We start from the raw sequence: 57,671 nt of genomic DNA, 5'->3' as shown, positions 1-57,671 counted from the left end.
TGCTTCAACAATGACTCCTGTTGTGGCATTAGCAAAAGTACGTGGTACTACGGCTAAGGCAGTAAATAAGGCAATTTGTGTTGCTGCAAAGGCGGGATTAGTCGTTTTAGCAATAAAAGCTGTGAAAGCAGCGGTGCCTAAACCAACGCCTAAATACTCAAATCCCATAGCGATGGCTAAAGCATAGGTGTTATGTCCAATTTCAGCGAGGGCAGCAAAGCCTAAAATACTTAAAATTTGTACAAAACCGAATAACCATAGCGCTCGATTAATGCTGAGCTTAACCATCACTAAGCCGCCAACGACTATACCAATGGTCATTGCAATTAATGAGGAGGTCTTGGCAACAACACCTATTTCAGTTTTGCTAAAGCCCATATCAATGAAAAATGGCGTTTGCAATGCTGTCGCCATATTGTCTCCTAACTTATAAAGTACAAGAAACAATAGCGTATAACCTGCAGATTTAAGCCCTTTACTCTGAACGAAGTCTTTAAATGGTAAGACAATAGCTTCTCGCAGGCTTTTAGGTGCAGCATGCTCAGAGTCTAACTCTTTAATGAACAGTGTTAGTAATACGCCTAATAACATGAAAGCTGCGACTATCACGAAGACCGACTGCCAACTCATATGATCGGCTAGAATAAAAGCGAGTGATCCCGGTACCAGTCCAGAAAGTCGGTATGCCTGAACATGAACTGAGTTACCTAAGCCAAGCTCGTTATCGGGTAATAACTCTCGTCGATAGGCATCAAGCACGATATCTTGGCTGGCACTGAAAAAAGCCACTGCTGCAGCTAAATAAGCGACAGACCATATATCCATTATAGGATTCACAAAGCCAAAACCAGCAATAGAGCCTAACAGTAAAAGTTGTGTTACTAACATCCAACTTCGTCGTCGGCCAAGTATGCCCAGAGAGTAGCGGTCCATGAGTGGTGACCAAAGGAATTTCCACACATAAGGAATGCCAATTAATGAGAAAAGTCCAATTTCAGTAAGACTTACCCCTTCATCACGTAACCAGCCTGGAACCAATTGATATAAAACAAACAGTGGTAGACCTGAGCTAAAGCCAGTAAAAATACAAATAAGCATGCGCTTATTTAAAATAGCCTCTTTAAAGGAACTGTTGTCTACTTGGCTAGTTGTGGGCATTTGCGGCATTAACGAGTAACTTAAATTAGGTTTTTATTTCTTCTAAGTTTATCAGAGGCTTGTTGTTTGCAGAAGCGGTATGCGATATTTGAGTGATATTTAGTGACGAATCGCTAATCGGCTCAGTTACGGGATAGGACGCCAGCCAATACAATCAATAGGATAGCTACCGATACCGTTAAAAAAATCTAAGCAGGTATTCATTTCACTTTTGAAAAACAGATCTTGGTTTAAGGCTTGAGCACCATGTAAGCTAACTTCATGCATCAAATGCCAAAATACACGTTCTTTAGCGCTGTGTGGTGTTTCATCAATCACTTTTAATAAAGTCCACTCAGACATGGTATCTAAAATAAAATGGTCGAGCTCAGTATAGTGTAGTTTTTTCTCAATGACTGCGCTCACGTAGGCATGCATTTGTAGTATTTTATGATCGATGAATTGTTCAATTATCATGATGTCCCCTTAAAATACATGTACCGTTTGGTACAGAAGATGACGGTGGTTAGCTATAGGTTTAATTTTCACCGAAAAGTATTAATGCCTTTATTATTGCTTCACGGCTTGAATTGAAGTGCGAGAAAATTTATTGGCTAACTTATGTATCGGTGATAGTTGGCTTTTTGTCAAAGAAAATTCATTTTTATTTAGTGTTTTTTTGTAATTTACTGTTGGTGAAGATTATTATTAAACTTACTCATCAGCAGGTAATAATGTGGCTTTAATTAAAGTGACGTGTTTTATCGGGACATCATTCCAAGCCATAGTTTCGTTATAATCTGTTGGTACTTTTGCGATGGCTTCTAGTACTTCTTCACCCTCAATAATAGCGCCAAAAACCGCGTAACCCCATTTTCTTCCAGGGTCTAACGTTGTATTATCCGCAAGATTAAAGAAGAATTGGCGGTTGGCAGTATGGGGTCTATTTTCTTTCGCCATCGCGATAGTGCCCATTTCATTTTTCAGGCCATTTCCTGATTCGTTAACAATATTTTTGCCTAATTCTTTGGCGGTAAATTTAGCGTCATAAGCACCACCCTGTACAATAAAATCGTCTATTATGCGATGAAATATAGTGTTGTTATATTCACCTTTTACCACATACTCCAGAAAATTATTCACCGTAATGGGTGCTTTCACTCTATCGAGTTCAACTACAATAACGCCCATAGATGTTTCTAATTTTACTTTAGGATAAATATTAGTTGGATCAACCGCATAGCTAAAACTACTTAAGATTAGCAAGGTGCTTGTTATAATAAATTGAACGATATTTTTCACAATTATCTGCCTACCTTTGATTGAAGGATGTTTGTCGCATTGCCTAATATTATAAGAAGGTTTTAATATCTTTACTGGTTAGGATTTGTTTTATCAAGGTACTTAAATGTTGATTAAATTCACGTTCTAATACCGCGATATCTGCGTTAAGAGCACCTTCACTGTGCGCTCTATTTTTAAAGCTGCTAGTTAGCGTCTGTTTGGTATTATCAATTGAAACTTTGATGATAATTTCACTTTGAGTGCTGTAACTGACACTTTCTTGATCAACACTGATAATAGCTTTTTCTATGGAAACGGTTATTTGATTATTTGCTGAGCTAGCCAAAGATAAACCTTGTTGTTGCCACTGCTTCACTAATAGTCCTTGAATAATATCTTCAAGGCGTTGCTCGGACGAAAGAATGATTGCCGCTTCATCTTTTTCTAGTATCTGGATGATATGCGGGCTAGTTCGCATATCAACAACGTTCAGCTGTGCTTCTTTGCCAGATAATTGATTTGAGGGTGATAGATAAACTTGAGGTGAAACAATTAAATGTGTAGGTGCAGTACTACAGCCGACAATGCTCGTAAGCAATAAGGTTAGGGCTATTGATTTAAGTGTATTGAAGTTCATTGTTTTCTCTATTTTATCGTTTAATTGCTGATTGAGTGACAAACTTATCATTACTGGCGATTAGGGTTTCATTACCAAATAGACGCTGTAACTTAATATGATAAGCTAATTTTTGGTTACCAATAATACGTAACTCACCACCTTTTTTTAATACTCGGTGACTGTCTTTAAACATCTGCCAAGCGATATGATCAGTTGTCGCGGTATTTTGATGAAATGGCGGATTACATAAAATCAAATCAACACTACCACCTTCTATATCGGTCAAAGAGTCGTTAAGGGTAAATTCACATTGTTCAATAACGTCAGGCAGGTTTGTCATTATATTCTGCTTCGCTGAAGAAATTGCCATGGTAGATTCATCAATAAACTGAACGTGTGCTTCTGGTTGATTTGCTAAAACGGTGAGGCCGATAACACCATTGCCACAACCTAAGTCTATTACTGTGCTGTTAGCAGCAACTGTAGGCAAATTCTCAATAAAGTATCGTGCGCCAATATCCAGCTTTTCACGGGCATAAACATTGGCATGATTGCTAATGGTTAACTCGCGAGATGGTAAATCATTGGTAGACTTGTGTGGGATAGACCACACAGTTGGAAAAGGGGACTGATGAACTTGCTTATTATCAAACTGACAAAAAACTAAGCGTGCTTTTTTAACTGCTAAAGAGGTTTTTGTTGTGCCTAAATGTTTTTCAAACACTTTTAGAGTTGAGCTGTGGATCTCTTTGGCGCGGTCTGCGGCAATAAAAATACAGTTTTCATTTACTGATTTTTTTATTTGAATGAGTTGTTCGATGAGCAGTGATTTGCTTTTAGGAATTTTATATAAAATGACATCAATATTATTTGGCAAACTATCAAGAGAGTTTAGTTGGGTAAAATGACTATCATCTAAGCTATTTTGCTCGATGTTATAGCTGGCCCCTTCACTACTAATGTAAGAGTCATTAATAGAAATAACTTCAGGATTCTCACTCGTCGATTGGCAAAAATTAACAGCCAGTGCACCAAAAGCATCATTAAAAATAGCCACCTTTGTTTGCGCGTTAATTAAATTTTGATCATGCACATGGTTTATTAGGTACTCATCGGCTGAATCCCATGCTTGTAAACTGCGGTTTACTTGTGAAACAGGGAAGCGACTAAGGAATAAGTTCTTATCATTAACAATAAAAGGGCTGATCATAAAAATTGGCTAAAGGTCAGTGAAAAATTTGCCCGCTATTGTGTCATAATCTACAACATATTGTTGGTCTATCCACTTAAATCAGCTAAAATATTTACTACTTTTAATTCTTCATATTTTACACTCAGCGAGAGAATAATGACTGTTGCCTCTGTTATTGAACAAAAACTGCTTGATGCTTTTCAACCTTCACACTTAGATGTGATTAATGAAAGTAATAACCATAATGTACCGCCGGGCAGTGAGTCACACTTTAAAGTGGTTATTGTAGCCAAAGCCTTTGAAAACGAGCGTTTAATTAAGCGTCATCGTTTAATCAATAACGTACTTTCACAAGAGTTAGCTGAAAAAATTCATGCCTTAGCATTACACACCTACACGGAAAAAGAGTGGCAAGAGCAGTATGCTGGCAAGGCGCCAAGCTCTCCAAACTGCTTAGGTGGCGGAAAGTAGAATATATTGTATTCTGGTCGTACCTCTTTATGCTTGAGGCAAGGTACAATGTCATCAAATACTTGAAAGTTTCTTTCAAACCTTAGCTAAATACATACTCTAGCTGAGTCACTAATATAAATAAAAAGGTTAACTTATGGTTATCAAACCAAAAATTCGTGGTTTTATCTGTACTAATGCTCACCCAGTAGGTTGTGAAGCGCATGTTAATGAACAAATTGCTTATGTAAAAGCGCAAACATCAGCGACTTCTGGTCCTAAAAATGTTTTGGTTATCGGTGCTTCTACTGGTTATGGTTTAGCGTCACGTATCACCTCTACTTTTGGTCATGATGCGAAAACATTAGGTATTTTCTTTGAAAAACCACCAACAGAAAAGAAAACAGGCTCTGCTGGTTGGTACAATACAGCTGCTTTCGTAAAAGCAGCTGATGAAGCAGGTATTTACGCAAAGAATATTAATGGCGATGCTTTTTCTCATGAAATAAAAGCAAAAGCGATTGAAGCAATTAAAGCCGATATGGGTACAATTGATTTAGTTGTTTATTCATTAGCATCACCTCGCAGAACTGATCCAGATACCGGTGAAGTATATTCTTCTACGTTAAAACCAATTGGCCAAAGTGTTACCACTAAAAACCTTAATACCTCAAAGCGTGTTATTGATGAAGTCTCTGTTGAAGCAGCAAATGATGCTGAAATTCAAGGTACTATTGATGTAATGGGCGGCGCTGATTGGGAATTGTGGATGAACGCACTGGGTGAAGCTGGTGTTTTAGCTGAAGGCGTTAAAACCGTAGCTTACACATATATTGGTAAAGAATTAACTTGGCCAATTTATGGTAAAGCGACTATTGGTAAAGCGAAAGAAGATTTAGATAGAGCGGCTACTGCTATTAACGCAGCAACTGCTGATTTGAATGGTCAAGCACGTGTAACCTCTTTAAATGCTGTGGTAACACAAGCCAGCTCAGCTATTCCTATTATGCCTTTATACATCTCAGCTATGTTTAAAGTGATGAAAGCCGACGGTACGTATGAAGGCTGTATTGAGCAAATTGCGAACTTATTCAAAGAGAACATTTATAGTGACTCGCCTCGTTTAGATGAAGAAGGTCGTTTCCGTCAGAATTATAAAGAGCTAGAAGATAGCGTTCAAAAACGTGTTACTGATATTTGGAATAGTGTTGATACTGATACTATTGATGAATTAACTGATTACGGTGCTTATCATCAAGAATTCTTAAAACTGTTTGGCTTTGGTATTGACGGTGTTGATTACGATGCTGATGTTAGTCCTGAAGTTGCTATTAACAACTTAACTTAGGTTTCATTGCCTTCACTGAGGCAATGAAATGTAAATAGTAAAAAGCCGCACTCTTTATTGTTAATAATAGAAAGTGCGGCTTTTTTGTGTCTTGGTGTTAGGCAACAGAATATATTCTTCAGAAAAATGATGATTACTTTGTGCGTAGTGCTGACGTTAGCTACTGATTGTTCTTTAGGTCAACTGATCGTTAAAAGAAGAGATTTAAACAACAACCAAAAATCTATTAGGTTGGCCAATTTTGTTTAACCACTACATTTATCTGTTGGCTTAACAATGCTTCTATTGAAGTTAATTGCCCGACAGTAATATTGATAAATTTTAAACCTAATAGAAAATCATTTTGAGATATACGACGAATTACAATTACGCGTACGGTCATTAACCCTAATTTTTTATCCTCGTTGAGTATAATTTGAAATTGAGTAGGGTGGTGATTGGTGTGACTTAAAATGAAATCAACACATGCTTTGTCTGCGCTGAGTTGGACTCCTGATAAAGAGATATTAATTGCAGTACTTGTTAACTGTTGCTCACTGTCTTTTAAGACGATAGATACCGAAAAATTTACATCTTTTCTAGGATAAAACCTTCTTTCAATCGACATAGTGAGCCTCTATTGTTGCTTTCATTACAACTCTACTTTAGCAAATCTCGTTATAATGTACGTACTTTAATTTGTACTTAGGTTTAAAAATGATCAAGTAACTGATGACCTTGTTCGCTAAGGATAGATTTTGGATGAAATTCTACGCTGGAAAGGTAAAAAGGTAGGACACCCATTGATCGGGATCATTTCAATTAATGGGTGTCCCGAATTGTCGCCTCAATTTTTATGTCTGCTTACGTATCGATAGCGCACCTAATTTTGAGTAACTTCGGCTAATAGATTTGGTCTTCTCTGTGCAAAAGTGAGCGTTAGGTGATTCTACTTTCCCAATACCGACCGTCTATTATAGAGCATGACCCTAGCAATTTACTCTATCGGATTCACTAATTGCTTTAGGTGCTAACGTTAATCGCCCGTTGTATTGATGCAAGACTAACACTGACCTCTTTTTCAATCTCTCGTGATGTTAAGCCCTCACCGTGTAACTTCATTATCTGTAAATGAATAACCTCGGTAATAACATTAGGAAGGCCAAAAGCAGCAGCATAACCATTTTTACGTTCTTTCTTTTTAGGAATAGAAGGTCTATTTATTGGTAGTATTGGTTTTCTTTTTCTATGAACTACTGGAGTCGTTGCAATAATTGGTTCGGGTATTGGTGCTGTGTTCTTATGTTCAATCAATAGCGGTATCGCTTTACTCAGTGCTTTTTCTACAGCGCGAGTAATGATATCTTCAAGTTCATCCGGTGTTAAATTAATGGTGTTATTTTTTTTCGACAATTTCCCTGCGACATTCTGTGACTTTTTAGCTATTATTTTCTGCGACACTTTAGATAGCGAACCGAAAACACGTATTAACTCAGTAGTATCGATTTGTGGCTTACCTAACGTATCACGTACCGTTGTTAACTTGCCGTTAGCTATGTATCGCTGAATTGTTCTTCGTGACTTCTTTACTAGTAATGCGCTATCAGTGATATTGTGAATAGCCATACAACACCTTTTTTATTGTTATTATACTGCGACATATTAGAGGCTTTGATGAGAGGATAGTCAATACTGAAAAAAAGAAAATTAACACTGATTTTTGGATTAGGTGCTACGAATCAATCACACTCCTCTTGCTTTAAAATATTATTTATACTTCTAGAACTCATGTCCGAAAGTAAAAATTAAATAAACAAGGAGGAGAACGTCCGTTTACGTATCAAACTGCCTCTTAGCTGAGGTGACTTTGGTTCACAAAAAACGACCGTTTTGTGGCAGCTACTACCTTTAATATGTCATTCAATAAAATTTACTGTTTCAAAATCTAATTAAATTTACAGTTAGGTCGTTTCCGTGGGCACAGAAGACATAAAGCCTCCCCGAATATGAAGGTCAATTTTCTGATCATATAGCGGACATAAATTTCATACTTCTATGGTGCAAAGATGCACAAAGTGAGATAGGTTTTTACCCCTAATTTAGACTTCTTTGTGGCTTTGCAGACAATTGCGTAAAATATTTATCAATACTTTTTTTAATACGTTATTATCTATCTTTTAATAAAATATAACATTAAAAGTAGCTAACTTTGCACGGTCAACATAATGAGCCGTTAGCTGCGTTATACTACGTTAAAGACGTCAAAAAATACTTAATTATCTAGAGCTATAAACCCATATCATGACAAGAAAAATATTAAAACTGAACGTGAAAAGAAAAATAGTTTCCAAACCAATAGATGAAGTGGTCAAGGATGTATCTCATGATGACCCACAAAAGCGTTTTTTAAATGGCGTAGCCATCAATCCTGAACAATGTATTCACCTAGAATTAGGTTCTCAGCAACACTCCGCGCGAGCTATGGATTTGTTCACGCCAATAGGAATGGGGCAGAGGGGGTTGATTGTTGCACCGCCTGGCTCCGGAAAAACGACCATTTTAAAACATATTTGCCAGGCTGTGGGCGCAGCTTATCCCGATATAAAGCTTTATGCGTTACTCATTGACGAGCGCCCAGAAGAGGTGACGGATTTTAAGCGCAGCGTGCCGGCACAAGTATATGCCTCATCCACGGATGAAAACTATGACCATCACGTACGTGTAGCCAATGACCTTCTTAATATTGCTCGCAAGGAAGCTGGTGAAGGTCACGATGTCATGATTGTCATTGATTCTCTCACAAGGCTCACACGAGTATATAATGCAAATCAAAAGAGCAGCGGTCGTACCATGTCGGGCGGAATTGACGCTAGAGCGATGGAAATACCACGAAAACTGTTTGGCACAGCTAGAAATATTGAGAATGGTGGCTCGATTACCATTCTAGCGACCATACTTGTTGATACCGGAAGCCGAATGGATCAAGTGATATTTGAGGAGTTCAAGGGCACGGGTAATATGGAAATCGTTTTATCACGTGAGGCTGCAAATATGAGGGTTTTTCCCGCATTGGATATTGCGAAAAGTAGCACGCGCCGTGAGGAGCTTCTTCTTAACTCGAAGGATATCGAAAAGGTAAGATTTTTGAGAAGAGCGCTTACCAGCCTTAAACCTGTGGAGGGTGCTAGGAAACTTGTTGAGCTACTTGAGAAATATCCAACGAATGCGGAGCTGTTAAACCGTTAATTACCTAAAATTATTTGAGCGCTTGGGAAATGAATTTTGAGCAAAAAGGTAGAGCTGACAAGTACATCAATTAGACGTGTTTCCGCTACGCTCCAATGCGTAAATTACATAAGCGTTATCCCTATAAAATCTAATCCACCTTTACAGCTCAAACTCCTAATGTCTACACAGTGGTAATTGTGAACGTTTAACTCTAACTCGTTAATTGGCACATAACATCATAGAATATCTTTACTGATATATCTAAAAATATAGCCAAATTAACTATGCCACTATAACCTGAGTTACTTGTTATTGCGCGAAAGGTGGCTAATATTAAAAATAAATAAGGTAAGCATCGTTAATCAGCAATAAAATTTGCAGCTTAAGGTGGCTTAATTAAATTCAAAACCTGATTTTGTAATAGTGATAGCAAATCAGAATTATATTTTTCACCAAAAATAAAGAGAATGTTATGAGTAAAGGTATAGTTAAGTGGTTTAATTCAGATAAAGGTTTCGGATTCATTACTCCAGAAGACGGAAGTAAAGATTTGTTTGTTCATCATTCAGAAATTCAATCAGGCGGTGAATATGCAACATTGGCTGATGGTCAAGCCGTTGAGTACGAAGTGGGGCAAGGACAGAAAGGCCCATGTGCAAATAAAGTTGTTGCTGTTTAAATCGTAGCACATAGACGCATAAGTAAGCGGATGCGTTACACGCACTTGCTTATGCGTTATCGATAGAAAAACTAATCCAAATTAGCTTCACCACCTAAATCACTGATGCCTTCTTCACGCCCTGAGTCTTTCAGTCAACTATTTTTAACAATAATAGTGGCGACTCTCTATCTCTGAGTGACTTCAGATATTTCGTTTCACTATAGTTCGTTCTCGACTTCCAGCAACGAAATAAAATCCGGATCCACTTAAACGCTAATGACCTTACCGCCGACTGATGAGAATTCCCCTTCCTTCTTTGTTGGGTGTAATACAAACCTGCCCAATAAGATGAATGAACGGTTTTAGCTGACCATTCTATAAATGATTGTCGAAGGAATGTTGAGCATTGCCAGCGCCAATGTACCCATGATTTTTGTCCGCTTCTGACGGTTACAGGAGCGACGCCAGCGTACATTTGTACTTCTGATGCAGTCGTAAACCGATCTCTATTTTCACCAAAGGCGACGAGTAACCGTGGTGCCATGCAAGGGCCTGCACTCGGTAAAGATTCAAAGAACTCTGCATCTGGTTGTTCATGAAATAACTTGTCTATCTCGATGTCGAACATGCCAATAGCTCTAACTGTTGTTATTATTTGATCTGAAATTGATATTGCTAGAAGCTGATGTGAATCAATTATAGCGGTATCTTCGGTGATGTATTGAGCATGATTAATGATCTCAATCCGCTTTTCAATTAGTGGCACTGAGCGCCCACCAGCAGCTAAAAAGAACTTTCTTATGGTATCCGCTCTTGCTCTTTTCAACTTTTGCAAACTAGGCCAGCGATGAATAAAATTGCAAAACATTTCCGAATCTCGATGGCTAAACATCTCTAATAATTGAGGAAAGTATTGTTTAAGGACGTATATCAATCGATTCCCAAAACGTCTTCTATCCTCAACTAATCGGCGTCGTTGCTCCACCAGGTACATGAGCTTCCGTATTGGTGTACTTTGTAAAGCAAGGGGTTTGATTTTTTTAGGGTAATTAATCATTAAATCCAAAGCTAACTCAGCATCTGTTGGATCATCTTTAGCTTTGCTCGGTGTAAATGCTTCACGATATTTAGCTAGCAGCAAGGGATTGATAGGGAAGATTGTGATGAAGTTGTATTTTTGCAAAGCATACACAATCGGTCCTTTTGTCAGCTCAATAGATATGGCCAGTTGCCCTCCAAATCGTTGATGTAAAGACTGTACCCAGTCATCTATTTTTTCTGGTGAGTGAGTTAAAACTCCAAATTCACGGGTCGATTGATTGACACCTTGAATACAAAAGTCGTGTTTTTTATCTGCCCAATCAATACCTATATGAGCAGTAAATTCAGTAGTGAACGTAGTCATATTACCTCCTAAACATTAAGGCGTTCAGTCAGTATGCTCAGCTCTTCGAAAGCAATATAGCCAGTAATGAATGGTACAAGCCCTGAGTATTCGTTATTGAGCTTAAGCGTACCTAAAACATCGAAAGCAAAGGAGTAAACATTTAATGTTATGTGGCAATTATTCGTATGAAATAGGCACTTACCTGAACAGATTAAGTATGGTCTTTATCAGGAGTTAAAGACTATAAAGTGGCATAAGTGAACCTTAGAAAATCATTCAAAAAAACATCATGAAATTATTATGGGCTTAAGTCTGCTGCGTACGCTTTGCTGACGTTAGCTACTGATTGTTCTTTAGGTCAACTTATAGCCTGAAGCTGTCATAACCTGTTTAAAGAATATGTCTCATTTGAATAGTTATCTAATTTCCTATAAATTTAGCGAAGGGTAGTTCACTATTTTGACACGACACCCTCCTATTAGTGTGAGTAGACTGAACTGCTGATGCTTAATAAACGGGGTCAGATGATAATTTCAAAGGCCTAAGTGGCCGCTAGTTTATTGACGCCGCATCTAAATTCTAGATTGTTGATTTTTCTCGACTCTTTTAAAGTTATAATCCTAACTATTTGTAGTTGTTCGTATCTAATTTTCTTATTCGGGGTATATAGTTGTGTTGAATGGATTATGGTTAAGTTTTTTTTGGCTAGCAGCTATAGCCGCAGGTTATCAGTGGCTCTTACTAGATAACGCTGAAGTATTTAGTCAAATTATTACCTCTTTGTTTTCTATGGCAAAACTATCTGCTGAAATTGCAATTGGATTGATTGGTACACTTTGTTTGTGGCTCGGAATTTTTAAAATCGCTGAGAAAGCCCAACTTATATCTTTTTTTGCTCGTGGCGTTGAGCCACTTTTTAGGTATTTGATGCCTGGAGTGCCTCGTGGTGATAAAGCTTTTGGCTCCATTTCCATGAATATGGCCGCTAACATGCTAGGGCTAGATAACGCTGCTACTCCGCTTGGCCTAAAGGCTATGCAAGACCTCCAAGAGCACAATACCAATAAAGATGTTGCAACTAATGCTCAAATCTTATTCTTAGTTTTGAATACGTCTTCCGTTACGTTATTGCCCGTTACTATTTTTATGTATCGTGCTCAGCAAGGTGCTCTAAACCCTACGGAGGTTTTTATCCCTATATTACTGGCTACCTGCGCATCAACAGTTGTTGGGGTGTCAGTTGTCGCTTGGATTCAGCGTCTCTCACTTTTGAATCGTGTAGTGTTATCTTATTTGGGGGGATTTGTTTTACTCGTATCCTTGCTCATTACCAGTTTAATAAGTATGCCAGCAGAGCAAATGACAAAGGTTAGCTCGGTGGCTGCTAACATCATTTTATTTGGTGTTATTCTTGCCTTTCTTACTATAGGTTGGCGTAAAGGAGTGCAAGTTTATGAGACGTTTATAGAGGGGGCCAAAGAAGGTTTTACTACAGCCATTACATTAATACCTTATTTAGTGGCAATGTTAGTGGCTATAGGGGTTTTACGTGCTAGCGGGGCCTTGGATCTATTTGTTGACGGTATTGCTTACTTGTTGGTCCTCGCTGGGCTGGATACGCAATTTGTTGATGCATTGCCTACGGCACTGATGAAACCATTTAGCGGTTCTGGTGCGCGGGCTATGATGCTAGAGACCATGAATACACATGGCGTGGATTCTTTCGCCGGTCGATTAGCTGCCGTTATGCAAGGCAGTACCGAAACAACGTTTTATGTGCTCGCTGTGTATTTCGGCGTTGTGGGTATTAAGCAGGGAAGGCATGCCGTCTTTTGTGGTTTGATCGCGGATCTTGCTGGAATCTGTGCGGCTATAATCGTGTGTTATTGGTTCTTTGGATAATAAAAAAGCTGGGATACTCTGAACCTCCCCAGTTTAACGGACACTTTAAATATTCAAGAAATTACTAATAGCTGTATTATCATGTTGTCTAATTAGTTTCATATGTTTTATTTTTTAGCCATAGCCACATTAAAAAGAGCTTAAGACGTAAATAGCTTTTAGTCCGCTTTGTCGGAACAGTTGCCGTTAGATACGTAAGGACTAACGTCAGCTTTCATATCTTAAGTGAACGTAAATCTGAATGAATCCTAGAGATAATTTAGGTCGGGTTTGTGGCATTAGTGAATATTACACGTACCAATAAATCATTAAAAAATGGCAAGTGACACCACCTAAAACAAAAAGGTGCCAAATAGCGTGCGTGTAAGGTACTGTTTTTTTGACATAGAAAAAAACCCCAAGAGAATAAATTAACCCGCCTAATGCCAGCAAACCAATGGCTTGTTCAGGTAATTTCTCATATAACTCCCCTAAAATACCCAACGAAATAAAACCCATGCCTAGATAGGTGGCTAGGGATATTTTTTTGTATTTGTTACCAAATTTTATTTTGAACAGAACACCGGATAGGGCAAATAGCCAAATGAAAACCAGCAGAGTATAACCAAGCGGACCTGCTAATGTGATAGCAAATAGTGGTGTATAAGTACCTGCAATGAGTAAATATATGGCGCAGTGATCTAGTAGTTTAAATAACGTCTTAGCGCGCTTATTCGTTAAACTATGGTAAATAGTTGAGGCGAGAAAAAGGAGAATGCCACTGGTAGCGAAAATACTAAAACTAATTATTCGGCTAAGTTCGCCATGGCTGTTATTTAATAGTAAAAATAGTGCGAAACAACTTAACAATAGGCCAAAGGCGTGGCTGATAACATTAAGTTTTTCTTCGCTTTGACTATAAGAGGTTGGTGGCGAATTGTCAGAAGGAAAGTCTTTCTGATCAGTCATAATGAGCTGCTTTAATAAGTTTAGTGTGCGAATATACGCTGAGTGTCAATACAACACCAAACAAAGTAAAGATAGAGTTTATCTAAGGCTAAATCTGCTGTTAGCCTTGGTATCAGAGTAGAGCGAACTTTAGTTAAAGTGCTAACTCAATAACCATATCTTTTAGCTCATCTTTAGAGATTGAGTTGCTGTGATTTTTATCAAAACGATTAAAAATGGTTTCGCACATACGAATACCTTTGTCTTGTAATAAAACGTCAATTAGCTCAACAAATTCAGAACGACTTATCACGCCGTCTTTATCTTCATCAAACACTTCAAATAACTCATCTACCCACTGATTTAAGTCCATATAAAATCCCCACTACTAATTTAAAAAAGATATGACTAAACCATATCGCTTATTCAGGTGTTTGTGAATGGCTATTTCAATTTTTTTAGCCTTGTGATGGATAAAGTAGCTATTTGTCTACTTATTGATTGCTTTTGGATCATATACCAAAGCCACTTGAAGATGCGTTTTTCGGGACGCTTGATCATTAGTTCCTCAACCATCCCCGAAGGGCTGGTTTAGAAATGCTTTATGCTGCGTTATTGATTTCGACAATAGAATAACTATTCTCCTCCATCAATGTATTGCCTAAAGTCATTTTAATTCCCACTGAAATATTGCACTTTGAATGGTAACGGGTATATATCAACTTTATTTTTATTTTTCTGTAATAAATTGGCAAAGCTGCAGACTAACTGTCCAATGCTTTATTAAGGAAAGATAAAATGAAAGTAACGTGGAAAAATCTGTTGGCGCTAAGTTTATTGTCATTAACGGCAACGAGTTGGGCTAATGATAGTAAATTAACTTTAGAAAACTGCCATTTAGGTGAAATTCGCTCACAAGTACAGTGTGGCAAACTTGAAGTGCCAGAAAATTATCAGCAGCCTGATGGTGATAAAATAGCCGTTAATTTTGCCGTATTGCCTGCTATTGATGATAGTGAATACAAGGCGCCGTTAATGTTTTTAGCAGGTGGTCCAGGTCAAGCCGCAGTTGAATTAGCGACAGGATTAAATAGAGTCTTTCGTGAAGTACGTAAAACACGTGATATTATTCTTGTTGATCAACGAGGTACTGGTAAAAGCAGTCCCTTGTCATGTGAATTTGAAGCAGTAGATAATGTCTATAGCGCTTTACCTGATGCATTAACCCCTCAAGAAGTAAAAGATTGTGTTGCGCAATTTAAAGGTGATGTAACTCAATATAATTCTGAAAATGCTATTCGAGATTTTGATGCAATACGTGCAGCACTGGGTCATGAAAAGTTAAATATTTATGGCGGCTCTTATGGCACACGTGCAGGGTTGGTCTTTATGCGTATGTTTCCAGAGTCTCTGGAAAGTGTTGTGTTAGATAGTGTTGGTCCAATAGAAGTACCTATAGGCATGTTCGGGCAAAGTGGCGCACGTTCTTTTAATCTATTGATTGATAATTGTAAAAATAGTGAGTCATGCCATAAAGCTTTCCCAAATTTAGCTGATGAATTTCAAGCAGTAAAAGTACGTTTAGCGAAAGAGCCTGCTAGCATTGATATCTTACATCCTCGTTTAGGCACACCAACAAAACTTGTTATTGATGAGACTAAATTTACCGGTAACTTACGCTTTCAGCTGTATGGCATGGAAGGTCGTTCTATGGTGCCACTTGTTATCCATCAAGCTTTCTTAGGTAATTATCAACCGCTAGTTGGTTTGATGGCTCGCACGGAGGGTGAACAACTTGTTTATACCGGCTTACTCTTTAACATTGTATGTAATGAAGATATGCCAAGGTTATCGGTAGCAGATAAAGCGGCGGACGCGAACAATAACTTTGATGGCAAAGACAGCCAGCTTGCATGGGACATGGTTTGTCCATTCTTCCCTAAATACCGCCCGAGTGAAGGTTTTTACCAGAGTGTCACAGCAGATATTCCGACGTTAATTTTGTCAGGTAATTTAGATCCAGTCACACCGCCTAGTAATGGTGAGTATTCAGCGAAGACTCTACCTAATAGCCATCATATTATTGTTGAAAATGCTTCGCATACCGTGGCAATGAGTACCTGTGCTAGCGATATAATTCAGGAGTTTTTAACCAGTAAAACGCCTAAGAAACTTGATGAATCTTGTTTAAAAGACATTCCCCAAGAAACCTTTATGACCAGTGTTAACGGTATTCAATAGAGCGCATACATTTATATGTAATGGCACGAATAAGGGAATAACTATGTTTGAAGGAAAAAGAAATGATAGAAGTAAATAATTTACATAAGAGTTTTATTGATAAGAAAGATAAGAAGAATACGGTCAAAGCGCTAGATGGACTTTCTTTCACCGCCAAAGACGGTGAAATTACTGGTATTTTAGGCCCTAACGGAGCCGGAAAAACAACGTGTTTACGCACGTTATATGGATTACTTTCAGCTGACGAAGGTTTTGCCACCATTGACGGTATTAGTGTGACTGAAAACCCACTTGCTGCACGAGCTAAGTTAGGTATTTTCCCTGACAAATTTGGCTTGTATGAACGTCTTACCGCTTACGAGCAAATTGATTATTTTGCCAGCCTTCATGGCATGTCAGGAAAAACTAAAAAACAAGCGATAGAACAAGTGATCCAAGATTTAGAGTTAGGTGATTTAGCACATCGTAAAACTGTTGGCTTTTCTCAAGGCCAGCGTATGAAAGTTACACTAGCCCAAGCATTAGTACATCAACCGCAAAACTTTGTGCTTGATGAGCCAACGCGAGGTTTAGATGTAATGAGTACCCGTATTTTACGTAATCATTTAGCTAAGTTTAAAGCCAAAGGACACTGTATTTTATTCTCGTCACATGTAATGCAAGAGGTTGCGGCCTTATGTGACCGAGTCATTATTGTGGCTAATGGAAAGCTTGCCGCACAAGGAACTCCTCAAGAGTTATGTGAGTTAGCGGGTGAACAGAATTTAGAAGAAGCTTTTGTTAAATTAATTGGTTCAGATGAAGGAGTAGCTGCATGATTACTTCAAATTTAAATGTAGATTTAATCCAATTAAAAGCATTAGTGATAAAAGAGTACCGAGAGGCTTTTCGTGATAAACGCGCGCTTATGGTTGCGTTAATGATGGCTATCTTAGCGCCTGTCGGAATAATGGTCATGTCAAAAATCATGATTGAAAAAATGGTGGATGAGCCGCCTATCTATGTCAAGTTCATCGGCGCTGAGCATGCGCCTAAGTTAATCAAGCACTTTGCAGATAAAAACTTGTTAGATTTGGCGGATGTACCTAAGGATGAAAAATCTACTTGGGAACAACGTAATATAGCGATTGAAATCCCAGAAGATTATGCAGCAGATATGGCAGAAGGTAAGCCGATAAAATTGCATTTACAGGCTGATTTTACTGACAAGGCTGTTCAACCGCCAGTAAGGCGAATTAATAATGCCGTAAGAGAGTTCTCTTTATCCATAGGTTATAAACGCTTGTTACTTCGAGGTGTAGACATACGTTTGTTAAACCCTGTTAAATTAGTTGAGCAAGACACGGCAAAACCTGATGCTACTTTTATGCTGATTTCAATGATGCTTGGTATTTATTTGATGTTAGCTGCATTTATGTCTGGTTTATCGGTCGCGATTGATTCGAGTGCCGGTGAGCGTGAGCGTAATGTACTGGAAATGTTGCTTTGCCAACCTGTAAGCACCATGAAAATAGTATTGGCTAAATTGATAAGTGCTTCAACAGTGGCAGTTATTGGTGTGTTATTGATATTGATACTTACCTCTGTTTCAGTGGGTTTTGTCGATTTAACTAAAATTGGTGCCACCTTTAGCTTAGATCTATCGACCGCAGCGGTATTATTATTACTACTATTACCTATTTGTTTCTTTGCGTCAGCCTGTCAGTTATTTGTGGCATTTCAAACAAAGAGCTTTAAAGAGGCGCAATCAACGGTAGGTATGCTTATCGGTATTCCCGCTTTTATCCCTTTTGTTGTTTCGATGATGGATGATCGTCCCCAGTGGCTGAATTGGCTGCCAATCGCGGGTCAATCCATGATAATTGAAAATATATTTAAGGGTGTTGACGTTGATTGGTTAGCAGTATTCGCTACGAGTGCAGTGACTATTGCTATCACGATTGCTTTAGTTTTAGCACTAGCTAAGAAGCTAAAATCAGAAAAAGTAGTGATGGCATTAAGTTAAGCCTATACCCAAACTACATGAAGATGCAGGTTTCAGCTGGAGTTAGAAATGCCTTTAGGCAAGGCATTGATTGAAGAGAAGGATTATTCCCTTGTCGAAATCAATAACATGGCTTAAAGCGTTTATAAACCAGCCCTATGGGGACACCTGAGTGAACCATGCTCTTCGTTGCCTCCTTTTTTAAGGGAATAACCCTTAATAAAATGAAGCGCCTTGATCATGAATCACTCAGGCATCCTGAAATGTGCATCTTCAAGTCGCTTGGGTATATCGCGACATTGATGATAAAATAACAATCTTATAGTAAATATTATGTTAAATTTAAGTAAATTAATCATAACGAAAGCAGACGTTTCCTATGCCACCGCGCAGAGAGCAGACTGCCAGGAAAACGCATTGGATTGTTATTCAGTAGAGCCGCAGGTTGGGGATCATCAAGTCGTATTTACCCAGTGGATGACGGAGCATGAAAAATTGCTACGTCATATCATTACGGGTTTTGAAGCAAAAATTGCTATTCAAGATGAGCTATTTCAAGAGATCGCGTTAAATATTTGGCGAGCTTTACCTCAGTTTCGTCAAGATGCAGCGGTAAAAACCTTTGTTGCACGTATTGCTCACAATGTATTAGCGACACACGTTGCTAAAGCAGTCAAAACCATTAAAGCGGATCAAGACTTAAGTAACATCAGTATGGAGGTTGAAAAGGATGAACGTCAACCTACACCTTATCAATCACTTAACCAGAGTCAACGACAACAAAAGCTAGCCGAAGCTATTCGTCAGCTAAAACTTGAGCAACAACAGGTGATAACACTTGCATTAGAAGGCATGAGTTATCAAGAGATTGCAGACGTTTTATCCATTACAACAAACCTTGTTGGTGTACGATTACAGAGAGCTAAACAAGTCTTATCTCAAATGTTGGAGGCCGTATGAGTAACGATAAATTGCCTGAAAATGAAGAGGTTCATCAAGGTGTTCATCAAGAAACCGAGAAACAATTAAGTTCGGCTGTTATTTCAGAGTTTAGTGCAGAGACGAGCAATCTACTTGATGAACAATGGCTCACACTTAGCCAAGATTGGCAAAGTCAGCCTTATGAAAAAACAAATATTCAAGCGTTATTAAAACAAACTAAAAAACGTACTCTGCTAGCAAAATCTTTGTTGGCTATTGATATCATCGCCACTGTAGGGCTTCTCATTGCGTTATTAATTGGCCTGTATCAAGGGGATTGGGGAACGGCAACTATTGCTTACCTTGCCTTCGGAGTAATAACCTCAGTAGTCTTTGTTTATTATGAAATTAAGATACGTTTACGTATTTGGCAACACAGCTGTGATAGTCCAGATAAAGCGGTAGCTAACGCTATTGCAGGGCTGGAGTCTTCGATTAAATATATTAAATTAATCAAGCTATCATGCTGGTTATTGCTACCAACAGTTAACTGGTACATCTATGCCATGGTTGAAGAGTCAGAAAAATCACCTTGGCCGCCTTTCCTTGTTATCAACCTTGTTATAGCCATCTTGTGGTTGGTCAGCCATTGGTTTCAGAAAAAGCGCACTAAAGAGTTGAGCCAACTTAGCTTAATCTAATAAGGCCTGTGCAAATATACCGCTAAGTTTTGCACAATAAAGTTATAAGTGGCTTCCGATAAACAATATCACCACTAATTATGGAGCCAGCCATTCTGGTATTGTAATAATATTCATTGTTCCATGAATAATTTGTACTTTACACGTCATACCTGTTTATTATTCGGGTATTTGTTTTGTTTTCTGTTTTATATTCGTTGTAACTTGCTTTTTTATTAGTTATAGTCTGTTTGCTTGCTTTGGTGAAAACTTTTATTGTGCTGTTAAGTTCGATAGCTTAACAACTTACGCTATAAAACAGTGCGAAATGCACTAAGGCTAGCCCGTTTTGCCGTGTACATACAGGTAAAAATCAGGCAAAATACTGCCACTAATTTTGTGTGTCCAAGTTAATCGAATTTGATAATTAAGTTTACTAAATAGGTAACTAGGGCACAGTTTGCAGCCTTGGGCTGAAATACTTAAGGAATAAACCATGTTTACTCGTGATATGAATATTGCTACTTTTGATCCAGAACTTTTTGAAGCAATGAGCAATGAAGTTGTTCGCCAAGAAGAGCACATTGAATTAATTGCATCTGAAAACTACTGTAGCCCGCGCGTTCTTGAAGCACAAGGCTCACAACTTACTAACAAATACGCTGAAGGTTACCCTGGCAAGCGTTACTACGGTGGTTGTGAATATGTTGATATCGCTGAGCAATTAGCGATTGATCGTGCTAAAGAATTATTTGGTGCTACTTATGCCAACGTTCAGCCTCATGCTGGTTCACAAGCTAACGCAGCTGTTTTTCAAGCTTTAGTTACACCAGGTGGTAAAGTATTAGGCATGAGCTTAGCTCATGGCGGTCACTTAACTCATGGTTCACATGTAAGCTTCTCTGGTAAGTCTTATGAAGCGTTCCAATATGGTCTTCACCCTGAAACAGGCGATATTGACTATGAAGAATTAGAACGTTTAGCTGTAGAGCACAAACCAGAAATGATTATCGGTGGTTTCTCAGCATTCTCAGGTGTTGTTGACTGGGCACGTATGCGTACAATTGCTGATAAAGTTGGCGCTTACTTCTTCGTAGATATGGCTCACGTTGCGGGTTTAATTGCTGCAGGTCTTTACCCTAACCCAGTTCCACATGCGCATGTTGTTACTACAACTACGCATAAAACATTAGCTGGCCCACGTGGCGGTTTAATTATCTCTGGTTGTGATGACGAAGCTATTTACAAAAAGTTAAACAGCGCTGTTTTCCCAGGTGGTCAAGGTGGCCCATTAATGCACATTATTGCAGCGAAAGCCGTTGCATTTAAAGAAGCATTATCGCCAGAGTTTAAAGTTTACCAACAAAATGTTTTAGCTAACGCTTTAGCAATGGTAGATGTATTACAAGACCGTGGTTATAAAGTAGTATCTAACGGTACGCAAAACCACTTATTGTTACTTGATTTAATCGATAAAGATATTACTGGTAAAGATGCTGATGCCGCTTTAGGTAAAGCACACATCACAGTAAACAAAAACTCAGTGCCAAACGATCCTCGTTCTCCGTTTGTTACATCAGGTCTACGTTTAGGTACTCCAGCGATTACTCGTCGTGGTTTTGGTATCGAAGAAACTAAGGCATTAACTGGCTGGATTTGTGACATTCTTGATGATATTGAAAATGAAGACGTTAGCAAACGTGTTCAAGACCAAGTTAAAGAGTTATGTGCTCGTTTCCCTGTTTACCAAAAGTAGCTTTTATCTTGTCGCTGTAAAGCTCAATTTAAGCGTCAAAAGTACTCATTGACTAACGTCAACTCCGTGCTTTTTTCTTTAAATTGAGCCACACAGCTTAAAGCTAAATATCTACTTACACTGAAATTTGTTTAATAGTTAGTGTAAGTAAGTGAATAGTGAACTAGCGTCATACACTAAGCCTTTTATCGCTCAAGGCTTAACGGAAACTCAGTTTACTTAGCTAAATCAGTTGTTTTATATTAAAATGGTCGCCTTGAGCGGCCATTTTTTTTGTCCGTAATTTAATCTCCATTACCGTAGGTAAACCATGTATTGTCCATTTTGTTCAGCTAATGACACTAAAGTCATCGATTCACGTTTAGTTTCTGATGGCCATCAAGTAAGACGACGTCGTGAATGTTTAGCTTGTCACGAACGTTATACAACATTTGAAAGTGCTGAATTGGTGATGCCAAGAATCATAAAACGTGATGGCAGCAGAGAACCGTTTAACGAAGATAAAATGCTTAGTGGTTTAACCCGAGCATTAGAAAAACGCCCTGTAAGCATGGAACAAATAGAGTTGGCGGTTAATAAGCTGAAGTCTCAAATGCGCGCTACTGGTGAACGAGAAATTAGCAGTGAAATGCTAGGAGACTTAATTATGGCGCAGCTTAAAGAATTAGATAAAGTTGCTTACTTACGTTTCGCTTCTGTTTATTTGTCCTTTGAAGATATCAGCGAGTTTGCTGATGAGATCACGCGATTAGGAAAAGAAAAAAACGGTAAAGCAAAAAAGGCTAAACCAGCGAAAACGGCTAAATAACATGAAAACTAGTTCGCCTAACAACAAGAACACTCTTACTGAGCAAAACTTTACTGAACAAGACCACCACTTTATGTCTAGGGCTATAGATTTAGCTAAAAAAGGACATTTCACTACTTCTCCCAACCCTAGAGTTGGTTGTGTGTTAGTGAGCTATAAAGAAGGTGTTGGTAAGGTCATTGGTGAAGGTTATCATCAAAAAGCTGGGCAGGGTCATGCAGAAGTTAATGCGTTAGCTGAGGCAAAAGTGAACAATCCCGCTTTAATCAAGGGGGCTACAGCCTATGTTACCCTTGAGCCTTGCAGCCATTTTGGCCGTACGCCGCCATGTGCCAAAGCATTAGTTGATGCTGGTGTTAGTCATGTTATTGCCGCTATGGTTGATCCCAATCCACAAGTTTCTGGTAATGGCTTATCCCTATTAGAAGAAGCGGGCATCACGGTGCAATCGGGTTTATTAGAACAAAGCGCAAGGCTACTCAACGTCGGATTCATTCACAGGATGGTCAATAAACTTCCTTATGTACGCTGTAAATTAGCAGCAAGCCTTGATGGGAAAACAGCCATGGCAAGTGGCGAAAGTAAGTGGATTACGTCAGCAGATGCTCGACAAGATGTTCAACGTCTACGCGCCCAGAGTTGCGCGATTATCACAGGTGCAGATTCAGTACTTTTTGATAATGCTAAGATGACAGTACGTTGGTCTGAGCTAGGTGAGTTAAAAAGTAACTACCCAAAAGAAGCCCTTCGTCAGCCTTTACGTATTGTAATTGATAGTCAAAATAGACTGACGCCAAACCTGGCATTATTCGAACATCAGTCACCAATTTTAATTATTAATGGCATAGATCCGGACTACGTTGAAAATAAAATTGAATCACATCTTGAAAACTTACCAAAATGGCCGCATTTCGTAGAACAGGTGCAATTACCTGTGACTGAAAACTCGCAGGGTAAATTGAAAATAAATTTAAAGGCTTTGTTAGAATACCTAGCAAAGCGAGGGCTCAATGATATTTTAATTGAGTCAGGCGCACGGTTAAGTGGTGCCTTTATTGAACAAAATTTAGTGAATGAACTTATTCTGTATCAAGCGCCCAAATTAATGGGTGGCGATGGTAAAAACTTAATGGAAATGCCCTCAGTATCAAAGCTGAACCAAGCCAAGGCATTAACTATTAGTGATATTCGTATGGTTGGTGTGGATATTCGCATCACTAGCCAACTTACTAATACTGAATAAATGAACACCGAATAAATAATCACACAAAAAATTAAATAGAGAAGTCTATGTTTACAGGAATTATCGAAGCCGTTGGTACTATATCGGCCATAAATGTTAATGCCCAAGGAGCTCGTTTAGTTATTGCTACCAATAGCTTGGACATGAGTGATGTTAAACTGGGCGACTCCATCGCAACTAACGGTATATGCCTTACGGTTGTTGATTTTAATAATGGCAAAGGTAATGGCAGCTATAGCGCAGATGTTTCTAATGAAACTCTACAGCGAACTGGTTTTGCAGGCTATAAAGTTGGCAGTAAAGTCAATCTAGAAAAAGCGATGTTGGCAAGCACACGTTTTGGTGGCCATATGGTTTCTGGCCATGTAGATGGTGTCAGTGAAATATTAGCTATCAATAATAACGGTAATAGTATTGAATACTGGTTAAGTATGCCAAGTGATTTAGCACACTATATTGCCGAAAAAGGCTCTGTAACTATTGATGGTACAAGTTTAACGGTTAATGCGCTTGCTGAAGATGGCTCAAAAGGTCATTCACAAGGTAGTTTTCGATTAACAATAGTGCCACACACGGTAAAAGAAACCATCTTTGCTGAGTATCAAGTAGGTAGCAAGGTCAACATCGAAGTGGACTTAATTGCGCGGTACTTAGAACGATTATTGACTAAAAGTGGTGGGAATGAGCATGCTCCAGCGTCGAATGTTACCGAATCCATGTTATTAAAAGCAGGCTTTATTAAGTAGCTTGCTTTCGAACAAAAATTAATAAAAATTAGCTAAAAGATTAAGCGGTGAGTACATCTACGTCATGAACTCATAAAAACATATCAAATAAGAACAGTTAAAATAGGCTAACAACATAGCTAGCCATTTAAAGAGGCCGAAATGAATTTAAATACCCCACAAGAAATCATCGCAGACATCGCCTTAGGTAAGATGGTTATTTTAATGGATGATGAAGACAGAGAAAATGAAGGTGACTTCATTATGGCCGCTGAAAAAGTGACTCCTGCTGCTATCAACTTTATGGCAACCCATGGCCGCGGATTGATCTGTATGCCAATGAGCCGTGAAAAGTGTGAGACATTAAAACTGCCATTAATGGTAGATAAAAATGAGGCACAGTTTAGTACTAACTTTACTGTATCAATTGAAGCTGCTACCGGTGTAACTACAGGTATATCTGCTGCTGATCGTGCAACCACTGTTCTTGCTGCTGCAAATAAAGAAGCGACACATCTTAGTATCGTTCAACCAGGTCATATCTTCCCACTAATAGCTAAAGATGGCGGTGTATTAAATCGCGCAGGTCATACTGAAGCGAGTGTTGATTTAGCACGCATGGCAGGTTTTGAATCAGCTGCGGTTATTGTCGAGATTTTAAATGAAGATGGCACGATGGCGCGCCGCTCTGACTTAGAAGTCATTGCACAAAAACACGATATAAAAATGGGCACTATTGCCGATTTAATTGAATTTAGAAATGCTACAGAAACAACCATCGAGCGAGTTTCTCAGTGTAAGCTTCCTACCGCTTTTGGTGAGTTTGATTTAACCGTGTTTAAAGATACCATTGACGGTCAAGCGCACTTTGCTTTAACTAAAGGCGAAATTAAAGCGGATGAACCGACTTTAGTACGTGTACATTTAGAAAATACTTTTAGAGATTTATTATTCAGTCAACGTGAAAGTATTTCGACTTGGCCAATAGCCAATGCGTTAGAAAAAATTGCTAAAGAAGGTGGTGTACTTGTTTTACTCGGTAAGCATGAGTCACCAAATGAGTTAATTAACTTGGTAGAAAAATATGCCAAGATTGATGCGGGTGAAACCGTAAAAGAAACTAATCGTCACATTGGCTCTCGTAATGTTGGAGTTGGCTCACAAATCCTAGCAAACTTAGGTGTGAGTAAAATGCGTTTATTAAGTTCACAAACAAAATATCACTCATTGTCAGGTTTTGGCCTAGAAGTGGTTGAGTATATTGCTGACTAGCATTAACAGTTTAAGTACACAATAAAATGGCGGTATATGTTGTAAACATATACCGCCATTTTTAGTTATGTTCTAGAGAGTCTCTTGCCGCTGAAGTTTACTTCGATATTTTTCATTGGCATTATAGCTTTATATCCTTACTTGTTTATTAAAGGCCCATCATGAAGTTCAACCGTGCATTATTGATTTTTTCTCTTTTTATTAGCTCAACTAGTTTATATTCCAATGCAAAATTACCATTAAATATCGAAGAGCAGCGCGTAATAAAAGCTGAAGAAGCAATGCCAGAAGTAAGTACACATTTTGATTGGTTTGCTTTTAAAAAGAGCTGGCCACAAAAGGATACTTTCATTTTAGCTCAGCAATCGTTATCACTGCTTGGTAATCAATTATGGCAATACAGTAAAGAACAAGCGAAAAATGGTCAGGTTGTTGATGACAGGCCCTTATACTGGACAAGGTTAGCTATTATCTCATTTGTAAAAGCGACGCCAACTCAGTATTCGCAAACTGAATTGGCAGCCTTAGTTGAAACCTTTGAAAATACATCCCGTGGTCGCAATGATTTAACTTACAAGCAAGCTACCGATAAGCGTATTTTGCTAACTGGTTTTGACCCATTCTTGCTTGATAGAAACATTAAACAATCTAATCCTTCAGGTTTAGCTGCGTTACTACTTGATGGTGTGGTTATCGAATACATGCAGAACGGGAAAAAGATAACAGCAGAAATAAATGCTGCCATGATACCGGTACGTTATGCTGATTTTGATCAAGGTGAAGTTGAAAGCTTGTTAGCCCCTTTTTATGCATTAAATAGTGTTGATTTGATTGCGACTCTTTCAATGGGCCGAAGTGACTTTGACTTAGAACATTTCCCAGGGTTAAGGCGCAGTGCTACAGCACCAGATAATGTCAATGTTTATACTGGCGCGAATAAGAACAATCCTTTAATACCTAGCTTACTTGCAGCGCCGCTTAAAGGTGATGAGTTTGTTCTTTTTAGCTTGCCTTATCAAGCGATGATGAAAGCGAAAGGTCGTTACAAAATTAATGATAATCGTGGAGTAACTATACTCGAATCAGGTACCGCAAAAAATATTACCGCCAATAGCTTAACTGAGCTTGTTGATAAGGTTGCTGTGCAAGGTGGTGGGGGAGGTTATTTATCTAATGAGATCTCTTATCGAAGTATTGCTTTGCGGAATAAGTTAGGTTCAACAATCCCTACTGGGCATATTCATACGCCACGTATCAGTGGTTTTGATACGGCTACGAACCAAGCAATTATGTCTCAAATTGAAGCCATGTTAGTACAAGCGTTAGCCGAAATATAAGGTAATACTGGTAGTGTCTTTACATAGGAATAGTAGAAAGTATCATAAATGGTTGATGTTATTTGTGGGTATGCAACTGTTAGTTTGGTCTATTACGGGGGCTTATATGGTGCTAATGGATATTGATTATATTCATGGTGATTCATTAGTTGCCAATAACAAACAAACAATCGCCGTTGATGACGTTCAGTATTCTTTTAGTGAGTTAATTAACGATCATAATAACGCATCAAATGTTGAGTTGGGTTTATTGCTAAATCAAAGCGTTTATCGTTTTAATGATGGCGAACAGAGGGTTATTCTTTCGGCCTTTGATGGTCGACAATTATCGCCCATCAAAGAAACGTTAGCTATTTTGATAGCCAAAGACAACTACACAAATACTCAAGCAGTGGTAACTAATACCCAGCTGATTACCGTTAATCCACCAAGAGAATTAAGTCGTCGCCATTTACCCGTATGGCGAGTTGATTTCGATGATTTTGCTAGTCCTAGTTTTTATATAAGTGCCAACTCTGGTCAACTAGTAACCAAGCGCCATAGTTACTGGCGTATTTTTGATTGGATGTTTGCTTTTCATGTTATGGATTATATTGACGAAGAGGCTGACAATAAGTTACTTCTTGTGTTCACTGTACTCGCTTTTATTGCCAGTATCTTTGGCTTAGTACTGACTTACTTTCGCCTTATACCCCAGCAGAACAAAAGAAACAGTCAAGTTGATAATGATTTGAATAAGGAGATTACAGATGAAAAAGCGTAATACTCTAAAACAGTCACCTATTAAGCTTTCTACCATTAAGAAACTCCATAAATGGCTTTCTCTATTGGTTTTCATTCAGTTATTTATTTGGCTAAGTACGGGACTGTTTTTTAATTTAATGGACCACGATAAAGCACGTGGTAATCAAAATAAGAGAACCATTGCCCTCCAAAAGATTGAACACAAACGTTTAGTAAACCTTGATCTGATCATGAATAAAAATAGTAAAGCTGTAACTGAGGTTGCCTTGATACAGCGATTAGGCAAACCTTACTATTTATTAACTCATGAAGAAGGCTTATACAATCATTTTAAAAGCGATTACAGCCTAGTAGATGCTTACGTTGGAGATGAGCTTATTATCGATGATGATGTTGCAGGTAAGCTGGCTCAAGCAAGCTATAAGGGCAAAGGGGATATAAATAGTGTAGTTAAACTTGAACCACCTATTACTGATATGCTCAAAGAACAAAATAGCGTTTGGCAGGTAAACTTTTCTGATGACTTAGAAACGAGTGTTTATTTAGATGCTAGTTCAGGGCGTTTAGTCGGGCACAGTAATGAGGATAAACGTTTTGTTGATTTCTTCTTTATGCTGCACTTTATGGATTACCCTTTTCTAGGAGAGGGGTCGGTAGGTGGTTTCAATAATGGTCAAATAACCTTCTTTGCCTTATTAACATTAGTCTTTTGTTTAACTGGTTTTATTTGGGTAATTGAATTATTAAGGAAAGGTCGCTACAAGTTTAGTTAGATAGGGGGGAGTTGATAGGAAGTTGCAGTTGTTGGGATGATTTTGATATGAGTATGTTCTTATTTTCTTAAATTGCAGACACAAAAAAACGAAGGAAGAGTTAAACTCATGCTTCGTTTTTTTAGATTAGCTTATAAGTTAAACTTATACAGCTAGTACGTTTTCTGCTTCAGGGCCTTTTTGACCTTGTTTAACAGTAAAAGTAACTGCTTGACCGTCAGCTAGAGTACGGAAACCGTCTCCAGAGATAGCGCTGAAGTGAACAAACACGTCAGGACCATTTTCTTGCTCTATAAAACCGAAACCTTTAGTTTCGTTGAAAAATTTAACTTTACCAGTAACTGTATCAGACATACTAACATTTTCCTGTAATCATAAAATAATATTGTGGCTCTATCCCAAAATGGGTAGAAACCGTTTTCACCCGAGTAAGTGCCCTCTACCAAAAAGTACAGGAAGAGGAAGGAAACAAACCATATTCGACACAATCATTGCTTCAAACAATAGTTTGCATTGTCTAAATCTGCCTGTGTAGAATAATCAATACACTATGTGCATCAGATAGAAAACTACAACAAAAGTCAGTATAAACCTTCATCTGCAACGCAAGAACTCAACGCGAAAGTAGTCTAACATAGTTGTTTTTAATTTGCTTTATAAAAAGTCAGAATAGTTCAAATTTTCTTTGTCTAAATGAGAGTAGCTATCAAAGCCAATGTTAACAGTCACTCAAGGTGGGTTTTGGGGGGGAGACGCGGCGGATTATGATAAAAAATGACGACTATTTAAGGTAGCCGTCATTTTTATTTTTTAGCTTAGTTCTTTAGATCAAAGTGCGGCTATTTGTATTTTTTGTTCAAGTATTTTAGCAAGAGTAGATTCAGCGTCAGCTAACTTTGCTTGTTCTTTTTCAATAACAGCAGCAGGGGCTTTACTAACAAAGTTTTCGTTACCTAACTTACCGCGAACTCTGCCTGCTTCTTTTTCAAGCTTTTCAATGGTCTTATCTAAACGAGCAAGCTCTGCTTCTTTATCGATTAAGCCAGCCATTGGGATTAGCACTGATAAGTCACCTACTACAGCTGAAGCTGAAGCTGGACCTTGTTCATCATCCGCTAATACCGTAATGCTTTCTAATTTTGCTAGCGAACTTAAGAACTGCTCGTTTTCATCCAAACGACGTTGATCATTATCATTTACGTTTTTAAGCAATACAGGCAACTCTTTACTTGGCGAGATGTCCATTTCACCACGAATGTTACGAATAGCAATAATGAATTGTTTAACCCACTCTAAATCGTCAATGGCTTGTTGATCACATTTACTTTCATCAAACTGAGGAAATGCTTGCACCATAATCGAGTCACCATTTTTACTAAAATCACTTAATGGTTGAACTCGTTGCCAAATCGTTTCAGTGATGAATGGCATGATAGGGTGCATCAAGCGTAATAAAGCTTCTAAAACATTCACTAAAGTATGGCGAGTACCACGTTGCTGTGCTTCATTTCCTTTGAACAGGACAGGCTTAGTGAGTTCTAAATACCAATCACAGAACTGATTCCAAGTAAATTCATACAAAGCTTGTGAGGCAAGGTCGAAACGATAAGTATCAAAGGCTTCATGAACCGTTTTTACAGTTTGCTCAAATTGACCTATGATCCAGCGATCGGCAAGTGATAGCTCCATGTCGCCAGCCTTTCCTTCAGGTGATGACTGTCCGCAATCAAATTCTTCAGTATTCATCATTACATAACGGCTAGCATTCCATAACTTATTGGTAAAGTTACGGTAACCCTCAAGACGTTTCATGTCCCAACTAATATCGCGGCCTGTTGTAGCAACAGATGTTAGCGTGAAACGTAAAGCATCAGTACCATGCGCTTCAATACCTTCTGGGTATTCTTTTCTGGTAAGCTTTTCAATTTTCTTGGCAAGCTTTGGCTGCATCATGTTGCCAGTACGTTTTTGCAATAAATCCTCTAAAGAAATACCATCAATCATATCTAAAGGATCAACAACATTACCTTTGGATTTACTCATCTTATCGCCATTTTCATCGCGAATAAGACCAGTCATGTAAATTTTCTTAAATGGTATTTGCGCTTTACCGTTTTCATCTTTGTTAAAGTGCATGGTCATCATGATCATACGGGCAACCCAGAAGAAAATAATATCAAAACCAGTGACTAATACATCAGTAGGGTGGAAGGTTTTTAAATCTTCAGTGTCTTTTGGCCAACCCAAGGTTGAGAACGTCCATAAAGCAGATGAGAACCAAGTATCAAGTACATCATCGTCTTGTCTTAACTTCATATCAGCAGCAATGTCATTGTTTGCGCGTACTTCTTCTTCTGTGCGGCCAACATATACTTTTTCGTTTTCGTCATACCAAGCTGGGATTCTATGTCCCCACCAAAGTTGACGTGAGATACACCAATCTTGAATGTTGTTCATCCAAGAAAAATACATATTTTCATATTGCTTAGGCACAAATTCAATTTGACCATCTTTAACAGCATCAACAGCAGGGCCTGCTAACTTTTCAACACGTACATACCATTGGTCCGTTAATAGTGGCTCAATAATAACGCCAGATCTATCACCGTATGGTGCAACTAAATCATGGTCTTTTACTTCAACTAATAAACCTAACTCGTCAAACTTAGCAACGATAGCTTTACGGGCTACAAAACGATCCATACCAGCGAATTCGCTTGGTAATCCAGTATCGTAAGCGTTACAAACTTCACCTTTAGTATCATAAACTTCAGCGGTTGCTAAAATAGCAGCATCTTTATCTAAGATGTTAATTTGTGGCAATGCGTGACGTTTACCTACTTCATTATCGTTAAAGTCATGGCCAGGTGTGATTTTTACACAACCAGTGCCTTTTTCCATATCGGCATGATCATCACCGACAATTGGAATCAATCGGTTTACTAACGGTAATAATACTTGCTTGCCAATTAGGTCTTTATAGCGAGGATCTTCTGGGTTTACTGCAACCCCTGTATCACCTAACATAGTTTCCGGTCGTGTTGTCGCTACGACTAAATAATCGAGACCTTCTGCTGTTTTAGCACCGTTAGCTAAAGGATAACGCAAGTGCCACATGTGGCCTTTTTTGTCTTTATTTTCAACTTCTAAATCAGAAATAGCGGTGTGAAATTTAGGATCCCAGTTTACCAGGCGTTTACCACGATAAATCAAATCGTCTTCAAATAAGCGTACAAATACTTCTTGTACCGCTTCAGACATACCATCATCCATAGTAAAACGTTCACGACTCCAATCGATAGAGTTACCTAAGCGGCGCATTTGTTTGCCTATGGTGCCGCCAGACTCTTCTTTCCATTCCCAAATTTTATCGATAAAACCTTCACGACCATAGTCATGACGCGTTTTATCTTCTTCAGCCGCAATTTTACGTTCAACTACCATTTGTGTTGCTATACCAGCATGATCGCAACCGGTTTGCCATAAGGTGTTTTTACCTTGCATGCGTTGGTAACGAATAAGCGTATCCATGATGGTTTGCTGAAAAGCATGACCCATATGTAAGCTACCAGTAACATTTGGTGGTGGAATAGCAATACTGTAACTGTCACCTTCACCTGTAGGGCTAAAGTAACCTTGCTCTTCCCAGCTAGTATAAAGGGACTGTTCAATGTCGGTAGGGTTAAAGGTTTTTTCCATCATTTTATCCGGTAATAGGTTTAATAGTTGTTCGTTGTTTTGTTGCAACACTGTTGATCAGTGAAGGCTCAACAAAGTAAAAGTGCAGCAAAGTAAAATGCAACGTTTATTGAATTAGGTTTTTTGTGTTCGTCTTCATTTTTTTGTTTATCTTTGTGAGTGCCCAGTATAGAGATAAATCGCTATTTACTGACTTCCTCTGGCACGGTTACCGCTTGGTTATCAACTTGAAAACCCCATTGTCGGCAAGTTTTAAAGCGTTCTCTCGCTTGTTGTTTAAGTGTTTCATCACTAGGCACAAAATCAACGATAAATTGAAATTGATTGGCAAAGTTAGGCACCGCACTATTAAGGTTAATAAGCACAGGACGACGTCCTTGCGGTGCTTGATAACCTATTTCCACCATAGCGCCTTGTTTTGGACCTTCACCAACGAGGTTATGGGGTACAAAACTGTCGCTATCAAATGCCCAAAGCATCTCATCAATTTGTTCAGCATGTTGCTGGTCTTGTGCATAAATATAGACCCGCTGATTTTGACGATAGAAATGACTGGCTTGCAAACAGGCATGATAAATAGCAGAACGAGTATCTTCTTCTTTCTCGTCTGTTACATCATCCTTAAGTAGATAAAACATTACTTGAGTTTGCATCATTCTTGCCTGATTAAGTTCGCCTAATTTAAATACTTAAGCCCGAGTAGTTCACTACTCGGGCTTATTCTTTTTTCTATCAATATACTCTGGCGATTTATTCGCCTTGTTCTTGACCAGAACGGTTCAGTAAAAACTGCGTTAGCATGCTTACAGGACGACCGGTTGCGCCTTTATTTTTACCGCTGCGCCATGCTGTACCTGCAATGTCTAAATGCGCCCAATTATATTTTTTTGTGAAACGCGATAAGAAACAAGCTGCAGTAATCGTTCCTGCTTCTTTGCCACCTAAATTGGTAAAGTCAGCAAATGGGCTTTCAAGTTGGTCTTGATAGTCATCCCATAACGGCATACGCCATGCTCTGTCACCACTTTGCTCGGAAGCATTTAATAATTCATGGGCAAGTGGATTATGACTACTCAATAGGCCTGTTGCATGTGCGCCTAAAGCAACGACACAAGCACCGGTTAAGGTGGCTACATCAATAACCGCTTCAGGGTTAAAGCGTTCAACATAAGTCAGTGCATCACATAAAACTAAACGGCCTTCAGCATCAGTATTAAGTACTTCAACAGTTTGACCAGACATAGTTGTTAATATATCACCTGGACGATATGCGTTACTGCTTGGCATGTTTTCACAACCAGCTAAAACGCCAATAACATTGATAGGTAAATTAAGTTCGACCAGCGCATGCATAGCTCCTAATACACCTGCAGCACCACCCATGTCATATTTCATTTCATCCATGCCTGCACCAGGTTTTAATGAAATACCACCACTGTCAAAAGTTAAACCTTTGCCCACTAATACTAGTGGCTTTGAATCATCACCGGCGCCGTCATACTTAATGATACTCATTAATGATTCGTTTACTGAACCACGACCAACAGCTAAGTATGAACCCATACCAAGCTCTTCCATTTCTTTTTCGTCAACAATTGTTGTTGTAACCTTGTCATAATCATTTTCAAGAATCTTGGCTTGTTCAGCAAGATATGCAGGATTACAAATGTTTGGCGGCATGTTAGCAACATTTTTACAGGTAGTAATACCTTCAGCAATAGCTAAAGCATGACTAACGGCACGTTCACCAATAGGCAATTCACGGCGAGTTGGTACATTAAAAACAACTTTACGTAAAGGACGACGAGCCTCAGCCTTACGCGTTTTTAAACTATCAAAACTATATAAGCCATCTTGTGCTGCTTCAACCGCTTGGCGAACTTTCCAGTAAATATCACGACCTTTAACATGTAACTCAGATAAGAAGCATACGGCTTCCATAGAACCGGTTTCATTTAAGGTGTTAATTGTTTTGGTAATTATTTGACGATATTGACGTTCATCAAGCTCACGCTCTTTACCGCAACCTACTAATAAAACACGCTCGCTTAAAATATTAGGCACGTGATGTAATAATAACATCTGCCCTGATTTACCTTCTAAATCGCCTTTACGTAAAAGGTTGCTTATGTAGCCTTCGCTGATTTCATCAAGCTGTTCGGCTGTACCGCTAAGTCTGCGAGGTTCAAAAACACCTACCACAATACAAGCGCTACGTTGTTTTTCTGGACTGCCGCTTTTTACACTGAACTCCATGACTTTTCCTTTTACAATTTAATAAGGTGTTTATTTAGCATAACTTGCTAAAATAAGTAAAAAATAGCACTCTTGACTATTCAATTGATATTGCTAAGGGCTATAATTATAGTCGCACTCAACAATATTCGTTAGTTACTGACTATATAGTTTACTTATGAAAACGACAAGTTTACTCAATATTTGCCAATATGTCAGAAAAAAACTAAGTTTTTACGGGATCTTTTTGTGATCATTTTTCGTTATTTATTAAAAGAAGTCGCCAAAACACAATTAGCAGTGTTTTTTGTGTTAATGACTATTTTTATCAGTCAAAAATTTGTCCGTGTGCTCGGTGATGCTTCAGAAGGAAGTATACCTGGGCAATTGGTAATGACTTTTATTGCCTTGAAAATACCAGACCTTGCCGGGTTTATTTTACCCCTTAGCTTGTTCTTAGGCGTTTTACTCGCTTATGGGCGTATTTATGCAGACAGTGAAATGACCGTCTTGCATGCGTGTGGTGTTAGTGAATGGTATGTGGTGCGAGTAACGTTAGTGCTCGCTGTTATTACCGCTATTTTTACCGGAATTTTTACGCTATACCTAGCGCCGTTAGCCTCAGAATATCAATATAAAGTTAAAGAGGAGCTTGCAGCCGATTCTGGTCTAAGTGCACTGGTTTCCGGACGTTTCCAACAAACGGGAAATCAAGATGCGGTGGTTTTTATTCATGATAAAGACCGTGAAACTAATAGTTTTAATAAAGTCTTTGTTGCTCAGTTACCTAAAGGTGACAATGTTGATGCCAGCATTATTAACTCAAGTTTAGTATACGCAAAAACAGGTAAGGTTTTTGAAGATGATACTGGCTCTCAGCAGTTAGTGTTGGGTGATGGCATTCGTTATCACAGAGATATCGAATCTAAAGAATTCCAATCGGTGGCATTTAATAAATATTATATTCAAATAAAAGATCAAGAAGTTGAACATCAACACCGTAAGCTAAGTGCGATATCCACGCTCGAGTTGTATAACAATATGCCTCCAGAGTTAGAATCCGCCTACCGCGCGACTATTCAATGGCGAATCGCTTTTCCTTTAGCCTGTATTATTCTCATTTTTATTGCCGTGCCGTTAAGTGTGGTCAATCCAAGGCAGGGTAAATTTGCCAAAATGCTGCCGGCCTTGATGTTATTTTTAGGGTATTTATTATTATTAACTTCAATGCGCTCAGCTATTGAAAAGAACGCCATTCCAAGTGTTGTTGGCTTGTGGCCCATACACATCAGTGCGTTGTTTATTGGGATGATGTTATTAATGAAAGAACGAAGTAGTGGGCGAATTATCAAAGCAAAATTACCGAGCTTTAAACGCAAATCAATTAAAAAAATGACTGAAGGGAAAGAAAGTTAATGCGCATTATTGATTTTTACATTGGTCGCTTTATTCATCATAGTGCCTCTACTACTTTTATTACCTTGGCTGTTTTTTTCGGTATCTGTGTGAGTGGTGTGGTGAGATTTCTTGAACAAGTTAAGGGTGATTAATGCGCATTATTGATTTTTATATTGGTCGTGTCATTGCCTCTACTACTTTTATTACCTTGGCTGTTTTTGTCAGCGTGAGTGGCATCATTAAATTTGTTGAGCAAATGCGCGCTATAGGTCGAGGAAATTATGATCTAGCCCATGCCGCATTATATGTGCTTTATGCGGTGCCTCGCGATGTGGAAGTATTTTTCCCGATGTCGGCACTCATCGGCGGCTTAATTGGTATCGGTATGTTAGCGAGTAATAGTGAACTTATTGTAATGCAAGCCGCGGGTTTGTCGCGATTAGATATTATTAAGTCAGTGATGAAAACGGCTGTTTTATTGATTATTGTTAGCATGGCCATTGGTGAATGGTTGGCACCCAGTGGCGAGGCGAAAGCGCGTGAAATACGTGCTCAAGCAATTTCAGGTGGTAGTCTAATTGCCGCTAAAAATGGTGTCTGGGCTAAAGATGGTGATTACTTTGTTAATATTGGTGAAGTGCTGGACAGAGGTCAATTAAAGAAAGTACAAATTTATGGCTTCAATGATGAGTTAAAAATTGATAGTTGGCTTTCAGCTAAAAGTGCCATTTATCAAGATAAAAGCTGGTTATTGACTGATGTTGAAGAATTTTCATTAACTGAAAATGAAATTATTACCAAAAGCCATAGTCAAAAAATTTGGAACTCCTCGCTAACACCGAAAAAGCTTGGCGTAGTAACTGTTACCCCTGAGTCGCTTTCTTTAAGGGGCTTGATTGATTACTTAGATTATTTAGAGGCGAATGAACAAGATCCAAGTCGCTATAAGTTAGCTTTTTGGCGAAAAATAATGCAGCCATTAACGGTTGCGGTAATGCTGTTAGTGGCACTTTCTTTTATTTTTGGACCTTTACGCTCAGTTTCTATGGGGGCGCGCATAATGATGGGCGTCTTTACCGGAATTTTATTCTTTATTAGTAATGAAGTCTTAGGGTCGTTAAGTTTGGTCTATCAGTTACCACCAATACTGGGGGCTATGATGCCTAGTCTGTTCTTTGTTGGTATTGCTTGGTACTTTATTGGTAAGAAAACCGCTTAGTTTCTGCTAGTTTTTCAAAACTCTTTAAGACTAGCAAAAACATTAAATAGCGTTTGCTGTTAATAGCACTATTCTCTAGAGGAATATCGCTATTAACGGGGGCACATACTTTGTTAATAAAGTAGCGCTTATAAGCGGCCTCTATTTGCTTCCAGTGATAATACCACGACTTCAGTATTGGTAACTCTATCTTGTAAACTGAGTTTATTTTTTCTATCAACAATCACCCAAAGATTACCCAAGCCTAATAACGTTGGCAGTAACCGTTTAATTGCCGTTGTTTTGCTAAGCAGTGAACCATCACGGTTTTGTAAACGTAAACGCCATGCTCTCATACCCAATGTTTGGCCTTTTTTAGACCAAAAGTATATGAAAAATAGACAAACCCAAGCAACACACCAAAAATTAAAGGCAACTTTATAAGCAAGATGAGTAGCATTCCAGTCAATACCAAAGCCACTTCTGGCAATTGAGATTAACCCCATTGCATCTAAAGCAACAAAAAGCGCTACGCATACGTAGCCTGAAAGCATAAATATAGCGATGATAATTAATAGATCATAAATCCATGAGCCAAAACGTCTTCTAAAGCCAGCTCGAGGAAAATTTGCAAGGGTAGTATCAGTCATTTAATGTTCTTTATGTTGGTAACAGTAAGTAGAGGCTGTAAAAATAATTTGGCAGTTTAACAAAATTTACCTTAATTGAATATCCTTGTTAACCCGAGCAAACCATGCTCTTCGTTGTATCTCTTTTTAAGGGAACAATCCTTAATAAAAAGATGAGCCTTGATCATTCATTACACAGGTATCCTGAAACTCAGATTTTGAAGTTTCATGGGTATAAACATAACTAAAAAGCCAATGTCCTCGTCCGAGAAAATTGGCTTTTTTGTGGCATATGTAAAATAAGCTGAGGGCTAGCTTATTAGGCTAATTTATACCGACTCTACTTGAACATCAGTGATTTTATAAAAACCACAATACAATGCTGGCACCACCGCTAAAGTTAAAATGGTACCAATACCGAGACCAAAAGCTATCACGTTTGCCATACCGTAAAACAACGGATCTTTACCAATAATTAAGGGTAATAATCCCATCACGGTAGTAATAGTGGTCATAGCTATTGGACGTAACCGCGTTAAACAGGCATCTACCACGGCTTGATAGTCAGACTTTCCTGATGCAGTTTCAATTTTAATGCGGTCAATCAGTACAATCGCATTATTAATGATAATACCCGCTAGACTATATAGTCCTAAGGTAACCATAAAGCCAAAAGGAGCTTGCATCAAAAATAGGCCTAATACAGCACCTATAAATGACAGAGGGATAGTTAAGGTGATCACCGCTGCTTGTCTAAAAGAATTAAACTGCGCCACTAATAATATTAATATTAATCCTAATACTATCGGCATGCTTGCACCTAGCGCTTTTTGAGCGGCACGAGACTCTTTAATCACACCATCATATTCAATGTTATGGTTTATCGGTAAATCAACCGCTAAAGCTTGAATCTTTGCATCAATAATTAACTTAAGATCTTCTGCGGCAACATCGGTGTTTCTCGCTTGAATGCTGATGGTACGAAAAAGATCCTCATGGTGAATAATAGAAAATTGATTATAGGGTGCTAAGTTCGCTACTTGGAACAAGGGCACCGTTTTCCCTGTTTTATTGGAATAAATATTTAGCGTTCTAAGTCTATCTAAACTTTGTCGTTCTGCTTGCTCTGCACGCAGCACAACAGGGATAATATTATCACCTTCTCGAAACTCAGTAATTTTAGAACCGGAGAAATAGGCATCGAGTGCCTGAGCTATTTCTTCAGAAGTAAGGCCTGAACGTTTGGCTCTATGCTGGTCTATTTGCACGTCAATTTTAGTGATCAGGTTTTCCCAATCAGTACGTATATCAATAGTATTGGGAACATCGTGTAAAACAGCCATTATCTGTTGTGCTTTTTTATAGATAACTTCTTTATCTGGTCCTTTTACTTGAATTTTAATGGTACTTGAATCGGAAGGCCCTAAAAACATTTTTTTAACGCGGGCTGACACGTTAGGAAAATCATGTTCTATTTGCTCATCAAGTGTTAATACCGTTGCACTGATATCAGTATCATCTTTAACGTTTAATACCATGAAACCCTTATTCTGGGCTGGGTCTTCAGGGTTAAGCGACATTACAAATCTTGGGCCGCTAAAGCCGACATAAGCCGAGTAACTCTCGATAAAATCAAAACGTGTTTCATCTTTCAACCAAGTGAAAATATCTTTCATCTGACGGTTGGTTTCTGTGGATGAAGTGCCATTAGGTAAATCAATATTTACTAGTATTTGAGTACGATCTGAATCAGGAAAAAATTGTTTGGCGACAAATTTCATTGAAAGTATTGAACCAATGAACAGCGCTAACATTGCGGTCATAAATAAGGCTTTATGCTTAAGTAACCAATGCAAGAATGTTTCATAGTATAGGTAAAACTTACCTGGCTCTTCACGGGTAGACTCGTTATTTTCACCTTTAGTTTTTTTATTTTCCGGTAGGGTAATAAAGAAATAACACAGTAGTGGGGTAACGCATAAAGCCAATATCCAACTGGTGAGTAAAGTAATTAGAATAACCAGTGAGATAGAGCGGGTATACTCTCCAGCAACATGTTCAGCCAACATAAGTGGTAAGAAAAATAAAACCGTTGTCACTGATGAACTCAGTAAAGGAATCGCTAACTCTTTGCTACCTTGCAACATGGCGTTATATCGATCTACGCCATCTTCTAAGCGACGCTTGAAATCTTCAGCGATAACAATGCCATTATCGACTAATAAACCGAGCGAGATAATAAGAGTGGCTAAACTCATTCGTTCGAGTTTCATGTCACTAAATTGCATTATGCTTAATGTGGTTAGCATAACAAAAGGCACAATGGCGCCAACAATCAAGCCTGTACGTAAACCTAAAAATAGAATCACAACCACTAATACAATAGCCAAGGTTTGCAGTACATTAACAGAGACACCATTAATGGTTTTTGCCACTTGGTCGGCCTGATAAGTGGCAATTTCAAGATTATAACCAATAGGTAAACTTGATTCGATTTCATTGATTTTGTTTAATACACGTGGGGCATACTCCAAAAGATTATTTTCTGGCAACATCGAAATTGCAAAAAATATCGCCGATTGACCATTTAAATAAGCGGTTTTATCGGGTGGATCGATAAAATCACGGCGTAGAGTCACGACATCTTTTAATGCGATAAAATCTTCAGTATTAGGAATGCTGATATAGGTATCACCAATCTCAACTAAGCTATTGAAATTACCTGACGGCTCAACGATAAAACTGATGGCACCCGTGTTTACTTCACCGCCAGAACGGACAATATTTTGCTTTTGTAATTCATTGATAAGTGATTGCGGTGAAATACCTAACTGAGCAAGTTTGGCATTTGAAGCTTCTAAAAATATACGCTCTTCTTGGCGACCTAATATTTCAATTTTTTTAGTACCCTCGACGCCATATAAGGTATCGCGAATATGTTGTGCAATATCATACATCTCACCCAGATCAAACCCATCAGCGGTTAGTGCTAAGGTAACAACAGATACATCACCAAACTCATCATTAACAAAAGGAGTATGGGTGCCAGAGGGCATTTTATTATGTGCTGCAGTCACTTTATTGCGCAGGTTCTGCCAAATATCATCAAGATTAAAATAGCGGTCGTAAATTTTAACGTGAATAATAGATATGCCAGTGGCTGAGCTAGATTTTATCTCTTTTACTTGCGGTATTTTTCGTATTTCTTCTTCTAATTTTTTAGTGATTAACTGCTCAATTCTATCGGGCGCCATACCAGGAAAAGAAGTACTAACAATCGCTTCACGAATGGTAATCGTTGGATCTTCTTGCGCGGGCAAAGTGAAGTAAGCGAACAGGCCATTAATCAGTAACACAGTAATAATCAAAAACACGCTTTTTCGGTAGGTAAAAGCTACTTGGGTAATGTTCATCAATTTTCCTAAACTTAATTAAAACGCTGAACGTTATTATCAGTCAAACTGACCTGTTGGCCATCGCGCAAAAAGGCAACACCCGCTATCGCAATAATATCGCCTTGTTTTAAACCTGATGAAATGAACACTTCATTTTTGAAAATGTTTTCTGTCTGCACTTGGGTTTTAATCACTTGTTGGCTGTCAGGGTTATAAACAAAAACATAAGCCTTTTGTTCTAACCCTGCACTTAGCGCAGTTGCCGGGATACGAAATACATCACCTGTATGACCTGTTCTTCCTGTTCCAGAAAAAGAAAAGTCCACCTCAGCCGTCATACCTGCACGCAGTAAAGGATTATCACCCTCGAGTACTGCTGTAACAGGGAAGGCATTCGCATATTCAGCACGAGTACCAATTTCGGTAATTTGACCTTGCATCGTTAATTCAGGTAATACAGGAAAATGTATAGGGAGAATAGAAAGCTGTCTTAATTCACGAATGAGTGTTTCTGGTACCATGACATGAACTTCAAGGCCATGTTTACCTTCAATTTCAAAAAGGGATTGTCCTGCGGATATTTGCTGTGAAGGTTCATATAAACGTTTGGTGATAATACCGTCATAAGGGGCTAATAAAATACTGTCTTGCAAATTTTTACTAGCTATATCCAATTGTGCTTGTGCTACATCAGCAGCACTTTTACTAGCGTCATAAGTGGCCTTAGCATTATCAAAGCCTGATTGTGACACTACGCCTTGTTTAAGTAATTGTTCGTATCGTCTATGGCTATTTCTGGCATCAATTAATGTTGCTTTGGCTTGTTGGTATTGCGCTTGTGCAGACTGAAGCCCCAAGTTAAAGTTACGTTGATTTAAGCGCGCTAGCTCTTGACCTTTAACAACTTCATTACCAAGATTCACCTCAATGGTTTGAATTTTTCCTTGAACTTCAAAGCTCAATTTAGTTGCTTCAACAGGAGCAACAATACCAGACAATGTACGGATTTGTTCAAACGGAGATATTTTTACTTTGGTCCACATGATGGGACGTATTGGTTTAGTAATTTCTTTAGCTGGTTCATTACATCCAACGAGTATCAGAGCAATAAATATAAATAAGAGCGCGCGCATACGTGTTCCTTCAGTGCAGGGATGTCCCTGTGAGTAAAGTTCATTTTTGCTGAACTGTACAATTGGTACTAGTCAGTACCGTATATTTTGGTACTATGTAGTACCAAAGTCAACAATATAGTTACAATTACGGACAATCACATGGTTAAAGACAGCACTGTAGACATAAAAAAACTCAGCCCAAGGGGTCTATTGATTTTAGATGCAGCACAAAACCTTTTTTATAATCTAGGTTTTGATGAAACGTCTTTAGCAATGATTATTAAGGACGCTGGCGGTTCAAGACGTTCTATCTACAATGAATTTGGAAATAAGCACGGATTGTTGATGGCCGTTATTCAACGGCAAGTAAAAACACAATCTGAAATTTTAACGTCGATAAATCGTGACCTCGAAGCAAAGGAAGCGCTCAATCAAGTATGTTTCAAGTTTGTAGTAGGCATGTTGTCACCAGAATTAATGTCACTATTTCGTTTAGTCGTTCAGCAAGTAGTGAAGTTTCCTGAGCTGGGTGAAATGATATATAAAAATGGTCCAATGACCGGCATATTGCCTTTAGTTGATTATTTAACCTGGTTGACTGAGCAAAAAATATTGAAAATTGACAACTGCCATTTTAGTGCGCAAATGTTAATGGAAATGGCTAAAGGGCCGCTCCATACCCGCAGTTTACTATTGCCCGATAAACAAGTGAGTGATGAAGAAATCACTTATCAAGTGACTAAGGCGGTTGATCTCTTTTTACATGCCCACAAAATGTAAGATGATTGCACAAATAAACGACACTTGATGCCTAAGTGTCGTGAAGGCATGAAAAACTTGTTGCTTACTGGAATAAGTTTCGTATAATGCCCCCATCTTTAGCTTGTAGCTAAAGTTATGAAGAAAATTAGATATACCAAAAGAAAAAAGTTTGTAAAGAATTTAGTTTCAAATGAAAACTAAATTCTTTGCAAATTGCAAAAGTAGGGTAATACCTATGCCAGCGTGATGAAATTGGTATACATGGGGGATTCAAAATCCCCTGTCGCAAGACGTGTCGGTTCGAGTCCGACCGCTGGTACCACCATTATAAAGCCCTGATTCGAAAGAATCGGGGCTTTTTTATGTGCAAAAGATAATAGTATAATAAATGAGTCATCAAGCGGTATTAAAAAGGTTTTTATCATGGCAGCTACAGCGTACGCACTTCACATATTGGTTAAGCACAAGGAAATTGCAGAAGATATTATTGAGCAGTTAGGTAAAGGGGCCAAGTTTCAAACCTTAGCTAAAAAATATTCGTCATGTCCGTCTGGTAAAAAGGGCGGTGATTTAGGCGAGTTTAAACGAGGTCAAATGGTACCTCAGTTTGATAAAATAGCATTTAAAGGCGCACTATTAGAGCCTCATCTCGTTAAAACTAAATTTGGTTGGCATGTAATTAAAGTGCTTTATAGGACCTAATTTACAACGAGTTTTTTGGAATGTTCGTTTTTTAAAAGTTCCCTATATTGTGTCTGGATATATTATGGGTAGATATGCATCTACTATCGTCTATATAGCCACAATATCCATCTCTATTATATTTGAGCCAATCAACAGCTTTCCCCTCGCGTAATTTTTAAAAAATAGTTCAAGATAAAAATAATTTACTAAACCACATTCACCATCAATTAATTATTTTTTGATGGTTTGAACAATTGTTCTACTTCGCTAAACTTTGGTTTCAACCTAAAGCACCTATCCTTCTTTAAGCTAAAATAAATGAACAACTGAAAAATTAACTAATATTACCTATTTCTCTGCTTTACAATGAATCCTAAAATGCGTTATATCTATGTTGTGAGCATTGAAAAACGTGATGTGTAAGTTAAATATTTAATTATTAGGTAACTGAATAGAAATGATAAAAGTAATTATTGAGCGTGTGCTCGCAGAAGATATGGAAACAACCTACGATAATGAAATTCGCAAAACCTTAGCAGCAATAATGGCAGCAAAAGGTTATATTTCTGGTGCGTCATACACCAATGTTGATAACCCTAATATCAGAACGATTATCACCGACTGGGATAATGTTGGTTGCTGGAATCGTTGGTATAAATCACAAACCCGTCAAGAAGTTAATAAGACAATTCATTTAATGCTCAAGCAAGATGAAAAAATTAAAGTATTAATGTCCCAATCATTGTCATAGCGGCAGTGTCTAGAAATAAAGGGGTCAGAGCTACTTTGAATTTGTTGTTTACCTATCTATTTCACTCTTACCGCTTCATCCTTCAATTTTTGTTTTAAATTGATCGTTTCCTGAAGCTAAGCCCATGTTTATAGCTTTTCTGTGGACGTTCGGCCAATAGCAAGTTTCTCTGGTTAATTTCTATTTTAGAGCTGCTCCATTAAAATTTGTCGGAGCAGTTAATGGCATGAAAAATCTGTGACCATCGGAAAATTTGTTAAAGAGCAATTAGTCAGCTGTTTGTAAGTACCGTAGAAGCCGAAGAAAATTGTGCAGTTATGGGCGAAAGATTTTACTCTTTTGTAAAACAAAGAAAACCCGATATAAGTTGCCTTATACCAGGTTGTTAGTTTTACTTTTTAGGTAATCATTTACTTATGGGTTATAAGTTACGTCTAAGCTAACACCGCTTGCTGCAGAGTAACCGTAAACACCTATATGCCAAGTATCAGCTGCTGGATTGGTAAATGCGCAAGCTTCAGTGTTACCACTTTTGTATGGACGACAATCATACGTTGAAGAGGTCGGTTGAGAACCACGTCTAATATACATATCCGCATCACCTGTACCACCGCTCATAGCAAAATCTAATGTCGCCATGCCAGCAGGAACGTCAATGGTGTAGTATGTCCAAGCTTGTCGAGCAACACTAATATCTGTTACTGAAGCACTTCCGCCAGTAGCGCCGCCACCTGTGGTAGGTTCGGTGAAACTGCCTGTTAAACTAACTCCCGTAAATGCTGAATAAGCAATCATTTTAACGTGGTAAGTACCTGCTTGAACGCTCGCTATTGGACAGCTTTCAGTGTTACCGCCTTTATATGGACGACAATCATAGCTGCTAGTTGTTGGTGCTGAACCAAATTTAACATAAAGATCTGCATCACCAGTACCACCAGCCATAGCAAAGTTTAACTCAGTGGCACCAGCAGGAACTTCCATAGTAAAGCTAAGTTCTGTGCTTGAGCCAAGGTTGGTTTTAGCTACACCATTAGTAAGCGTATTACCTGTTGGTGGTGGAGGTGTTGTACCGCCGCCACAACTAGCTGCTAAAGCATCAGACGCTGCTTTTGCTTGTACTAAGCCAAATCCTGTTTTGTCATCACGACCTGCTGCATCTAAATCAACCGCAGTATTTTTCAATGCACTACGTACATCGTCGGCAGTACAGTTTGGGTTATTGCTCCATACTAATGCTGCAACACCTGTGACATGAGGTGTTGCCATAGAAGTACCATTATAATAGGCATAATCTTGTGAGCCATTAACGGTTAAGCTAGCGTTAGACCCTAATTGGGTCATCAGTTGTTGACCTAATGCACGGCTAACAGAAACGGTTGGTACAGTTACGTCAGTATTTGCATCAACTAGGAAAGGATTTTGTAAGCCAGGACGAGTACTGTCACTATAAACGATAACAGCAGATGCGCCAGCATCAGCACAAGCTTTAGCTGGGTTGATCTCAGGGTAATTACTCCCTTTTTGGTTATCATTACGCTCAGCTAAACAAATATTGCCATTTACGTTTGAACAGCTGTAGCTGCTACCTGAAATAGTACAGCTTGATAATACGCCATTGGCAGCACCATCAACATTGCTAACAACGAAGTTACCAGCACTTTGAATGTAATGAGTTTGAGGAACAACACTGTCATTACCATAGGTTGTTGAACCGACAGTAATAAAACCTAAACGACCATCACCAGCCACAGTAGATAAAATAGCTTCGCCAGGTGCAGATACTTCAACTTGGCTAGTATATTGAGAGAACTCAGCATGTTGGTTATTGCTGTCTAATGCGCCAACAGCCATAACTGCATCGTAAGAAGCTGGATATGACAGAGTAGCGTTACCATCGTTACCTGAAGCAGCAATAAGCAATACACCAGTATCAGCAGCAGCTTGTAAGGCATTTTTTTCAGTGTTACTTGAACCAGAACCACCCAAGCTCATATTGATAACTTTAGCGCCGTTATTTACACAAGTATCAACTGCGTCAGATAAGTCGCCAGAGTAGCCCCAACCTGCTTCGTTAAATACTTTTACAATATGTAGATTAACGTTAGTGCTTGGCAAAATACCAACAACACCTTCGCTGTTATTTACCCCAGCAATAGTACCTGCTACGTGTGTTCCGTGAGAACCACCATTTTCATACCAGTTACCTGTACCCGAGTTATTGGTACCTGCAGCATTGTTTGCATTTAAATCTGGATTGTTACGTTGATAACCTGAATCGATAATACATACCGTCATGTTAGCGGCGTCATTATCAGTTAATTGATCAGACTGGGTTTTTGATATTCCCCAAGGTTGGTTTTGCGCCATTAAAAAACGTTGATAATCTGGTTCTATCGATACAACAGAAGGGTGCTTGCGTAGTTTTTCAATGAATTTTTCAACATCTTTTACCGCATGCATTTCATCAAGAGCGATTACATGGCTATTATTTTTTAATATTTTAACGTGTTTTAAATTTAAACCGATTTTTTTAGCTAGACCAGGAGGAACACTCTTACCTTGTTTCTTATCTTTAAAGGTAATAATTAAACGGTCAGTGTAATCAGTACGTTCAAGTTTTTGTTGAGCACGCCACTGCGCAAAACTAAGTGTTGAAGACTGCGCCGTAGTCATTTTTTCTGCTTTATTAAGTTGCGCTTGTGGTGTTGCATTACTCGCGGCACTAGTCACGGCTAAAACGGATAAGGCTATGGTACTTAGTACGAGCTTTCTATTATTTTTCATCTGACATTAACTCCATCATTGATATTTCACGCTTCTTGCAGCAATCATTTCGACTGTTGTTTTGCGCATTATTTTTATAGGTTGCTTTAAGTGTTTAACAAAAAATCAACATTTATCAGATTGAATCTTTAGATGATATTTATCTAGCAAATAATGGACGAATAGTAATAAAAAACCGACATTCTATTTTTTGTTCATTAAGCTAAGTTGTTGAAAATAATACAATCTGTTTTTATTTGTCGTGTTTGTTCGAAAGTTTGTCGTAATATTACTAGAGGGAGTTTTAGCAACTGTTACTATCGAATTATGCAAGAGGCAGGGAGCCAAGTTAAGCAAATGTATATATTACGTGAAGCATATAAAAGGAGAACGGACCGTTCATCTAAGCAATTAATCAATAAGTTAATCTACATAATAAGACGACTTAATAAAATTAAAGCAATAGTGGAGTACATATGAAAATTTCTAAGTTTACAACCTCAGTTCTTGCCTTAGCAGTTACCGCTGCATTCTCAGCTCAAGCAGCTGACGACAGATACATTATTAAAGTAGACAACAGTAAAAAAGGTGTTGTAAAAGCTTTAGCGAAGAAACTAGGTGCTGATCTTAAAGTTGATGGTAATGGTTTTATTGCTGCAGCATTTTCAGGAAAAAGTTTAGCTGATGTTAAAGGTTTACTAAATAATCCACATATTCAAATGGTCGAAGAAGATCAACGTCGTATGCCTTTATCACTTTATAGTGACGATGTGGGTAATGCGATGACTGAGCAGCTAACTCCGTATGCTGTAGTGCAATCACAAGCCGATCAAGTAGCCTTTAATGCCAGCGCTGGAATGAAGGTTTGTATCATCGATTCTGGTTTAGATCGCTCTAATCAAGATTTCGAATGGAATAATATCACGGGTGATAATGACTCAGGAACAGGTAACTGGGATGAAAATGGTGGCCCACACGGTACACACGTTGCCGGAACAATTGGTGCTGCTGATAATAACGTAGGTGTTGTTGGTATGGCACCTGGCGTAGATATGCATATTATTAAAGTATTCAATACTGACGGTTGGGGTTACTCTTCAGATTTAGCGTATGCTGCTGATAAGTGTTCAGCAGCTGGCGCTAATATTATCAGTATGAGTCTAGGCGGTGGTGGTGCAAATAGCACTGAAGAAAATGCTTTTAAAGCATTTACTGCTGCGGGAGGTTTAGTGGTTGCTGCTGCAGGTAACGATGGTAATGATGTACGTTCATTCCCAGCTGGTTATTCATCAGTAATGATGGTTGGCGCAAACGATAATAACAATAACATCGCCGATTTTTCACAATACCCTAGTTGCTCTGTAACCAGTGGTAAAGGTAAAAGACAAACAACAACGACTGATGAAACTATTTGTGTAGAAGTAACTGCTGGTGGCGTTGATACTTTATCTACTTACCCTGCGGGTATGGCTACTAGCGCATCAATGTCTGCCAATGGCGTTGATTTTGCCAGCTCTTCTATGGAAAACCCGGGTAATGCTATAGGTAATACTTATTACATGGGGACCGCTGAAGCGATAGATTCTGGCGCTAATGGCAACATCTGTGTAATTGACCGAGGCGTTATTTCGTTCCACGATAAAGTTGAAAATTGTGAAAGCTCAGGTGGTATTGGTGCAATTCTTATCAATAATGAAGCCGGCATGCTTTATGGCACATTAGGCGATACTAATGCGACGACTATCCCAGCAGTAGGTGCAACATTTGAAGACAGGGCGGATCTGTTAGCTGCTACAACTGCCATTCTAACTATTGGTACAAGTGATTACGGTTTCATGAGTGGTACTTCTATGGCAACGCCTGCAGTATCAGGAATGGCTGCGCTTATCTGGTCTAACCATAATGAATGTACGGGTACTGAGATCCGTGATGCACTTAAAGCAACAGCGCAAGATAGTGGTGCTATAGGTCATGATGTTAACTTTGGTAGCGGTATCGTTAAAGCTAAAGCAGCGAGTGACTACTTAACGGCTAACGGTTGTGGCGGTGGTGTAACACCTCCTCCAGCGGGTGATATTACTTTGGATACAACGACTGGTCGTGCTAAAGGTAAGAACTACGTGGATCTAAACTGGAGTGGTGCTTCAGCATCAAGTGTTGATATTTATCGTGACGGTTCTTTAAGAACTACAACAGCAAACGATGGCTCTTTTAGAGATAGCTTTAGAGCTTCTGGCTCATTTACGTATAAAGTATGTGACCAAGGTAGTGATAATTGTTCAAGTGAAGTAACGGTAAACTTCTAATTTGAACCAACTTAAGTACTTGATATTCTTCTTTTCAAGTACTTAATATCCAGCTCATTTATGGGGCTGGATATTTTCGTTTAAGCGACATTAACTTTTAATATTTATCACGCTAGAAATAAAAGTGATTGTGGTTAGGGTATGTTTAGTCTATGTTTTGTAGCGATGTGATTTTTTGTAACTTATTTTTAACAATTAGATCTTAAGTAAAAATAGATACGACAAGATATAAACAAAAACACCCTAATGCTTTCAAAATATGTTGATATTTTGAAAGATGTATTGGGCATAGGGGAATTAAAATGTCGAACAACTCAGTAAAACAATTAATCAAACCATTCTCATTGTTAGGCGCTATTGGCTTATCAATTTGGCTTATCAGTTTATTATTAAATAGCACAGCTAATAATAAAACTCAGTCTTATATTATCAGCTCAGCCGATTACTTATTGTTAAAAGAAAAGATCCAAGCACTTAACCTAGTACCTTCACATGAACTTGCCATTATTAATGCTGTAGCGGTTGATTTGAATCAATCTCAGTTATCTCATTTACAGAAAAATCTGACTATTACGGTCACTAAAAACCATAGCGTAGAATTGTCAGGCGGTAAAGCCTGGGGGAAACGTAAATGGCAGCCTAAATCAGTTGTTAATGACCTGATTGATGCTTCTCCTGCCCATGCCGCCCGCAATTTTGGCGACGGAGTAACCATAGGCTTTTTGGATACCGGATTAGATCAGTTAGAAGGGACCTCAAACGGGCTAGGCTTATCTACTGATTTATATGGGCGAGATAAGTTCTGGGGAACGTATGACGCGATAAATAATAACCTCAGTAATTATAGTAATGAAGAAAGTGGCCATGGTACTCATGTTGCTAGTATTGCAGGGAATGCAGACTATGATGTTTACGGTAAGGTCTATGGTGTTGCTCCTAATGCGTCATTAGTGGGTATTAAAGCTTTTGATGCTGAAGGCAAGGCAACCTATGCAGACGTTATTCGTGGTATTGAATGGGCACTTCAAGTTAAGGATCAGATTAACTTAAGAGTTTTGAATATGTCGTTCAGTGGGCCTGCTCGTTCTTATTATTGGGAAGATCCTTTAAACAAAGCGGTAATGAAAGCATGGCAAGCAGGCATTGTTGTCGTGGCTTCTGCTGGTAACAGTGGTCCTGATCCCATGACCATTGGTGTTCCAGGTAATGTGCCTTATATCATTACGGTAGGAGCGATGACGGATAATTTTACAGAATCAGATCCAAACGACGACAAGTTAGCGACTTTTAGTGCGGCAGGACCTACTTTTGAAGGTTTTGTTAAACCAGAAATTGTCGCACCAGGTGGGCATTTATCAGGTTTAATGGCTTATGATTCTCAAATCGTTCAAGAACACCCAGAGTTTCATGATGGCGGACGTTATTTTGAAATGTCAGGCACTTCTCAAGCAGCTGGTGTAGTGTCTGGTGTTGTGGCATTGATGTTAACGCAAGATCCAGCATTAACTCCAGATCAAGTTAAGTGTCGCTTAATGGACAGTGCTCATGCAGCATTTAATAATAACGGTGAACTTGCTTATAGTGTTTTCCAACAGGGTTCAGGCCTAGTGAATGTCGCTGATGCATTAACAAGTACTGCATCAGCATGTGCGAATCAAGCATTAGATATTGCTCAAGACTTAGAGGGAAATGAACATTTCTTTGGACCTTCTAATATCAATGAGGATGGAAATTTTTATGTTGAAGGTTTAGGCGATGAATATGTGTGGAAGTTAGATGATAGTAACCTTGGTGGTGATACTATAATTTGGCGAATGAATTTTGCTGAAGATGCGCTAGACTGGAAAAATACAGCATCAACAGATACCATAATTTGGCGAATGAATGTCGAAACTAACACGATAATTTGGAGAATGAATGTTGAGTCAGATACCATCATTTGGAGGATGGGTATAGCGGATAGTACTACCAACATTAATGTTAATAATTGGGTTGAGCAACAATAACTTGACCAACTCTAAGCCACTGTAAAAGCAGTGGCTTTTTTATTTCATGCTGTAAACTTCTAAATATCATCAATTTATAAGAGCTGTTTTGTGAAAAATATTCTTCTTTTGTTATTTCTTATTAGTCTTCATTTCAGTGTTTTTGCACAAGAAGTCAAATTGTTTAAAAACTTTGGTATTGACAACCCAATGTCCTATAACTTTGTCAGAACAATTGTCCAAGATAAAGATGGTTTTATGTGGTTTGGTTCATCTGAGGGGCTAGACCGATTTGATGGCCACCAAACCCTAAGTTTTCAGCATGATAGCTCTCGGCCTAGTTCACTTAGCTCTAATGTAATCAGTCGTATTCTTATTGATAAACAACAACGTATTTGGGTGGGAACTTTCGGTGGGGGCTTGAATTTATATAGAGAAACAACTCAAGACTTTTTACATTTTACCACTAAAACAAAAAATGCAACGTTAACTAATAATTCTGTGAATGCACTATTTGAGGATAGTGAAGGTAAAATTTGGGTTGCTACCGAAAATGGCTTAAATATTCTCAGATCTCATGACGAAAAGTGGTCAACTCAGCAAATATTTCAAGAGCTAGGTAATCCTAATAGCCTTACGCATAATGCTGTACTTTCAATTATTGAGACCCGCAATCAAGAAATTTGGGTTGGTACAAATGGCGGGGGTATTTCGGTATTTGATTTACAAGGACATTTTATTAAATCCATAAAGTACGGTGATCAAAATAGTGCGAATTATGTAAACAAATTTGTCAGTAGTTTGCACTTAGATATTAATGAAAATGTTTGGATCGGCACAGTTGATAGCGGTTTGCTGAAGTATACTCCTAGTACAGAGCAATTTATTCACTTTCAACTTAATGTTGATGATCAGTCAACGATTAGCAGTAATGCAATAAGTAACATTTTTCAGGATTCAGAACAAAACATTTGGATTGCCACAGATAATGGTTTATCTATTTATAATTACAAAACCAATCATTTCAGTCGATATAATTACTCTCCGAATAATCCATACAGTATAAGTAATGATTTTGTTCTCACTTTTTTTGAAGATAATCATAAGGTGATGTGGATAGGTACTTTTTCTGGAGTTAATCGTTGGGATCCTAACCTAGCGACTTTTCGACAATATAGTACTCAAACGGATCCTGTTTTAAAAAATCACAATATCACTAGTTTTGCTCAGTTCGATAAAGAAAATATATATTTTAGTACCTATAGCGCTGGAATTTATCGGTTGTCGCAATATGATAATTCAATTTCAACTGCCGACTTTAACGCTTCGTTTTCAGAATATAGAATTATGACTATGTTTGCCGATGAAAACACTTTATGGGTGGGGACGCGAGCTTCAGGATTGTTTTCAATAAATTTAACAACGAAGAAAGTTATTTCATATAGTCATGATGCTGAAAACAATAATTCTATTTCGGCAAATAGTATTACGGATATTATTAAAGATAGGAATGGCAACCTTTGGGTATCTACTTTCCATCAAGGACTTAATTTATTAAATAAAGATGGTACTTTTAAACGGTTTATAAAAAACAAGTTAAATAGAGAAAAAGGGCCTGGCAGTAATCATGTTGTACAATTGTTAGAGGATGACCAAGGCTTTATATGGTTGGCTACTTTTGGTGGTGGGATAAGTCGTTTTGACCCTATGAAGAGAACGTTTAAACACTTTAGTCATGAGGAAAATAACCTTAATAGTATTTCTGATGATTTTTCATGGATCATGCTGTTAGACAATAATAAAAACCTTTGGTTTGGTACTCAATCTTCAGGCTTTAGCATATTAAGCCGTGAAAATCGTCAGAATAACAACTTTTCATTTACTCACCTTGATACTAAAGACGGTATGAAAAGTTTGACAGTATACGGCATCACTCAAGATGCTTATGATGATATTTGGTTTAGCACCAATAAAGGTATATCTCGTTATTCATTGGGTGATAAAAGCTTTAAGCATTTCAACCTTACTCATGGCCTAGTTGATCTCGAGTACACTCACTCTGCTGTATTTCGCTCGATGGATAACACATTATACTTTGGTGCAGGTAAAGGAATGAATAGTATCAATCCTGAAAAAATAAAGACCAGTATTTTTTCACCCGAAGTTCGATTAACAAGTATTTTAAAATTGAATGAGCCGATGCCCTTAGGAAGCTCATTATCAAAATTAACCCAATTGGAATTTGACTACAGTGAACAACTGATCTCATTCGAATATGTCGGATTAAATTACGCAGCTCCAGAGTCAACACGTTATAAATACCGCTTATTAGGGTTTGACCAAGAATGGATAGATGCCGGTAAGTCACGACGAGCCACTTATACCAATTTACCGGCAGGTAGCTACCAGCTACAGGTGATTGCTGCTAATAACGATAATATGTGGAGTGAACCAGGATTATCCCTTGATATTGTAGTTAAACCAGCCCCGTGGAATACTTGGTGGGCGTATGTGCTTTATGCCGCATTGATTGCTTTATTACTGTTAACTTATTCGCGTTTTTTAAACCGAAAGTTACTTATTGAACAGCAACAAAAAGCTAATTTAAAGCAGCAAGTAAGAGATAAAACACAAGAATTTCATTTGAAGAATGTTGAGCTTGAACAGGCAAATAAACAGTTAGAGAATGCGGCAACGGTAGATAAAGTGACAGGCGTTAAAAGCCGTCGTTATTTAGATATTTATATCGAACAAGCTAGCCAACTGATGTCTCAAATTCATGAAAATATTCTGCCCGTACAGCGCAGCCTATTACCACGCTTATACCTTGTCATGATAAAACTTGAGAATATAGAGCAAGTAACTAATAGCCAATTGGTTAACCTTACTGACCTATTACTATATAGTCGAAATAATGAAGATTTGGTTATTCGGTGGGCTGATGACACCTTTGTTATTATCGGTTATGAAAAAGATGATAACACCCGTGAGTTGGTAACTCGCTTAACGGATCGTTTTGCACAAGTATTGGGCCATGGCATTAAATCAAATGTGGCTTATTCTTTTTACCCGTTTAATTTTGAACAACCTATGGCGCTATCATGGGATCAAGTGAGTGTTATTGCTGAACATGCCTTAAAGATTGCTCGAGATAATAACATGAATTGGCTGGGGCTTTATGCACCTAAGGTGCAGCCGTTTAACTATTTAGATGTTATTCAGCAACAAGATGTTGGCGAATTAAGTAAGTTAGTCAAATTAAAGCAGGGTTAGTTGCTGCTATAAGTTAACAATCGGGAGTTGAGTTTTGTTGTGCCATTTTTTGTTGGTATTGTTTGGGCGTGCAATGATAACTTTCTTTAAAACAACGGCCAAAATAGGTTTGTGATGAGAAGCCTACATCTAAAGCTATACGCCCAATTTGTGCACCACTGGTTAGTAATGCTTGTGCCTTTTTCAAACGAAATTCTTTGATGAAGTTATTAGGCGTAGTGCCTAGTATCACTTTAATTTTTCGCTGTAATTGTCTTTCACTCATGGCGAGTTCTTTGGCAAGTAATGAGATATCAAGCTCTGGCTCTGTGTAATGTTTAGCGATCAGCGCTTCAAGTTTATGTAAAAACTTATCTTCCAGACTGATTTGCTCAACGGTCTCTTGCGTTAAGTTTGCGACATTTTGTTGGCTGGTACTTTTTCGCTCTGCTTTTCGCTCTTCATTAAATTTTTGTAAATAGCGTTTTTGTAGCTGCTGCCTATTCGTAATTAAATTTTGAATTCTCGTTAACAGTTCATGTTGATTGAAAGGTTTACTTAAATACTCATCAGCATTTAGGTTCAGGCCTTGTAACCTACTTTCAAGATCAGATCTTGCGGTGAGTAATATTACCGGAATATGTGCGGTCATTTCATCTTGCTTTAACTGTGTTAACACTTCAAATCCATCAATACCGGTTAACATTAAATCGCAGACAATGAGGTCAGGGATATATTCTTGTGCTAATTGTAGGCCAAGCTCACCACTGCCGGCAAGAATACAGTGATGTTGTTGTTCAATGACTTGTTTTATATGACTTTGCATATCCAAATTATCTTCAATCACTAATACGACTTTCTGTGAATGATTGCTCTCAATATTCGCTACACAACGCTGCTCAGTGAGTAATGAAGTCACCTCATTTTCTGAGATACTCATTGATATTTCTGCCTCTACCTCATTTGCGGGTGCTAACGGTATTGAAAGGCTGAATTTACTGCCGTGGCCATGCTCGCTCACTAAGCTGATACGCCATCCGTGGGCTTTTACGAGTTCACTAACTAAAGACAAACCTATACCTACACCAAAAGTTGCTTGGTTCTTCACATCGTCAGCTCGTTGAAAACGTCCAAATATTTTATCTAGAGAGTCTTTGTTGATGCCTATACCTGAGTCGATAACGTTTAAAATAATAGTGTCTTGCTCGACATAAGCATTTACTTGTACAGAGCCTCCGTGAGGGGTGTACTTTATCGCATTAGCAAGCAAGTTAAAGATGATTTTTTCAAAAGCTTGGCCATCACAATCTAACCACAAGTCGTCAGGAATATTACTCGTAAAGCTTAAGTTATTTTGTGATGCCAAACGAGAAAATGAATCAACAGGCATCATCATTAGGGTTTGTAATCGATAAGTACTCAGCGATAGTTGTGGATTGTCACTTAAACGTGAAAGCTCTAACAGTTGCTCAACCATACGTACTAATCTAAGGCCGTTACGTTTAGCTGTGGTTAATTCTTCACTTTCTAATTCATTGGTTGTTTTGGTTATATACCTATCGATAATGCCATTAATAATGGTGAGTGGTGTTCTAAACTCATGTGAAATGTTAGCGATGAATTTGTCTTTTAATTCTAAAGTTTGTCTTTCAGCATGCTTTCTTGCGGATAAATTAATGAAAGTTATGACAATAAGTGGTTGTTTAGCGCGATCAGCCCACTGTAACTCTGCTTGTGCTGGAAACTCTGTACCATCTGAACGTAGCGAAAGACACTCCACCGATATGCCTAAAGCTTTACGCTGCAATGAATAGACATTGCTTTGAAAGTCAAAAAAGAAGTGCATTTCGTCTTTTTCTGCAAATAAGCGACTCACCGATATACCTTTTAATTCTTGCTCTAGGCTTTGAAACATTTGTACTGCTGCGGGGTTAGCCGATAATATTTCACCAGTAATTGAAGTTGTTAATATGGCATTATTTGAAGCGTTGACTATCGCTTTATCTTCACTGTTAATCAGCGCATCGGTTAAGTCATTATTTAGACTATTAAGTTGCTGGTGTTGGTTTTTTTCTGAAAGTAAATTTTGCTTAAGCTTTTTAGTTTGGCTGCGATGAGTGATTGCAATACCTGATAGCAAAGTGGCGCCAACAAATAACCAAAAAAGCAGGATAATAGATTGCAGATTGCTATTAACACTATAAAACAACTTGTGCTCATAGCCATATAAATGAGCTGCGGTTGGTATAAGCATAAGCAGTAAAATATAGTGTTCTGGATGAGGTTCTTTTTCTATCGCGATAGGTAACTTACTTATTTTTAAGGTGATGTTTGCGGCGAGTATAAGTAAGAAATAGGGCAGCAAAGCAATAAGCTGAAGAGAATAGTTGTTGGTGCTAATGAAGACTGAATCCTTATCAATAAAGGCACTGATATTTCCTATCAGCAAAAAAATAGCACTCCCAGAAAGTAGTGCAAAGCTATAACGCCAGAAATTGTCTTTAACACTCACTAAACACTGTATTAATCTGGCGATAATAAGGCTATTTATTACTAGGTGAAATAACAAGGACGGTTTAGCTGTTTGGTATATTTTTCCCGAAAATTCGGCAGGTAATAAAATAAAATAACAAAAACAAATCAGCGTGAAAAATATAGCAGGAACTCTACCTCCAATATATTTATTAAGCGGGACATCACTTAAATGAGGGTTGGTTTCTATTGCCAATAAAATAAAGAAATAAACAAAGAGCGAAGCAAAGTCTTGATACAACTGCTGGCTGATACTTGCAGGTGTACTATTTAATAATTTACTTGCGACGATCGCGAGTGCAGCTAAAAGCAGATATTGCCAAAACAGTTTGAATGAGCGTGAGGTGTTTTTTTTAAAACAAAAAAATA

The 57,671-nt window shown here is 38.3% G+C and carries 46 protein-coding genes and 1 tRNA gene (2 of these 47 cut by a window edge); 28 read left to right on the top strand and 19 right to left on the bottom strand.

Annotated elements, in window-relative coordinates; genetic code table 11:
• From CXF79_RS16800 to CXF79_RS16780, 5 genes are all read right to left on the bottom strand, one after another.
• On the bottom strand, nt 1-1,167 hold the 5' portion of the coding sequence (locus CXF79_RS16800; protein WP_011041556.1) for an AmpG family muropeptide MFS transporter. The gene continues 114 nt to the left of window position 1, outside the view; only the first 1,167 of its 1,281 coding nucleotides appear in the window; the start codon lies at nt 1,165-1,167; its stop codon lies off the left edge, out of view.
• A 117-nt stretch (nt 1,168-1,284) separates the two neighbouring features.
• Nucleotides 1,285-1,614, bottom strand: coding sequence for a hypothetical protein (locus CXF79_RS16795; protein ID WP_011041558.1), 330 nt, complete (start codon nt 1,612-1,614; stop codon nt 1,285-1,287).
• Between the two features lie 237 nt (nt 1,615-1,851).
• Nucleotides 1,852-2,430 carry a peptidylprolyl isomerase gene (locus CXF79_RS16790; RefSeq protein ID WP_041737275.1) on the bottom strand — a complete coding sequence of 193 codons (579 nt, stop codon included), beginning with the start codon at nt 2,428-2,430 and terminating at the stop codon, nt 1,852-1,854.
• A 58-nt stretch (nt 2,431-2,488) separates the two neighbouring features.
• On the bottom strand, nt 2,489-3,058 hold the full coding sequence (locus CXF79_RS16785) for a YajG family lipoprotein (protein WP_011041560.1): 570 nt from the start codon (nt 3,056-3,058) through the stop codon (nt 2,489-2,491).
• 13 nt (nt 3,059-3,071) lie between these two features.
• On the bottom strand, nt 3,072-4,250 hold the full coding sequence (locus tag CXF79_RS16780) for a methyltransferase (RefSeq protein WP_011041561.1): 1,179 nt from the start codon (nt 4,248-4,250) through the stop codon (nt 3,072-3,074).
• Between the two features lie 138 nt (nt 4,251-4,388).
• Between CXF79_RS16780 and CXF79_RS16775 the strand changes: the two genes are divergently transcribed.
• Nucleotides 4,389-4,703, top strand: a complete 315-nt coding sequence (locus CXF79_RS16775) for a BolA family protein (protein ID WP_011041562.1) — start codon at nt 4,389-4,391, stop codon at nt 4,701-4,703.
• A 136-nt stretch (nt 4,704-4,839) separates the two neighbouring features.
• Nucleotides 4,840-6,030, top strand: coding sequence for an enoyl-ACP reductase FabV (gene fabV, locus CXF79_RS16770; protein ID WP_101156677.1), 1,191 nt, complete (start codon nt 4,840-4,842; stop codon nt 6,028-6,030).
• A gap of 226 nt (nt 6,031-6,256) precedes the next feature.
• Here fabV and CXF79_RS16765 read toward each other — a convergent pair whose 3' ends face one another.
• Both CXF79_RS16765 and CXF79_RS16760 read right to left on the bottom strand, forming a co-directional pair.
• Complete coding sequence (locus CXF79_RS16765; protein ID WP_011041564.1) at nt 6,257-6,637, bottom strand: PilZ domain-containing protein; 381 nt, start codon at nt 6,635-6,637, stop codon at nt 6,257-6,259.
• A gap of 395 nt (nt 6,638-7,032) precedes the next feature.
• Complete coding sequence (locus tag CXF79_RS16760) at nt 7,033-7,635, bottom strand: hypothetical protein (RefSeq protein ID WP_101156674.1); 603 nt, start codon at nt 7,633-7,635, stop codon at nt 7,033-7,035.
• Between the two features lie 675 nt (nt 7,636-8,310).
• Here CXF79_RS16760 and rho point away from each other — a divergent pair.
• Both rho and CXF79_RS16750 read left to right on the top strand, forming a co-directional pair.
• Complete coding sequence (gene rho / locus CXF79_RS16755) at nt 8,311-9,255, top strand: transcription termination factor Rho (RefSeq protein ID WP_101156671.1); 945 nt, start codon at nt 8,311-8,313, stop codon at nt 9,253-9,255.
• Between the two features lie 454 nt (nt 9,256-9,709).
• Nucleotides 9,710-9,916 (top strand): cold-shock protein, encoded by a 207-nt coding sequence (locus CXF79_RS16750; RefSeq protein WP_057180547.1) that lies wholly within the window; start codon nt 9,710-9,712, stop codon nt 9,914-9,916.
• Nucleotides 9,917-10,046: 130 nt separating this feature from the next.
• Here the strand turns inward: CXF79_RS16750 and CXF79_RS16745 are convergent, their stop codons facing one another.
• Entirely contained in the window at nt 10,047-11,303 is a 1,257-nt protein-coding gene (locus CXF79_RS16745) for an IS110 family transposase (RefSeq protein WP_101153835.1), read from the bottom strand.
• Between the two features lie 654 nt (nt 11,304-11,957).
• On the opposite strand from CXF79_RS16745, the gene CXF79_RS16740 reads away from it, so the two are divergent.
• Complete coding sequence (locus CXF79_RS16740; RefSeq protein ID WP_101156668.1) at nt 11,958-13,187, top strand: nucleoside recognition domain-containing protein; 1,230 nt, start codon at nt 11,958-11,960, stop codon at nt 13,185-13,187.
• 288 nt (nt 13,188-13,475) lie between these two features.
• Here the strand turns inward: CXF79_RS16740 and trhA are convergent, their stop codons facing one another.
• Complete coding sequence (gene trhA / locus CXF79_RS16735) at nt 13,476-14,135, bottom strand: PAQR family membrane homeostasis protein TrhA (RefSeq protein WP_101156664.1); 660 nt, start codon at nt 14,133-14,135, stop codon at nt 13,476-13,478.
• 133 nt (nt 14,136-14,268) lie between these two features.
• Nucleotides 14,269-14,487, bottom strand: a complete 219-nt coding sequence (locus tag CXF79_RS16730; protein ID WP_011041571.1) for an EF-hand domain-containing protein — start codon at nt 14,485-14,487, stop codon at nt 14,269-14,271.
• Between the two features lie 425 nt (nt 14,488-14,912).
• Here CXF79_RS16730 and CXF79_RS16725 point away from each other — a divergent pair, with 425 nt between their 5' ends.
• The 13 genes from CXF79_RS16725 (at nt 14,913) to CXF79_RS16665 (ending at nt 28,598) form a co-directional block, all read left to right on the top strand.
• On the top strand, nt 14,913-16,355 hold the full coding sequence (locus tag CXF79_RS16725) for an alpha/beta hydrolase (protein ID WP_011041572.1): 1,443 nt from the start codon (nt 14,913-14,915) through the stop codon (nt 16,353-16,355).
• A 62-nt stretch (nt 16,356-16,417) separates the two neighbouring features.
• Complete coding sequence (locus tag CXF79_RS16720; protein WP_011041573.1) at nt 16,418-17,173, top strand: ABC transporter ATP-binding protein; 756 nt, start codon at nt 16,418-16,420, stop codon at nt 17,171-17,173.
• The gene (locus CXF79_RS16715) at nt 17,170-18,360 is read left to right on the top strand and encodes an ABC transporter permease (protein ID WP_011041574.1); all 1,191 of its coding nucleotides are present in this window, start codon (nt 17,170-17,172) and stop codon (nt 18,358-18,360) included. Before CXF79_RS16720 ends, CXF79_RS16715 begins: the two co-directional genes overlap by 4 nt.
• Before the next feature lie 312 nt (nt 18,361-18,672).
• Nucleotides 18,673-19,299 carry a sigma-70 family RNA polymerase sigma factor gene (locus tag CXF79_RS16710; protein WP_232769225.1) on the top strand — a complete coding sequence of 209 codons (627 nt, stop codon included), beginning with the start codon at nt 18,673-18,675 and terminating at the stop codon, nt 19,297-19,299.
• On the top strand, nt 19,296-19,961 hold the full coding sequence (locus tag CXF79_RS16705) for a hypothetical protein (protein WP_101156661.1): 666 nt from the start codon (nt 19,296-19,298) through the stop codon (nt 19,959-19,961). The genes CXF79_RS16710 and CXF79_RS16705 overlap by 4 nt, the downstream gene beginning before the upstream one ends.
• Nucleotides 19,962-20,436: 475 nt before the next feature.
• On the top strand, nt 20,437-21,696 hold the full coding sequence (gene glyA / locus CXF79_RS16700; RefSeq protein ID WP_011041578.1) for a serine hydroxymethyltransferase: 1,260 nt from the start codon (nt 20,437-20,439) through the stop codon (nt 21,694-21,696).
• Nucleotides 21,697-22,006: 310 nt separating this feature from the next.
• Complete coding sequence (nrdR, locus tag CXF79_RS16695) at nt 22,007-22,504, top strand: transcriptional regulator NrdR (protein ID WP_011041579.1); 498 nt, start codon at nt 22,007-22,009, stop codon at nt 22,502-22,504.
• A gap of 1 nt (nt 22,505) precedes the next feature.
• A complete protein-coding gene (ribD, locus tag CXF79_RS16690; protein WP_101156657.1) occupies nt 22,506-23,747 on the top strand; it encodes a bifunctional diaminohydroxyphosphoribosylaminopyrimidine deaminase/5-amino-6-(5-phosphoribosylamino)uracil reductase RibD in 1,242 nt (413 codons plus the stop codon).
• A gap of 47 nt (nt 23,748-23,794) precedes the next feature.
• Nucleotides 23,795-24,493 (top strand): riboflavin synthase, encoded by a 699-nt coding sequence (locus tag CXF79_RS16685; RefSeq protein WP_101156655.1) that lies wholly within the window; start codon nt 23,795-23,797, stop codon nt 24,491-24,493.
• Between the two features lie 141 nt (nt 24,494-24,634).
• Nucleotides 24,635-25,744 (top strand): 3,4-dihydroxy-2-butanone-4-phosphate synthase, encoded by a 1,110-nt coding sequence (gene ribB, locus CXF79_RS16680; protein WP_011041582.1) that lies wholly within the window; start codon nt 24,635-24,637, stop codon nt 25,742-25,744.
• A 161-nt stretch (nt 25,745-25,905) separates the two neighbouring features.
• Nucleotides 25,906-27,081, top strand: a complete 1,176-nt coding sequence (locus CXF79_RS16675; RefSeq protein ID WP_101156652.1) for a hypothetical protein — start codon at nt 25,906-25,908, stop codon at nt 27,079-27,081.
• 13 nt (nt 27,082-27,094) lie between these two features.
• The gene (locus CXF79_RS16670; RefSeq protein ID WP_232769224.1) at nt 27,095-27,844 is read left to right on the top strand and encodes a PepSY domain-containing protein; all 750 of its coding nucleotides are present in this window, start codon (nt 27,095-27,097) and stop codon (nt 27,842-27,844) included.
• Nucleotides 27,831-28,598, top strand: a complete 768-nt coding sequence (locus CXF79_RS16665; protein WP_101156647.1) for a PepSY domain-containing protein — start codon at nt 27,831-27,833, stop codon at nt 28,596-28,598. Before CXF79_RS16670 ends, CXF79_RS16665 begins: the two co-directional genes overlap by 14 nt.
• A gap of 144 nt (nt 28,599-28,742) precedes the next feature.
• Here the strand turns inward: CXF79_RS16665 and CXF79_RS16660 are convergent, their stop codons facing one another.
• From CXF79_RS16660 to pepA, 4 genes are all read right to left on the bottom strand, one after another.
• A complete protein-coding gene (locus CXF79_RS16660; protein ID WP_011041587.1) occupies nt 28,743-28,952 on the bottom strand; it encodes a cold-shock protein in 210 nt (69 codons plus the stop codon).
• 474 nt (nt 28,953-29,426) lie between these two features.
• The gene (locus CXF79_RS16655; RefSeq protein ID WP_101156644.1) at nt 29,427-32,297 is read right to left on the bottom strand and encodes a valine--tRNA ligase; all 2,871 of its coding nucleotides are present in this window, start codon (nt 32,295-32,297) and stop codon (nt 29,427-29,429) included.
• 182 nt (nt 32,298-32,479) lie between these two features.
• Nucleotides 32,480-32,953 carry a DNA polymerase III subunit chi gene (locus CXF79_RS16650; protein ID WP_101156640.1) on the bottom strand — a complete coding sequence of 158 codons (474 nt, stop codon included), beginning with the start codon at nt 32,951-32,953 and terminating at the stop codon, nt 32,480-32,482.
• Nucleotides 32,954-33,047: 94 nt separating this feature from the next.
• Nucleotides 33,048-34,553: a leucyl aminopeptidase gene (gene pepA, locus CXF79_RS16645; RefSeq protein ID WP_011041590.1), complete on the bottom strand. Its 1,506-nt coding sequence runs from the start codon at nt 34,551-34,553 to the stop codon at nt 33,048-33,050.
• A 228-nt stretch (nt 34,554-34,781) separates the two neighbouring features.
• Between pepA and lptF the strand changes: the two genes are divergently transcribed.
• From lptF to lptG, 3 genes are read left to right on the top strand one after another with little or no spacing between them, the layout of a single operon-like run.
• Nucleotides 34,782-35,948: an LPS export ABC transporter permease LptF gene (gene lptF / locus CXF79_RS16640; RefSeq protein ID WP_011041591.1), complete on the top strand. Its 1,167-nt coding sequence runs from the start codon at nt 34,782-34,784 to the stop codon at nt 35,946-35,948.
• A complete protein-coding gene (locus tag CXF79_RS23840; RefSeq protein ID WP_269801476.1) occupies nt 35,948-36,082 on the top strand; it encodes a hypothetical protein in 135 nt (44 codons plus the stop codon). The genes lptF and CXF79_RS23840 overlap by 1 nt, the downstream gene beginning before the upstream one ends.
• Nucleotides 36,082-37,149 (top strand): LPS export ABC transporter permease LptG, encoded by a 1,068-nt coding sequence (gene lptG, locus CXF79_RS16635; RefSeq protein ID WP_101156637.1) that lies wholly within the window; start codon nt 36,082-36,084, stop codon nt 37,147-37,149. The genes CXF79_RS23840 and lptG overlap by 1 nt, the downstream gene beginning before the upstream one ends.
• Before the next feature lie 128 nt (nt 37,150-37,277).
• Here lptG and CXF79_RS16630 read toward each other — a convergent pair whose 3' ends face one another.
• From CXF79_RS16630 to CXF79_RS16620, 3 genes are all read right to left on the bottom strand, one after another.
• Nucleotides 37,278-37,778 (bottom strand): RDD family protein, encoded by a 501-nt coding sequence (locus tag CXF79_RS16630; protein ID WP_011041594.1) that lies wholly within the window; start codon nt 37,776-37,778, stop codon nt 37,278-37,280.
• Between the two features lie 308 nt (nt 37,779-38,086).
• Entirely contained in the window at nt 38,087-41,170 is a 3,084-nt protein-coding gene (locus CXF79_RS16625) for an efflux RND transporter permease subunit (RefSeq protein ID WP_101156634.1), read from the bottom strand.
• Nucleotides 41,171-41,184: 14 nt separating this feature from the next.
• Nucleotides 41,185-42,285: an efflux RND transporter periplasmic adaptor subunit gene (locus CXF79_RS16620; protein WP_101156631.1), complete on the bottom strand. Its 1,101-nt coding sequence runs from the start codon at nt 42,283-42,285 to the stop codon at nt 41,185-41,187.
• 141 nt (nt 42,286-42,426) lie between these two features.
• On the opposite strand from CXF79_RS16620, the gene CXF79_RS16615 reads away from it, so the two are divergent.
• From CXF79_RS16615 to CXF79_RS16600, 4 genes are all read left to right on the top strand, one after another.
• Entirely contained in the window at nt 42,427-43,047 is a 621-nt protein-coding gene (locus tag CXF79_RS16615; protein ID WP_011041597.1) for a TetR/AcrR family transcriptional regulator, read from the top strand.
• A 219-nt stretch (nt 43,048-43,266) separates the two neighbouring features.
• Nucleotides 43,267-43,351: transfer RNA gene (locus CXF79_RS16610), tRNA-Leu, on the top strand.
• 101 nt (nt 43,352-43,452) lie between these two features.
• Nucleotides 43,453-43,731 carry a peptidylprolyl isomerase gene (locus CXF79_RS16605; RefSeq protein ID WP_101156629.1) on the top strand — a complete coding sequence of 93 codons (279 nt, stop codon included), beginning with the start codon at nt 43,453-43,455 and terminating at the stop codon, nt 43,729-43,731.
• 439 nt (nt 43,732-44,170) lie between these two features.
• Nucleotides 44,171-44,464, top strand: a complete 294-nt coding sequence (locus CXF79_RS16600) for an antibiotic biosynthesis monooxygenase family protein (RefSeq protein WP_011041599.1) — start codon at nt 44,171-44,173, stop codon at nt 44,462-44,464.
• Nucleotides 44,465-44,878: 414 nt separating this feature from the next.
• Here the strand turns inward: CXF79_RS16600 and CXF79_RS23835 are convergent, their stop codons facing one another.
• On the bottom strand, nt 44,879-47,248 hold the full coding sequence (locus CXF79_RS23835) for a S8 family serine peptidase (protein ID WP_101156626.1): 2,370 nt from the start codon (nt 47,246-47,248) through the stop codon (nt 44,879-44,881).
• Nucleotides 47,249-47,703: 455 nt separating this feature from the next.
• Between CXF79_RS23835 and CXF79_RS16590 the strand changes: the two genes are divergently transcribed.
• The 3 genes from CXF79_RS16590 (at nt 47,704) to CXF79_RS16580 (ending at nt 54,791) form a co-directional block, all read left to right on the top strand.
• Nucleotides 47,704-49,533: a S8 family serine peptidase gene (locus CXF79_RS16590; protein ID WP_101156623.1), complete on the top strand. Its 1,830-nt coding sequence runs from the start codon at nt 47,704-47,706 to the stop codon at nt 49,531-49,533.
• Between the two features lie 302 nt (nt 49,534-49,835).
• Nucleotides 49,836-51,539 (top strand): S8 family peptidase, encoded by a 1,704-nt coding sequence (locus CXF79_RS16585; RefSeq protein ID WP_101156620.1) that lies wholly within the window; start codon nt 49,836-49,838, stop codon nt 51,537-51,539.
• Between the two features lie 90 nt (nt 51,540-51,629).
• Entirely contained in the window at nt 51,630-54,791 is a 3,162-nt protein-coding gene (locus tag CXF79_RS16580) for a two-component regulator propeller domain-containing protein (protein WP_101156617.1), read from the top strand.
• A gap of 13 nt (nt 54,792-54,804) precedes the next feature.
• Here CXF79_RS16580 and CXF79_RS16575 read toward each other — a convergent pair whose 3' ends face one another.
• A protein-coding gene (locus CXF79_RS16575) for an ATP-binding protein (protein ID WP_232769223.1) crosses the window boundary here: on the bottom strand, nt 54,805-57,671 show its 3' portion. Its footprint extends 157 nt past the window's final position; 2,867 of the gene's 3,024 nt are visible here — the last part of the coding sequence; the start codon falls outside the window, past its right edge — the gene reads right to left on this strand; the stop codon is at nt 54,805-54,807.

This window comes from Colwellia sp. Bg11-28, assembly GCF_002836245.1.
GTDB lineage: Bacteria > Pseudomonadota > Gammaproteobacteria > Enterobacterales > Alteromonadaceae > Colwellia > Colwellia psychrerythraea_A.
This window is presented reverse-complemented; position numbering and strand designations above follow the sequence as displayed.

Coding starts and splice junctions, on each gene's coding strand:
- CXF79_RS16795 (WP_011041558.1), bottom strand. CDS start 1,614: ATGATAATTGAACAATTCATCGATCATAAAATACTACAAATGCATGCC.
- CXF79_RS16785 (WP_011041560.1), bottom strand. CDS start 3,058: ATGAACTTCAATACACTTAAATCAATAGCCCTAACCTTATTGCTTACG.
- CXF79_RS16780 (WP_011041561.1), bottom strand. CDS start 4,250: ATGATCAGCCCTTTTATTGTTAATGATAAGAACTTATTCCTTAGTCGC.
- CXF79_RS16775 (WP_011041562.1), top strand. CDS start 4,389: ATGACTGTTGCCTCTGTTATTGAACAAAAACTGCTTGATGCTTTTCAA.
- fabV (WP_101156677.1), top strand. CDS start 4,840: ATGGTTATCAAACCAAAAATTCGTGGTTTTATCTGTACTAATGCTCAC.
- CXF79_RS16765 (WP_011041564.1), bottom strand. CDS start 6,637: ATGTCGATTGAAAGAAGGTTTTATCCTAGAAAAGATGTAAATTTTTCG.
- CXF79_RS16760 (WP_101156674.1), bottom strand. CDS start 7,635: ATGGCTATTCACAATATCACTGATAGCGCATTACTAGTAAAGAAGTCA.
- rho (WP_101156671.1), top strand. CDS start 8,311: ATGACAAGAAAAATATTAAAACTGAACGTGAAAAGAAAAATAGTTTCC.
- CXF79_RS16750 (WP_057180547.1), top strand. CDS start 9,710: ATGAGTAAAGGTATAGTTAAGTGGTTTAATTCAGATAAAGGTTTCGGA.
- CXF79_RS16745 (WP_101153835.1), bottom strand. CDS start 11,303: ATGACTACGTTCACTACTGAATTTACTGCTCATATAGGTATTGATTGG.
- trhA (WP_101156664.1), bottom strand. CDS start 14,135: ATGACTGATCAGAAAGACTTTCCTTCTGACAATTCGCCACCAACCTCT.
- CXF79_RS16730 (WP_011041571.1), bottom strand. CDS start 14,487: ATGGACTTAAATCAGTGGGTAGATGAGTTATTTGAAGTGTTTGATGAA.
- CXF79_RS16725 (WP_011041572.1), top strand. CDS start 14,913: ATGAAAGTAACGTGGAAAAATCTGTTGGCGCTAAGTTTATTGTCATTA.
- CXF79_RS16720 (WP_011041573.1), top strand. CDS start 16,418: ATGATAGAAGTAAATAATTTACATAAGAGTTTTATTGATAAGAAAGAT.
- CXF79_RS16715 (WP_011041574.1), top strand. CDS start 17,170: ATGATTACTTCAAATTTAAATGTAGATTTAATCCAATTAAAAGCATTA.
- CXF79_RS16710 (WP_232769225.1), top strand. CDS start 18,673: ATGTTAAATTTAAGTAAATTAATCATAACGAAAGCAGACGTTTCCTAT.
- CXF79_RS16705 (WP_101156661.1), top strand. CDS start 19,296: ATGAGTAACGATAAATTGCCTGAAAATGAAGAGGTTCATCAAGGTGTT.
- glyA (WP_011041578.1), top strand. CDS start 20,437: ATGTTTACTCGTGATATGAATATTGCTACTTTTGATCCAGAACTTTTT.
- nrdR (WP_011041579.1), top strand. CDS start 22,007: ATGTATTGTCCATTTTGTTCAGCTAATGACACTAAAGTCATCGATTCA.
- ribD (WP_101156657.1), top strand. CDS start 22,506: ATGAAAACTAGTTCGCCTAACAACAAGAACACTCTTACTGAGCAAAAC.
- CXF79_RS16685 (WP_101156655.1), top strand. CDS start 23,795: ATGTTTACAGGAATTATCGAAGCCGTTGGTACTATATCGGCCATAAAT.
- ribB (WP_011041582.1), top strand. CDS start 24,635: ATGAATTTAAATACCCCACAAGAAATCATCGCAGACATCGCCTTAGGT.
- CXF79_RS16675 (WP_101156652.1), top strand. CDS start 25,906: ATGAAGTTCAACCGTGCATTATTGATTTTTTCTCTTTTTATTAGCTCA.
- CXF79_RS16665 (WP_101156647.1), top strand. CDS start 27,831: ATGAAAAAGCGTAATACTCTAAAACAGTCACCTATTAAGCTTTCTACC.
- CXF79_RS16660 (WP_011041587.1), bottom strand. CDS start 28,952: ATGTCTGATACAGTTACTGGTAAAGTTAAATTTTTCAACGAAACTAAA.
- CXF79_RS16655 (WP_101156644.1), bottom strand. CDS start 32,297: ATGGAAAAAACCTTTAACCCTACCGACATTGAACAGTCCCTTTATACT.
- CXF79_RS16650 (WP_101156640.1), bottom strand. CDS start 32,953: ATGATGCAAACTCAAGTAATGTTTTATCTACTTAAGGATGATGTAACA.
- pepA (WP_011041590.1), bottom strand. CDS start 34,553: ATGGAGTTCAGTGTAAAAAGCGGCAGTCCAGAAAAACAACGTAGCGCT.
- CXF79_RS23840 (WP_269801476.1), top strand. CDS start 35,948: ATGCGCATTATTGATTTTTACATTGGTCGCTTTATTCATCATAGTGCC.
- lptG (WP_101156637.1), top strand. CDS start 36,082: ATGCGCATTATTGATTTTTATATTGGTCGTGTCATTGCCTCTACTACT.
- CXF79_RS16630 (WP_011041594.1), bottom strand. CDS start 37,778: ATGACTGATACTACCCTTGCAAATTTTCCTCGAGCTGGCTTTAGAAGA.
- CXF79_RS16625 (WP_101156634.1), bottom strand. CDS start 41,170: ATGAACATTACCCAAGTAGCTTTTACCTACCGAAAAAGCGTGTTTTTG.
- CXF79_RS16620 (WP_101156631.1), bottom strand. CDS start 42,285: ATGCGCGCGCTCTTATTTATATTTATTGCTCTGATACTCGTTGGATGT.
- CXF79_RS16615 (WP_011041597.1), top strand. CDS start 42,427: ATGGTTAAAGACAGCACTGTAGACATAAAAAAACTCAGCCCAAGGGGT.
- CXF79_RS16605 (WP_101156629.1), top strand. CDS start 43,453: ATGGCAGCTACAGCGTACGCACTTCACATATTGGTTAAGCACAAGGAA.
- CXF79_RS16600 (WP_011041599.1), top strand. CDS start 44,171: ATGATAAAAGTAATTATTGAGCGTGTGCTCGCAGAAGATATGGAAACA.
- CXF79_RS23835 (WP_101156626.1), bottom strand. CDS start 47,248: ATGAAAAATAATAGAAAGCTCGTACTAAGTACCATAGCCTTATCCGTT.
- CXF79_RS16590 (WP_101156623.1), top strand. CDS start 47,704: ATGAAAATTTCTAAGTTTACAACCTCAGTTCTTGCCTTAGCAGTTACC.
- CXF79_RS16585 (WP_101156620.1), top strand. CDS start 49,836: ATGTCGAACAACTCAGTAAAACAATTAATCAAACCATTCTCATTGTTA.